The organism is Pseudomonas sp. H2_D02 (assembly GCF_054677635.1).
This window is the reverse complement of the sequence record NZ_CP162816.1, coordinates 1,958,911-2,014,896: the sequence shown is the minus strand read 5'-3', so window position 1 is coordinate 2,014,896 and position 55,986 is coordinate 1,958,911. Positions and strand designations below refer to the sequence as shown.

Genomic DNA, 55,986 nt, shown 5'->3' with positions numbered 1-55,986 from the left:
CCGCACGCTGCATGGCGAGCATGGTGGCGTGCAGGATATTGAGCTCATCGATTTCTTCGACTTCGGCCCGGGCGATGCACCAGCTCAGGGCCTTTTCGCAGATTTCGTCGTAGAGCTTCTCGCGACGGGCCTCGGTGAGCTTCTTGGAATCATCCAGACCCAGGATCGGCCGGTTCGGATCAAGGATCACCGCCGCCGTCACCACCGCACCGCACAAAGGCCCACGCCCGACTTCATCGACACCGGCAACGAGTTCTTCGACTTCAGCGACCAGGTTGAAGTCCAGGCCCATCTGTAGCTTTACGTTGCTCATGGTTTTGCGCCAATCAGGGTCAGTACCGCGTCAGCCGCCTGGTTGGAGGCATCGCGACGCAGGGTACGGTGAATTTCGTCAAAACCCCGGGTCTGTTCCTCGCCGCCGTCGATCAAGGGCGACAGCGTGGTGGCCAGCGCCTCGGCGGTCGCGTCGTCTTGCAGCAGCTCAGGGACCAGCAAGCGCTGGGCCAGGAGATTGGGCAAGGAAACGTAAGGGCTCTTGACCATGCGCTTGAGAATCCAGAACGTCAGCGGCGCCAGGCGATAGGCGACTACCATTGGGCGTTTGTACAACAACGCTTCAAGGGTAGCAGTGCCTGACGCAATCAACACCGCATCACAAGCGGCCAGTGCTTGATGGGATTGGCCGTCGAGCAAGGTAACCGGCAAATCGCGCCCGGCCAGCAACGCTTCGAGCTGGACTCGCCGCTGCGGACTGGCACACGGCAGAACAAAACGTACACCGGGCCGCATCGCCCGCAGGCGTTCAGCGGCGTCGAAGAACAAGCCGCCCAGGCGACTGACCTCGCCACCGCGACTGCCGGGCATCAATGCCACCAGCGGCCCTGCAGGCAGGTTCAACGCCTGGCGCGCCGCCGCGCGGTCCGCCTCCAGGGGAATGGTATCGGCCAGGGTGTGTCCGACAAACCGCACCGGCACGCCTTTTTCTTCGTAGAAACGGGCTTCGAACGGCAGCAGCGTCAGCATCAGGTCGCAACCTTCGCGGATCTTCAACACGCGTTTCTGCCGCCAGGCCCAGACCGACGGGCTGACGTAATGCACGGTCTTGATACCCGCCTGGCGCAATTTGAGTTCGATATTGAGGGTGAAATCCGGCGCATCGATACCGATGAAGACGTCCGGTTTTTCTTCGATCAGCGTCTGGATCAGCTTCTTGCGCCGGGCCAGCAGCTCCCGCAAGCGACCGAGCACTTCCACCAGGCCCATGACTGACAGGCGCTCCATGGGGAAGTAGGACTCCAGCCCTTCGGCCTGCATCAATGGCCCACCAACCCCGATGAATTCGACTGCGGGATGCTGCGCCTTGAGCGCACGCATCAGACCGGCACCCAGAATGTCACCGGAAGCCTCTCCCGCCACCAGCGCGATACGCAGACTAGCCATGGTCAGCGCGTGATGCCGCGAGTCGACGACTGGATGGAATCACGGAATATCGCGACTTCCGGGAACTGCGTCGAGGCTTCGGCCAGCTCGGCCAGCGCCTGCTCGACCGTCAGGCCCTGGCGATAGACAACCTTGTAGGCGCGGCGCAGCGCCGTAATCGCCTCTTCGCTGAAACCACGACGACGCATGCCCTCGAAGTTCATGCTGCGGGCTTCGGCCGGGTTACCGAACACGGTGACGTATGCGGGAACGTCCTTGCCGATGGCCGTGCCCATGCCGGAGAAGCTATGGGCACCGATATGGCAATACTGGTGGACCAGGGTGAAGCCGGACAGGATCGCCCAGTCATCCACGTGCACATGGCCGGCCAACGCAGTGTTGTTGACCAAGATGCAATGGTTGCCGATGACGCTGTCGTGGCCGATGTGGGCATAGGCCATGATCAGGTTATGGTCGCCCAGTGTCGTTTCGGAACGGTCCTGGACGGTGCCACGGTGAATCGTCACGCCTTCGCGGATCACGTTGTGATCGCCGATGACCAGGCGGGTTTCTTCACCTTTGTATTTCAGATCGGGCGTGTCCTCGCCTACCGATGAAAACTGGTAGATGCGATTGTGCCGGCCGATTCGGGTCGGCCCCTTGAGAATTACGTGGGGGCCGATCACCGTGCCCTCGCCGATTTCCACACCTGCGCCGATGATCGACCAAGGGCCAACCTCGACATCGGCGGCCAGCACGGCCGACGGATCGATGATTGCGCGAGGGTCAATCAAACTCATAGTTTGCGTTCCGCGCAGATGATTTCAGCGGAGCAGACCGGCTTGCCATCGACCGAGGCCTGGCATTCGAACTTCCAGATCTGGCGCTTGCAACTGATGAACTTGGCCTCGAGGATCAATTGATCGCCCGGGGTCACTGGCTGGCGAAAGCGCAGCTTGTCGGAGCCGACGAAGTAGTAGAGCGTGCCATCGGCAGGCTTCACGTCGAGCATTTTGAAACCAAGGATCCCGGCAGCCTGAGCCATCGCTTCGATGATCAACACGCCCGGCATGATTGGATGCGCGGGGAAGTGGCCATTGAAGAACGGTTCGTTGATGCTGACATTCTTGTAGGCGCGAATGCGCTTGCCTTCAACATCCAGGTCCACGACCCGATCCACCAGCAGGAACGGGTAACGGTGAGGCAGGTATTCGCGAATCTCGTTGATGTCCATCATTTCGGGGGGAAGCCTATGTAAAGATTGGGAGCGCACGAGTGACGCGCACTCCGCTAGCAAATCAAGATGCCCTAACGGCTGTGCACACTTGATATGGAAATGGTATCAGCCATCTGATGAAGCATTACCGCCAGGGGTCACGTCCCCTACACGCTTTTCCACCTGCTTGAGGCGCCGCGCGATGTCGTCGAGCTGGCGGATACGCGCCGCGCTCTTGCGCCATTCGGCTGCCGGCTGCATGGCCGTACCGGATGAATAGGCGCCCGGCTCGGTAATCGAGTGGGTGACCATGGTCATGCCGGTCAGGAAAACGTTGTCACAGATTTCGATGTGACCTACCAGCCCTACGCCACCGGCCAGCATGCAATGCCTGCCGATCTTGGTACTGCCGGAAATGCCCACGCAAGCGGCCATGGCGGTATGGTCACCGACCTGGACGTTGTGGGCGATCTGGATCTGGTTGTCGAGCTTGACGCCGTTACCGATGACGGTGTCGGCCAGCGCACCACGGTCGATCGCGGTATTGACGCCAATCTCCACATCATCGCCAACGGTCACGCCACCGATCTGGGCGATCTTCTGCCAGACGCCTTTCTCGTTGGCAAAACCAAATCCTTCACCACCGAGCACCGCGCCAGACTGAATCACCACACGCTTGCCGATGCGCACGTCGTGATACAGGGTGACACGCGGAGCCAGCCAGCCGCCCTCGCCGATCTCGCTGCGCGCGCCGACAAAGCAGTGGGCGCCCAGCGTCACGCCAGCGCCAATCCGGGCCGCGCTTTCGATGACGACAAAAGGCCCTACGCTGGCCGTGGGGTCAACGATCGCATCCGCCGCGATTACCGCACTGGGATGAATGCCCGCAGGCGATTTGGGCTTGGGGTCGAAAAGATGGGAAATCCGCGCATACGCCAGGTAAGGATCGGCCACGATCAGCGCATCGCCAGCAAACCCTTCGGCATCACCGGCCTTCAGCAACAGCGCTGCGGCCCGGCTGTCTGCCAGGTATTTGCGGTATTGGGGATTTGCCAGAAAGCTCAACTGAGCTGGGCCAGCCTCTTGCAAAGTGGCTAGCCCAGTAATTGCCCTCTCCGGGTCGCCACGCAGGGTGGCGCCGAGGAACTCAGCCAGTTGGCCGAGCTTGATAGTCGCTGTCATGGATTACTTCAGCTGGTTCATGCGCTCGATGACCTGGCGCGTGATGTCGTATTGAGGTTTGACATCGATCACTGCGCCGCGCTCGAACACCAGGTCGAAACCACCTTTCTTGATGACTTCTTCAACGGCGCTGTCGAGTTTCGGCTTGAGCTGCTTGAGCATTTCACGGTCAGCCACGGCTTTCGCTTCGTTCAGTTCCTTGGATTGGAACTGGAAGTCGCGGGCCTTCTGCTTGAATTCCAGCTCAAGACGCTCGCGCTCGCCCTGGGCCATCTTGTCGCCACCGGCGACTAGACGGTCCTGGATACCCTTGGCGCTGCTTTCCAGGCCCTTGAGCTTGGTCAGTTGCGGGCCGAATTTCTTCTCCGCGTCCACGGCATATTTCTTCGCCGCATCGGATTCCAGCAGGGCCATCTGATAATTCAGCACGGCGATCTTCATGTCGGCAAAAGCCGGACCTGCGACCAGTACGGTCGCCAGGAGAACCAATTGAGTCAACTTACGCACGATGTACTCCTACAAAATCCATTGTCGTTATCTTGGGCCGGACACTTAGAACGTCTGGCCGAGGGAAAATTGGAACACTTGGGTTTCAGCGTCATCCGGTTTCTTGATCGGCATCGCCAGCGCGAAACTCAACGGGCCCAGCGCGGTGACCCAGGTCACGCCCACGCCGACGGAACTGGCAAGGTTGCTGAGGCTGATGTCGTTGCATTCTGCATTGGATGACGTGCCATTGTTGTTGGTGGCGTTATCGCAACTGGAGTCGAATACGTTACCCACGTCCCAGAATACAGAGGTACGCAGGGAGCGCTGGTCCTTGACGAACGGCATCGGGAACAGCACTTCAACCCCGCCCTGAATCAGGACGTTACCACCGAATGGAAGCGGATCCTGGTCCGGATCCCGGATGGTCCCTTGGTTGCCAGTGACGGCTGCGCCACGGCTCGGCGTACTGCGAGGCCCCAGGGTGCTGTCCTTGAAGCCGCGTACCGAGTTGAAACCACCCGCGTAGTAGTTCTCGTAGAACGGCAGGCCGTCAGTCGAACCGTAGCCATCGCCATAACCCAGCTCGGTGTGCAGGCGCATGGTGTAGTTATCGGTCAGCGGCTGGAACAGTTGGCCGCGATAATCGAGCTTGAAGAACGACAGGTCGCTGCCCGGTACGGTCGATTCAAGCACCAGGCTCTGGGAGTGACCACGTGTCGCCAATACGCCCTTGTTCAGGGTCGACTCGGACCAACCAACAGACGCCTTGAAGTTCAGGTACTTGTCGCCTTCCTTCTCGACGAAATCGAAGATCTCGTCAACGGTATAGCGGCCGGTGCTGATCTCGTCCTGCTGGGCGGTGAGCCCGAACGTAAGACGCGAAGTCTCGCTGATTGGATAACCTACGTTGACGCCGGCACCCAGGCTGTCAACTGCATAGCTGGAGACATCGGAATCGAGTTCGTCGTAGTCAGTGGTGCGATAGAAGGCGTTGTAGCCCAGGCTCACGCCGTCGGCGGTCCAGTAGGGGTCCACGTAGCCGAAGTTGTAGCGGGTCTGGTATTCGCTACGGGTCAGGCCGACGCTGACCTTGTTACCGGTACCGAGGAAGTTGTTCTGGGTGATCGAACCGCCCAGGATCAAGCCTGCGCTCTGGGCGAAACCGACGCTCGCGGTGATCGAACCGGAAGCCTGTTCCTCGACACTGTAGTTCACGTCAACCTGGTCATCGACGCCCGGTACGGCCGGGGTCTCGACGTTGACTTCCTTGAAGAAGCCGAGGCGCTCCAGGCGGGTCTTGGATTGGTCGATCAGGTAGGTCGAAGCCCAGCCACCTTCCATCTGGCGCATTTCACGGCGCAGCACTTCGTCCTCGGACTTGGTGTTGCCACGGAAGTTGATGCGATTGACGTAGGCGCGCTTGCCCGGGTCCACGGCAAAGGTGATGTCGACGGTATGGTCTTCATCGTGTGGCTGTGGCACGCCGTTGACGTTGGCGAAGGTGTAGCCCTCGTTACCGAGGCGACGGGTGATCAGCTCGGACGTGGTGGTCATCAGCTTGCGCGAGAATACCTGGCCCTTCTGCACCAGCAAAAGCGACTTGACCTGGTCTTCAGGGACCTTCAGGTCGCCGCTGAGCTTGACGTCACGAACGGTGTATTTCTCGCCTTCGTTGACGTTGACGGTGATGTAGACGTGCTTCTTGTCCGGGGTAATGGACACCTGGGTCGAAGCAATGTCCATGTTGATGTAGCCACGGTCCAGGTAGTAGGAACGCAGGCGCTCCAGGTCACCGGAGAGTTTTTCACGGGCGTACTTGTCGTCGTTCTTGAAGAACGACAACCAGTTGGTGGTCTTGAGTTCGAACAGGTCGATCAGGTCTTCGTCTGGGAAAACCGTATTGCCTACCACGTTGATGTGCTGGATGGCGGCGACGGTGCCTTCGTTGATGTTCACCTTCAGGCCAACGCGGTTGCGCGGTTGCGGGACGACTTCGGTATCAACGGTGGCCGAGTAGCGGCCCTGGGCAACGTACTGGCGTTGCAACTCGTTACGAACGCCTTCGAGTGTCGCGCGCTGGAAGATCTCGCCTTCCGCCAGGCCCGATTGCTTCAGGCCTTTCATCAGGTCTTCGGTGGAGATCGCCTTGTTGCCCTCGATCTCGATACTGGCGACCGATGGGCGCTCGACTACCGTGATGACCAGGACATTGCCGTCGCGGCCCAGCTGGATATCTTGAAAGAACCCGGTCTTGAACAACGCACGAGTGGATTCCACCAGGCGCCGATCATCCGCCTGCTCGCCGACGTTCAGCGGCAAGGCACCAAAGACGCTACCCGCGGAAACCCGCTGGAGGCCGTTGACGCGAATATCAGAGATAGTGAAGGACTCGGCGTGAACTTCGGCGATCATCAATACGGTGAGAACCGCAGTTAGCAGCAGACGTTTCATGAAGTCCTTTCTTATTCCAACTGGCAATAAACAAACTGCCGCAAAATGCGGCAGATTCGCAATTCAGCGAAGCGTTACAGACGACCCAGATCGTTGACCAAGGCAAGCAACATCACCCCGACCACCAAGCTGATACCGATCTGTATCCCCCAACCTTGCACCCGATCCGACAAGGGACGACCACGCGCCCACTCGATCAGATAAAACAGCAGATGCCCCCCATCCAGTACCGGGATGGGCAGCAAATTCAGAACCCCCAGGCTAATGCTCAGATAAGCAAGGAAATTCAGGAAATCAGCAACGCCCGACTGGGCAGAAGCGCCCGCCACTTTAGCAATGGTTATCGGTCCACTCAAGTTTTTTACCGAGAGCTCGCCGAACAACATTTTCTTCAGCGAGTCGAGGGTCAGGACACTCATGGTCCAAGTACGCCGCACACCCTCACCGATTGCCGCGACAGGACCGAAGCTGACCTCCCGGATCATTTCCGGTGGCCAGTCGACCGCCTTGACGCCAGCCCCCAGGTAACCGGTCGGCGCTTTGCTCTCACCGCGGGCAGCCAAGGCGACAGGGACGTCGATTGAAGCACCATCGCGCTCGACACGCAGCATGATTTTGGTATCAGGGCGAACACGAACCGAGTCGACGACCTGTTGCCAGTCACTGACAGGCTGGCCGTCGAATGCCAGCAAACGGTCACCGGTTTTCAGGCCAGCAGCGCTAGCCGGGCCTTTCGGATCGAGCTCGGCAAGCACGGGCGGCAACGCCGGACGCCATGGGCGAATCCCCAGGGAACGGATCGGGTCGGGCTCATCGGCGCCCTTGAGCCAGTTGTCGAGGACCAGCTCCCGAGGCGAGTCCGCCGTCGAGCCTTGTTCGCGCACCATCAATTGCAGCGAACCGCTTTCACCCAGGCGACGCACCAACTGCAAGTTGACCGCAGCCCAACCCGATGTCGGCTCGCCGTCGATGGCAACGATTTCCTGGCCCGCGCCCAACCCGGCCCGCGCCGCAACGCTACCCGCCTCGACCGCGCCGATGACAGGCCGTACCTGCTCACTGCCCAGCATGGCCAGCGCCCAGAAAAACACCATGGCCAGCAGGAAGTTGGCAATCGGGCCCGCCGCGACGATAGCGATGCGCTGACGGACGGTCTTTCGATTGAAAGACTGATCAAGCTGATCGGCCGGGACTTCGCCTTCGCGCTCATCGAGCATCTTGACGTAGCCGCCCAATGGGATGGCTGCCACGACGAACTCGGTGCCTTTCTTGTCATGCCAGCGCAACAACGGCATGCCGAAACCGACGGAAAAGCGCAGAACCTTGACGCCACAGCGACGCGCGACCCAGAAATGGCCGAATTCGTGAAAAGTGACCAGCACCCCCAGTGCAACCAGGGTGCCGACAATCATATAGAGCGCGCTCATCTGTTTTCTCCACAATCCTGCCTGGGACAACCCTGGCTAACGTACCGCAGCCTTAGCGCCCGTGGCGCTGCAACCATCGGCCCGCCAGCTCGCGAGCCCTGGCATCCGCCGTGAATACCGCATCGAGGTCATCGAGCGAAACCACAGCTTCGAGATTCAAGACCTCCTCGATGATACTCGCGATCTCGAGGTAGCGGACACGCCCATCGAGAAACGCTGCAACTGCCACCTCGTTGGCGGCGTTAAGCATGGCCGGCGCGCTGTTGCCCGCCTCGGCCGCCTGTCGCGCCAGGCGCAGGCAGGGAAAACGTTGCTCATCGGGCGCCTGGAAGTCCAGCCGAGCAATGGCAAACAGGTCCAAGGGTGCGACACCTGAATCAATCCGCTCCGGCCAGGCCAAAGCATTGGCAATAGGTGTGCGCATGTCCGGATTACCCAACTGGGCCAGCACCGAGCCATCTACATAGTCCACAAGGGAGTGGATAACGCTTTGTGGATGGATGACCACCTCGACCTGGGCCGGCTTTGCATCGAACAGCCAGCAGGCCTCGATGAGTTCCAGCCCCTTGTTCATCATGCTGGCCGAATCCACGGAGATCTTGCGCCCCATGGACCAGTTCGGATGAGCGCAAGCCTGGTCGGGTGAAACATGCACCAATTCTTCCAGCGGTGTCTGCCGGAAGGGACCACCAGAGGCTGTCAGAAGAATCCTCCTGACACCGACCGCACCCAGGCCACGGGAAAAATCCCGGGGCATGCATTGAAAAATCGCGTTGTGTTCGCTGTCGATAGGCAGCAGCACCGAGCCACTCTTGCGCACCGCCTGCATGAACAGCGCACCCGACATCACCAGCGCTTCCTTGTTGGCCAGCAGGATTTTCTTGCCAGCCTCAACCGCCGCCAGCGTTGGACGCAAGCCCGCCGCGCCGACAATCGCTGCCATCACGGCATCGACTTCAGGATCGGAGGCCACCTGACACAAGCCCTCCTCCCCCACCAGCACGCGCGTCTGCAAGCCGGCCGCATTCAGGTCATCCTGCAATGCCCGAGCCACGCCGGCTTCGGGCACCACGGCAAACCGCGGCGCATGGCGAATGCACAGCGCCAGCAGCTCGTTGAGGCGAGTAAAGCCGCTGAGGGCAAATACCTGATAGCGCTCCGGGTGCCGGCCAATCACATCCAGCGTACTGAGGCCTATCGAACCGGTGGCCCCCAGGACGGTAATCTGCTGGGGACGACTCACGATGCCGCCATCCACAACAGCACGGCGAAGATCGGGATCGCGGCGGTCAGGCTGTCGATGCGATCCAGCACGCCACCATGGCCAGGCAGCAGGTTACTGCTGTCCTTGATTCCGGATTGGCGCTTGAACATGCTTTCGGTCAGGTCACCGACCACGGACACGAACACGATCAGGGCGGCGCCAAACAGCCCCATCAGCAATTGCGCGACAGTCCAGTCCCGCACGAAGCCGACCACGGTGGTGATCACCAGGCTCAAGGCCAGGCCGCCATAGACGCCTTCCCAGCTTTTGCCGGGACTGACCTTTGGCGCGAGCTTTCGCTTGCCAAACGCCCGACCGGAGAAGTAAGCCCCGACATCGGCGCCCCAGACCAACACCATCACCGCCATGATCTGCCAGTTGCCCAGCGCCCCCTGCTTGATCCAGATCAGCCCTTGCCAGGCCGGCAGCAGGATCAACAGGCCGATCACCAGCTTGGTCGCCGCATTGGCCCAATGGTGCGTCGTCCGCGGGTAGGTCAGGACCAGGAAAGTCGCCATCGCCCACCACAGCACCGCAGCGCCCAGCACCCAAGGCGCAAGGCCAGGCACCACGTACATGATGAACAACATGGCCGCCACGGCCGCCGCGTAGGCCACGCGCGCCGACTGCGCAGGGAAACCCGCCAGCCGAGCCCATTCCCACGCCCCCAAGGTCACGACAAGGCCGATGAACAGCGCAAAACTGCCACCCTCGAGCAGGAAAAAACCGCCCAAGGCGATGGGCAGCAGGATCAGGGCAGTGATGATTCGTTGTTTGAGCATTAAACCCGGGCTCCAGCTTCGATCTGCTCGCTCGTTTTACCGAAACGACGCTGACGGGAAGCGAAATCGGCCAGCGCGGTGCGCATGGCTTCGTGTTTGAAGTCCGGCCAGAACAGGTCGGAGAAATACAGCTCGGCGTAAGCCAGCTGCCAAAGCAGGAAATTACTGATGCGGTGTTCGCCACCGGTGCGGATGCACAAGTCGGGCAGCGGCAAGTCGCCGGTCGCCAGACAGGTTTGCAAGAGGTCGGGCGTAATGTCCTCGGGACGCAGATGACCGGCCTGGACTTCCCGCGCCAGTCGCTGGGCCGCCTGGGCGATGTCCCACTGCCCGCCATAGTTGGCGGCAATTTGCAGGACAAACCGATCAGCGCCCGCCGTGGCGGACTCGGCTTCACGCATGGCAGCTTGCAGCTCCGGATGAAAACGCGAACGATCACCAATGATCCGCAGGCTGATCTTGTTCTCATCCAGACGCTTGGCCTCACGCCGCAACGCCTTGAGGAACAGATCCATCAAGGCGCTGACCTCATCGGCCGGACGTTGCCAATTTTCACTGGAAAAGGCGAACAGGGTGAGCACCTCGACCCCTGCCTCCGCGCACACCTCGATGACAGCACGAACCGCATCAACCCCAGCCTTGTGCCCGGCGACACCGGGCATGAAGCGTTTCTTGGCCCAGCGGTTATTGCCGTCCATGATGATCGCCACGTGGCGCGGCACCGCGAACGGCACGGCCTGCTTGGTCTTATCCATTAAAGCGAGACCCTTATACGGCCATCAGGTCTTTTTCTTTCTCGTCCGTGGCCTTGGTGATCTGGGCCTCGGATTCCTTGGTCAACTTATCGATATCAGCGATGGCACGACGCTCTTCGTCTTCACTGATTGCCTTGTCCTTGATCAGCTTCTTCAGCTCACCCAACGCGTCACGACGGATATTGCGCACGGCAACACGCGCGTCTTCCGCCGCGCTACGGGCCTGCTTGGTGAAGCCTTTGCGCGTTTCCTCGGTGAGGGCCGGCATCGGGATCAGCAGCAACTCACCCAGGTTGGTTGGGTTGAGGTTCAGACCGGCGCTCTGGATGGCCTTGTCTACAGCAGCGAGCATGTTGCGCTCGAAAGCCACGACCTGCAGGGTGCGCGAATCTTTCACGGTGACGTTGGCGACGCTGCTCAGCGGTGTGTCAGCGCCGTAGTAAGGCACCATGACGCTGCCGAGGATGCTCGGGTGAGCCTTGCCGGTACGAATCTGGCCGAATGCGTGGGCCAGAGACTCCAAGGACTTCTGCATGCGCTCTTGAGCGTCTTTCTTGATTTCGTTGATCATTGTTGAACTTCCTCGATCAGTGTTCCTTCGGCGCCGCCATGGACGATGTTCAGCAGGGCGCCAGGCTTGTTCATATTGAAAACGCGCAACGGCATCTTATGGTCGCGGCACAGGCAGATAGCCGTCAGGTCCATGACACCCAGCTTGCGATCCAGCACTTCATCGTAGGTCAGATGATCGAACTTCTCGGCATGCGGGTCTTTGAACGGGTCGGCGGTATACACACCATCCACCTTGGTTGCCTTGAGCACGACATCGGCATCGATCTCGATCGCTCGCAGGCAGGCTGCGGAATCCGTGGTGAAGAACGGATTACCGGTACCGGCGGCAAAAATCACCACTTCCTTGGAGTTGAGGTGGCGCATGGCTTTGCGGCGATCGTAGTGATCGGTCACGCCAACCATGGAAATGGCCGACATCACGATGGCCGAAATATTGGCACGCTCCAGTGCGTCGCGCATAGCCAGGGCGTTCATCACAGTGGCCAGCATGCCCATGTGGTCGCCCGTGACCCGATCCATGCCGGCCGCGCTCAGCGCTGCGCCACGGAACAGGTTGCCGCCGCCGATGACCAGCCCGACCTGAACGCCGATCCCGACCAACTGGCCCACTTCCAGGGCCATGCGATCCAGCACTTTCGGGTCGATCCCGAACTCCTCCGAGCCCATCAGGGCCTCGCCGCTAAGCTTGAGTAGAATGCGTTTATAGCGAGCCTGATAACCACTGCCCTGCTGAGCCATTGCGAATCTCTCCTGCGGCGTATTTTTTCAAAAAATTCTTAACGGACTGTTTGCAGCCTCGTTCACTCTAGCTTGACGCTGACACAGCGCCATCGGAACACGGCTTTGTAAGCCAGTTCCGACAGGAAACCAATAAAAATCGGCATCCCCATCCGAAAAGAGGCTGCGCGCGTTAAGCGGGCAGCCTCTTCTGGGCGACGTTATGGAAACCGTCTTATTGCTTGCTGGCAGCAGCTACCTGGGCAGCAACTTCTTCAGCGAAGTTGTCGACCGGCTTCTCGATGCCTTCGCCCACTTTGAAGTAGGTGAAGGAAACGATTTCAGCACCGGCTTTCTTCGCCAGGTCGCCGACCTTGATTTCCGGGTTCTTGACGAAAGCCTGCTCAACCAGGCTGGCTTCGGCCAGGAACTTGGAGATACGGCCGCTGACCATTTTCTCGGCGATTTCGGCAGGCTTGCCTTTCAGCTTCTCTTCGTTCAGCTGCAGGAAAACGCCCTTCTCGCGCTCGATCGCTTCAGCCGAAACGTCGGACGGCAGCAGGAACTCAGGGTTGGTTGCAGCTACGTGCATGGCGATGTCTTTCGCCAGTTCGGTATCGCCGCCCTTCAGGACAACTGCAACACCGATCTTGTTGCCGTGCAGGTAGGTACCGACCACGTCACCTTCAACGCGAACCAGGCGACGGATGTTGACGTTCTCGCCGGTCTTGCCAACCAGGACCAGGCGCGCTTCTTCCTGAGCTTCGATCAGCGGAGCTGCGTCGGTCAGTTTGTCAGCGAAGGCTTTGTCGACGCTGGCAGCGACGAATGCCTTGAAGTCGTCCTGCAGAGCCAGGAAGTCGGTCTGGGAGTTGACTTCCAGCAGAACGGCGGCTTTACCGTCGTCCTTGATGGCGATGGCGCCTTCAGCGGCAACGTTGCCAGCTTTCTTGGCAGCCTTGATGGCGCCCGAAGCACGCATGTCATCAATGGCTTTCTCGATGTCGCCGCCAGCCTTGGTCAAGGCTTTCTTGCAGTCCATCATGCCTTCGCCGGTACGCTCGCGCAGTTCTTTGACCAACGCTGCAGTAATCTCTGCCATTTCAAAATCCTCTTGGATAGGTTTTCAACCATTCCACCCGACCGAACGGGCGATCAATTCTTCCTGGAAAACCACTGCTTATAGACCGCGACAAGTTACAAACAGGTAGCTACGCTGGCGACAAGTGGTTTTCGAGGTGGCAAAAAGGGGGCCAAGCCCCCTTTTTGCTTACTGAGTCAACGCCAGGGGCGTCGATTACTCAGCGGCTGCTGCCGGAGCTTCTTCAGCGAAGACTTCGGTGCCGCCATTAACATTGTTGCGACCACGGATCACAGCGTCAGCCATCGAACCCATGTACAGCTGGATGGCGCGAATGGCGTCATCGTTGCCTGGGATGATGTAGTCAACGCCTTCCGGGCTGCTGTTGGTATCGACAACGCCGATGACCGGGATACCCAGCTTGTTGGCTTCGGTGATCGCGATGCGCTCGTGGTCAACGTCGATCACGAACAGTGCGTCAGGCAGACCGCCCATGTCCTTGATACCGCCCAGGGAGCGGTCCAGCTTCTCAAGATCGCGAGTGCGCATCAGCGCTTCTTTCTTGGTCAGCTTGGCGAAAGTACCGTCTTCGGACTGGACTTCAAGATCACGCAGACGCTTGATGGAAGCGCGGATGGTCTTGAAGTTGGTCAGCATGCCGCCCAACCAGCGGTGATCGACGTACGGCGAACCGCAACGTGCTGCTTCTTCAGCAACGATCTTGCCAGCGGAACGCTTGGTGCCGACGAACAGAATCTTGTTTTTGCCCTGGGCCAGGCGCTCTACGAAGGTCAGTGCTTCGTTGAACATCGGCAGGGTTTTTTCAAGGTTGATGATGTGGATCTTGTTACGCGCGCCGAAAATGTACTTGCCCATTTTCGGGTTCCAGTAACGGGTCTGGTGACCGAAGTGCACACCGGCCTTCAGCATATCGCGCATGTTGACTTGGGACATGATAGTTCCTTGATAAGTCGGGTTTGGCCTCCACGTATCCCAATGACCAACCAGCGGCGGTATAAGCCGAAGGCACCCAGGTCATCGTGTCGACACGTGTGTGGATTTAAGCTTACGGGGTCATCCCCGGAAAGCGGCGCATTTTATACCACAGCAAGGGCGAAAACGGAACACGGATTCTGAAATCCCGGCAAAGCCCCCTTCCCACAGCCCTTTCATGGTTCATGGATGTACACCCATATAGAGAGAAGCGATGCATGTGGACGCGGATTTGCGCTGATCGTCTGTTAGAATCGCCTCTTTCAGGGCCACGCGAGTCATCATCCGCCGCCCATTTCGTTTTGAACAGCGCCGTCGGGCGCAGAGAGAGCCTGTATGACCGTCACCCTCAAGACTCCCGAAGACATCGCCAAAATGCGCGTCGCCGGCAAACTCGCCGCCGAAGTGCTGGAAATGATCGCCGACTACGTCAAGCCGGGCGTGACCACCGAAGAGCTGGACCGCATCTGCCACGACTACATCGTCAACGAGCAGAAGGCCATCCCCGCCCCGCTCAACTATAAAGGCTTCCCGAAGTCGATCTGCACCTCGATCAACCATGTGGTCTGCCACGGCATCCCCAACGAAAAACCGTTGAAGGACGGCGACACCTTGAACATCGACGTCACCGTCATCAAGGACGGCTACCACGGCGATACCAGCCGCATGTTTCACGTCGGCAATGTCCCGGAGTGGGCCGAGCGCCTGTCCAAGGTCACCCAGGAATGCATGTACATGGCCATCGAACTGGTGAAGCCGGGCTGCCGCCTGGGTGACATCGGCGAAGTGATCCAGAAGCACGCGCAGAAGAACGGCTTCTCGGTGGTGCGTGAATTCTGTGGCCACGGCATCGGCAAGGTGTTCCACGAAGAACCGCAGATCCTGCACTATGGCCGCGCCGGCACTGGCATGGAGCTGCAGGCGGGCATGACCTTCACCATCGAGCCGATGATCAACCAGGGCCGCGCCGACACCAAGGTGCTGGGTGACGGCTGGACCGCCATCACCAAGGATCGCAAGCTGTCGGCCCAATGGGAACACACCCTGCTGGTGACCGAGACGGGCTACGAGATCTTTACCCTGCGCAGCGATGACACCATCCCACGCGTTTCCGCCTGACCCGTAACCAGCCTATAGATATAGATAGAAAGGAAAGCCATTCGATGCCGCAGGTGGATCCCGAACTCTTCGACCGCGGCCAGTTCCAGGCTGAACTGGCCCTGAAGGAAAGCCCCATCTCGGCGTTCAAAAAAGCGATCCGCCAGGCCCACGAAGTGCTCGACCAGCGCTTTCGCAGCGGCCGCGATATCCGCCGGCTGATCGAGGACCGCGCCTGGTTCGTCGACAACATCCTGCAAAAGGCCTGGGAGCAGTTCAACTGGAGCGAGGACGCCGACATCGCCCTGGTGGCGGTGGGCGGCTACGGGCGCGGCGAACTGCACCCTTATTCCGACATCGACCTGCTGATCCTGCTGGACAGCGCCGATCATGAGATTTTCCGCGACTCCATCGAGCGCTTCCTGACGCTGTTGTGGGATATCGGCCTGGAAGTCGGCCAGAGCGTACGTTCGGTGCAGGAATGCGCCGACGAAGCCCGCGCCGACCTGACAGTGATCACCAACCTGATGGAAAGCCGCACCGTTGCCGGCCCCGAGCGACTGCGCCAGCGCATGCTCGACGTCACCAGCACGGCGCACATGTGGCCGAGCAAGGATTTTTTCCTGGCCAAGCGCGCCGAACAGAAGGCTCGCCACCACAAGTACAACGACACCGAGTACAACCTGGAACCCAACGTCAAGGGCTCGCCCGGCGGGCTGCGGGATATCCAGACGATCCTGTGGGTTGCCCGTCGGCAGTACGGCACGCTCAACCTGCGGGCCCTGGCCGGAGAAGGTTTCCTGGTGGAAAGCGAGAATGCCCTTCTCGCCTCGTCCCAGGAATTCCTGTGGAAGGTCCGCTACGCCCTGCACATGCTCGCCGGGCGCGCCGAGGATCGACTGCTGTTCGACCACCAGCGCTCCATCGCCGGCCTGCTGGGTTTCGAAGGCCAGGACGCCAAGCAGTCCATTGAAAACTTCATGCAGCAGTATTACCGCGTGGTGATGAGCATTGCCCAGCTCAGCGAGCTGATCATCCAGCACTTCGAAGAGGTCATTCTCGCCTCCGAGGATGAGGCGCCGCCGCAGCCGATCAATTCACGATTCCAGCTGCACGACGGCTACATCGAGGCGCGCAACGCCAACGTGTTCCGCCGCACGCCGTTCGCCATGCTCGAGATTTTCGTGCTCATGGCCCAACAGCCGGAAATCAAGGGCGTGCGCGCCGACACCATTCGCCTGTTGCGGGAAAACCGGCACCTGATCGACGACGACTTCCGCAACGACATTCGCAACACCAGCCTGTTCATCGAGCTGTTCAAGTGCAAGATCGGTGTGCACCGCAACCTGCGTCGGATGAACCGCTACGGGATCCTCGGGCGCTACCTGCCGGAGTTCGGCCATATCGTCGGGCAGATGCAGCACGACCTGTTCCACATCTATACGGTCGACGCCCACACGCTGAACCTGATCAAGCACCTGCGCAAGCTGCAATACACCCAGGTTTCGGAGAAATTTCCGTTGGCCAGCAAACTCATGGCCAAGCTGCCCAAGCCCGAGCTGATCTACATGGCGGGGCTCTATCACGACATCGGTAAGGGTCGCCAGGGCGACCATTCCGAGATCGGCGCGGTCGATGCCGAGGCGTTCTGCCAGCGGCACCAACTGCCGGTATGGGACAGCCGGCTGATCGTCTGGCTGGTGCAAAACCACTTGATGATGTCGACCACCGCCCAGCGCAAGGACTTGTCTGATCCGCAGGTGATCCACGATTTCGCCCAGACCGTCGGCGATGAGACGCGCCTGGATTACCTCTACGTGCTGACCGTGGCCGACATCAACGCCACCAACCCGACCCTGTGGAACTCCTGGCGGGCGAGCCTGCTGCGCCAGCTGTACACCGAGACCAAGCGGGCCTTGCGCCGCGGCCTGGAAAACCCGGTGGACCGCGAAGAACAGATCCGCCGCACCCAGAGCGCGGCCCTGGATATCCTGGTACGCGGCGGCACCGATCCAGACGATGTCGAGCAGCTCTGGTCGCAACTGGGCGATGACTATTTCCTGCGCCACACCGCTGGCGACGTGGCCTGGCACAGCGACGCGATCCTGCAGCAGCCGGCCGACGGCGGACCGCTGGTGTTGATCAAGGAAACCACCCAGCGCGAGTTCGAGGGCGGCACGCAGATATTCATCTACGCCCCGGACCAGCACGATTTCTTCGCCGTGACCGTGGCGGCGATGGACCAGCTCAACCTCAACATCCATGACGCCCGGGTCATTACGTCTACCAGCCAGTTCACCCTCGACACCTACATCGTGCTCGACACCGACGGCGATTCGATCGGTGACAACCCGGCGCGAATCAAGCAGATTCGCGATGGCCTCACCGAGGCCCTGCGCAACCCGGCGGACTACCCGACCATCATCCAGCGTCGGGTGCCGCGCCAGCTCAAGCATTTCGCCTTTGCGCCACAGGTGACGATCCACAACGACGCCCATCGCCAGGTCACCGTGCTGGAACTCAGCGCGCCGGACCGCCCGGGCCTGCTGGCGCGCGTCGGCCATATCTTCCTGGAATTCGACCTGTCGCTGCAGAACGCCAAGATCGCCACGCTCGGCGAACGGGTGGAAGACGTGTTCTTCATTACCGACGCCCATAATCATCCGCTTTCTGATCCGCAACTGTGCAGCCGCTTGCAGGAAGCGATCGTCCAGCATTTGAGCGTCAACCAGGAACCCGATGCTCATCTGACACGCATCAGCATCTGAACGAACAAATTCCCCCTGTGGGAGCGAGCCTGCTCGCGAAAGCGACGGGTCAGTCAATGGTTTTGTCGACTGACACACCGTATTCGCGAGCAGGCTCGCTCCCACAGGGGCAGTACCCACATTGAACGAGGCCCCCGATGAACAACGCTCTGAACCAGCTCCAACCCTACCCGTTCGAAAAACTCCGCGCCCTGCTCGGCAGCGTCACGCCGAACCCGGCCAAGCGCCCGATCGCGCTGTCCATCGGCGAGCCCAAGCACCGTTCGCCGAGCTTCGTGGCTGAGGCCCTGGCCAGCAATCTGGAAAAAATGGCGGTGTACCCGACCACCCTCGGTATTCCGGAACTGCGTGAAGCCATCACTGGCTGGTGCGAGCGTCGCTTCAATGTGCCAAGCGGCTGGCTCGACCCGGCGCGCCATGTGCTGCCGGTCAACGGCACCCGCGAAGCGCTGTTCGCCTTCACCCAGACCGTGGTCAACCGGGGCGACGACGCCTTGGTGGTGAGCCCGAACCCGTTCTACCAGATCTACGAAGGCGCGGCGTTCCTGGCCGGGGCCAAGCCGCACTACCTGCCTTGCCTCGATGCCAACGGCTTCAATCCGGATTTCGATGCCGTCTCGCCGGACATCTGGAAACGCTGCCAGATCCTGTTCCTGTGCTCCCCCGGCAACCCGACCGGCGCGCTGATTCCGGTGGACGTGCTGAAGAAACTCATCGCCCTGGCTGACGAATATGACTTCGTGATCGCCTCGGACGAATGCTACAGCGAACTCTACTTCGACGAACAAACCCCGCCTCCGGGCCTGCTCACCGCTTGCGTCGAACTGGGCCGCAAGGACTTCAAGCGCTGCGTGGTGTTCCACAGCCTCTCCAAGCGCTCCAACCTGCCGGGCCTGCGCTCCGGTTTCGTGGCCGGCGACGCCGACATCCTCAAGGGCTTCCTGCTGTACCGCACCTACCATGGCTGCGCGATGCCGGTTCAGACCCAACTGGCAAGCATCGCCGCGTGGAACGACGAAGTGCACGTGCGGGCCAACCGCGCGCTGTACCGGGAGAAGTTCGACGCAGTGCTGGAAATCCTCAGCCCGGTGCTGGACGTGCAACGCCCTGATGGCAGTTTCTACCTGTGGCCGAACGTAGCGGGCGATGACGCGGCGTTCTGCCGTGACCTGTTCGAACAGGAACACGTGACCGTCGTACCGGGCTCGTACCTGTCCCGCGACGTGGACGGCGTCAACCCAGGCGCCGGCCGCGTGCGCATGGCCCTGGTTGCGCCATTGGCGGAGTGCGTGGAAGCGGCGGAGCGGATTCGCGCGTTTATCCAACGTCGGGGTTGATGGCTCTACCGGGGCTGTTGTGGCGAGGGAGCTTGCTCCCGCTGGGCTGCGCAGCAGCCCCAACAGCAGCATCCGCATCAACCCCACCCTGTACAAATCCTCAGTAATACCTGGGTTGCGCAATGCACCTATTTCGGTACACTTCGTTCATGGTTGATATTGCCCCCATACTGAACATACGTTTCTTCCGCACCGACGCCGGGAATGAGCCCGTTCGCGAATGGCTGACTGACCTGCCTCGCGAGCATAGACGGATGATCGGGACTGACATCAAGACCGTTCAGATTGGTTGGCCTATAGGTATGCCGGTGGTTCGCAAGCTGGACACTGGGCTTTGGGAGGTCAGGATTGACCTTGGAGAAACCATCGCCCGCGTTCTCTTCACTGTGGTGGGCTCTGACATGGTTCTACTCCACGCTTTCATAAAGAAAAGTCAAAAAACACCAGCCACCGACATGGCAACCGCCAAGCAGCGCAAAGCAAGACTATGAGGCACCGCAAATGAACAAGCATATTGGATCTGATTTTGACGACTTCCTCGCCGAGCAAGGTATCGCCGAAGAAGTTTCCGCAGCTGCGCTCAAGCGCGTTATTGCCTGGCAGATTGCCGAAGCAATGAAGCTTCAGAAAGTGACCAAAAAGGCCTTGGCACAGCGGATGCACACCAGTCGCACTGCTGTTGATCGTGCGCTGGATCAGAACGATGCGGGAATGACACTGGCAACACTTGCCAGCGCAGCGCGTGCGTTGGGTCAGAGGGTGGAAGTACGGTTGGTGCCTGAGCAGGAAGAAGCTCACGCCTAAGCGCTGTCGTGGCGAGGGTGCTTGCTCCTCGCCACAGAGCTCAGTGCCGCAGGTATTATTGCGTCATCCAATCGATTTATCGCGAGCAAGCTCGCTCCCACAGTGGATGGGTGTTGATCACAGAACGCGTGATCGACACCAACCTCCTGTGGGAGCGAGCTTGCTCGCGAAGAGGCCGGCACTTATTACATCAAGTCCCAAGCTCTACCCGATCCAGGCACTTGTTCGCCAACAACATCCCCAACTCAATCATCTGGGCCACTCCCAATGCTACATGCCGTCGCGAGCCGTCCTGATCGAAGGCAAGGTCATTGAGCATTGCATTGGCCGAAGCCAGGGTTTCGCTGAGGTTGGCCAGCAACACTTCGGTGTCGATACCGTCAGCCACAGTGAATAGCTGTACCGAGGGTTTGGGTTCTGATCTGCTGTCGTCAGGTTTGAGGTAATGATCCAGCGCACGATCAGCGGCTTCTTGCAGCTTTTCGGGGGCGTAGTCGCCGTAAGGGAAAGTGGAGGCCGGCTTTGGAGGATTGGGAGTTTCTTTGATCATTTGATGCTCCTTGGGTGTTGGAGCTGCCACAAAGTCTTCTCACGGACTTAGAGAGAGTGGCAGCCGTACGCGGGGTGAGAATCCGGGTTAACACCCACCAAAAACCCGGCCATGTCGAAACATGCCCGCGCACAGCCGCCATAACACGATGTATGGACGAAACGCGCCTGCACTTTATATGGCCGGCGCCTATGCGCATAGTGGGTGTTCGGATTCTCACGTCCGGTCGCTGAATTGGCAGCGACACCCAGAGGCTAGAGCCCCCGCTTCCGACGGACAACCTTAAAAACTTGTCGGAAATTTCGGCGCGTCTGACAGACCACGATCGCTTGCTCAGACAAGAAAAGAAATAAAACGGGCCTCCATAGAACAACCCATTGATTCTATTGGTTTAGAAGTTCAACAGATCTCATGCAGCCTTGTTTCAAGAATCAAGCTGGCTTGAATTCGTTATTACCGACAGCCATGATCGCCCCGTCACCAGCGAACGCTGGCAGGAGTCTGGGTCCCTCTCCGGGTTGACCCAGCCACGCAGACGGGGCAAAGCAACCTCAGATGCGTGTCGATTGAAGCCGCCTTCGGGCGGCTTTGCTTTTTATGAGGTTAAGGATGTGTAGCGGTCTAATGAAACCGCAAACTCCATCCCCCTAGACTTAGCATTGGAGATGAATCGTTCGAATCCGAGGATCTGCACGCAAAGCGCCTTGACCACTTCGCCAGCAAAGCAATAGCTACCGCGCCTACGAACAATCTCATAGGGTCACCCCTGTGGCAGATGAGCCAAGATATCGGAAACAGAGTGCCCGACAGGACTGCAAGCTGCTGCTTGTGAGCGCTTGCAAAAGTCCCACCATGGGACTACATTCTCAACCATGAGAATTATCGCCATCAGTCATCTGAAAGCCTTCTGGGAGAAATACCCAGATTCCGAACAGCAGCTTAAGGCGTGGCTTGACGATGCCAAAAAAGCCACTTGGACCAACCCAAACGACATCAAGGCGCAATACGGTAACGCAAGCATTCTCAAGAGTCGCCGCGTGGTGTTCAACATCAAGGGTAACGACTACCGCCTGGTGGTCGCCATTGCCTACCGCTTCGGCGCTGTGTACATCAAGTTTGTCGGCACTCATCGTCGGTACGATGAGATCGACGCAAACACCGTGGAAATGGAGTAATCATCATGAACATTCGCCCAATCCGCACCGATGAAGAATACCGGGTAGCTCTCAAAGAGATATCTCCGCTGTTTGAGCATGAGCCTGAACCTGGCACCCCGGAAGGCGATGCTTTCGAAGTCATGGTCACTCTGATCGAGGCATACGAAACCAAGAACTTCCCGGTTGATCTGCCTGACCCAATTGAAGCCATCAAGTTTCGCATGGAGCAATCCGGACTCACTGCAGCCGATCTTGCTCCGGCTATCGGAAAAACGAACCGCGTATACGAGGTGCTCAACCGTAAACGCTCGTTAACTCTGCCCATGATCTGGAAGCTTCACGATATGTTCGGCATCCCTGCAGAAAGCCTGATAAAGCCAGTAAAAGCTGCCTGATACTAGCCCGGCCCGCCGGGCTTTTTCAGCATGTGCGCGAGCAGGGTTGCTGCATTGAATTCGCTTTCTTATCGCAGCTCTTGGCTAACGCGAAGTCAGCACAGGATCGCCCACCATTCGTATTTGACTTCACCCATCGCGAGCAAGGTATGTTCATAGAGCTTGTGATCGATCCCAGACTCTTCGGACGATGAGGCCGATATTTATTTCCCCAACCCCAAATTCGCCTCCGCCAAATCCAACTCCCCCAGCACCTCCCGCAACACATCGTCGCCAATCTGGTGATGCCGGCTAAGCCGATACAGCTCCAGTCGCTGCGCCCGATAGGCCTTCAACCGCAGCCGACGCTCCAGCAAATCCATCTCGAACGCCAGCGCCTGGGCTTCGGCTGAGTCGTTGAACACCTCGAGCTGATGGCGATACTCGGACATCAACCGCGCCTTGACCTCCGTCGCCAGCGCAGCCTGGGCCGCGTCCGGTACAACGCTTGGTTCTTCGACTTCCAGCGCATGAATCGCCGCCTCAGCGGTTTTACGCCACGCCTCGCGGACTTCGTTTCGGCGCTTGTCGTCGGGACTTTTCTCGATGCCACGCAGCAGCATCGGCAGGGCGATGCAGGCCGCGATCAGCGACAACAGGATCACCCCAGCGGCAATGAAGATCAGCAAGTCGCGCTCCGGGAATTCAACACCGGCGCTCAACAACAACGGCACCGACAGCACGCCCGCCAGCGTCACCGCCCCGCGTACACCGCCAAACGTCAACAACCAGCAGGAACGCGCGGTCGGCACCAGGGTCAGCTCGCCCTTGCCGCGCCAGCGGCGCACCAGCCCGGATACGCGCCAGATGCTTTGCACCCAGACAAACCGCAGCACCAGCAACACCAGGAAAATCGCCACCACGTCCAGGCAGCGATAAAACAGTGTTGGCCACAACGTCGTCTCGTGGCTGGTCACCGCCTTGATAATGTCCGGCAATTGCAAGCCCAGCAGCAGAAAGATCAGGCCGTTGAAAGCGAATTCCAGCAACGCCCAGACGCTGCGATTGAGCAGCCGCGTGCCCGTCTGGCGCGGCAGCAGGTCGAGCCAACTCTGCATCATCCCCGCCGCCACCGCCGAGAGAATCCCCGAGGCACCCAAGCGTTCAGCCAGCACATAGGCGGCAAACGGCAGTAACAACATGAACACCACGTGGGTCGCCGGATCGTCCCAGCCACGGGCAATCATCCAGGCCCGCAAGCGGCCCATCAGCCAACTCAGCGCCACGCCCACCAACAGGCCGCCGACCGCCACCAGGACGAAGGCCAGGCTCGCCCCCGCCAGGGAAAACACGCCGGTGATTGCCGCTGCCAGGGCGAACTTGAAGGTCACCAGGCCCGACGCATCGTTCATCAACGCTTCGCCCTGGAGCATGTGCATCAACGGTGCGGGCAAGCGATCCCGGGCAATTGCCGAGACCGCCACGGCGTCGGTCGGCGACAGGACAGCCGCCAAGGCGAAGGCCACCGGCAACGGGATATCGGGCAGCAACCAATGAATGAAATAACCCGCCAACACCACCGTGAACAGAACCAGCCCCACCGCCAGCGTCAGGACCGGCCCACGCAGGCGCCAGAGCTCGCGCTTGGGCATTCGCCAACCGTCGGAGAACAGCAGCGGCGGCAAGAACAAAAACAGGAACAACTCGGGATCAAGCGCCACATGCAGTCCCAGCGAGGGCCAGGCCAGCACGGCACCGGCAGCGATCTGCACCAGGGGCAACGGCAGCGGGATCAACCGTCCGATCAGGCGCGACACGCCGACCAGCATCAACAGGATCAGGACGGTATAGGCGCTTTGCATAACGGACTTCCAATGACAGCCATACACATCTCCGGCAACAGCTGGCCGGTGAAGTGCCATATTAACTGCCGAGGCGGACCGCTGCCGTTGCACATTGGTCGCACCTCAGCGGCAACAATGCGCCATCATCCGTCGGCCACCCCTAACCTCCACGCGGCAGGGGCGACCGGCAATCAACCAATGCTAAACCGCTCGCTCGGCGGCACTGAGGGTCGAGCGGGCCGAGACAAAATCGACGCTGTCACCCTCATTGTCGCTCTCTTCCTCAACATGTTCGGCCACCGGCGTTTCAACCAAAGGCAACATTCCCTGCAGCTCATCCGGATGAGCGGGACCGGCGGATAGCCTGTCCAACGCAGCGGAAGCCTTGTCCGCCAACGGCTGCGTCATCACGGCCGTGGTCACCCAGGCGGCGAGCACCGGGGCCATGGTGGCGGTGACGGTCGCCTTGCCAGCTGCCGCAACACCCGCAGGCGAAATCCCGGCGTTCCTGGCTGCATTGACAGCGGCGGTCTGGGCCATGCCGATCGCGGTAATACCGCCGGCCAACGCGCCGAGACCACTGACCAAGCCCGTCGGCGTCACCAAGGCTTGCAGCGATTTGCTGCCATCGCGCATCGCGTCCAGCGGCAGGCTGCCGACTCGCTTGGCAATACCCATCGCCGCATTTCCTACGCCATAATTCTTGAGATCCTTGTAGCGCTGATGCCAGTCCTGGCGCCCCAACAGGTATTCCGGGCCAATCCGGTGTTTCGATTTATCGATGGAATGTTGCAGATCATAGGCCGCCATGCCGGAAAGCGGAGAACCGACAGCCGCCATCACCGAGTCCACCTTGCTGCCCGTCTGCGCATCGACCGTTTTTGTCACCACGGGTTGGACCACTGTGCGCAAGACGTTTCGCGCGGTGAAGGTCTGGAAGGTCAGGCTGCCTTCGACAGCCTGGGTCGTCAGGCTCGGCTTCACCGCCTGGGCGGCTTCCTGCATGACCGGCTCCAGCTCGGCATTGTCGGCCACCAGCCATTGGGTATCGCTGGTGGCTCGCTTCATCAGGCCATTGCCGACCGTGTCGGCGGCGCTGCTGACCAGGCCGGCAATGGCCGACAGCGCCAATGGCGCGGTAATCGAGCCATTGCCGGTCACCGCCGGGGCGAAGTCCAGCGCGATGGACGCCGCGCCAAAGGGAACCGAACGGAGGAATCCGACGGTGTCATGGGCCGCGCGATCCAGGCGCGAGCCCTTGGTGAGCACGGCGTCGACGCTTTCCGCGGTTTCCCCGTCATTGGCCAAGGTCCGTGAACGATCGTCGATCAGTGCTTCGAAGGCCTCGCGATTGGCACCGTTCATATGGGGCTCGAATACCCGGGTGAGCTGGGCCTTGATGGCGCCCGTCCGATTGGCCAGGTCCTGTTCAGCGGTGACAGGGCCGATCGGGACGGCTGCAGTGGTCCCGGTGGTCGAGGTCGTTGAAGGGGGCGGGAGTGTTTCTTCAGTTTGATCCGTCAGTGGATGGAACGGGGTCAGGGAGATGGAATCCATGGGCGGGGTCTCTTGTGTGGAAAAGTGCTGGGTCTACCTGTGCTGTGTGGCCACCTCTTTCCGATCGGTTCCGCCTCGTCCGATCCGTCGCGACAGTCAAGGCACTGAAAGGAACGACGTGGCATAATCGTCGGCTGATTTTCAGGACGATACCGGGAACGTTTTGGGGGAGCACTCATGCCCAATGAAAACAAGCACTTACAGCTTTTCGGCATCAAAGCCTGCGATACGATGAAAAAAGCCCGTACCTGGCTCGATGAGCACGCGGTGCGCTATGACTTTCACGATTACAAAACTGCCGGCATCGACCGTGAGCACCTGACCCAGTGGTGCAACGAGCATGGCTGGCAAGTGGTGTTGAACCGTGCCGGTACGACCTTTCGCAAACTCGACGACGAACGCAAAGCCGATCTCGACCAGACGAAAGCCATCGAACTGATGCTCGCCCAACCCTCGATGATCAAGCGACCGGTGCTCGATCTCGGTGACCGAACCCTGATTGGCTTCAAGCCAGATATTTATGCGGCAGAAATCAAGTAAGCCTGCCCAGTCCATTTTGTAGAGGTAATTTCATGTCCACTACCCTGTTCAGCCTGGCCTTCGGCGTTGGCACCCAAAACCGTGAAGGCGCCTGGCTGGAAGTCTTCTACGCACAGCCACTGCTCAAGCCGTCGGCAGAGATCGTCGCGGCCATCGCGCCGATCCTGGGCTACAGCGAAGGCAACCAGGCCATCACCTTCACCACCGCCCAGGCGTCCCAACTGGCTGAAGCACTGCGCAACGTCGACGCCGCCCAAGCCGCGCTGCTGACCCGCCTGGCCGAAAGCCACAAGCCACTGGTCGCCACCCTGCTGGCCGAAGATGCCCAACTGTCTTCCACGCCTGAGGCTTACCTCAAGCTGCACCTGCTGTCCCATCGCCTGGTCAAGCCCCATGGCCTGAACCTGGCCGGCATCTTCCCTCTGCTGCCGAACGTGGCCTGGACCAGCCAAGGCGCGATCGACCTGGCCGAACTGGCCGAGCACCAGCTCGAAGCCCGCCTGCGTGGCGAGTTGCTGGAAGTATTCTCGGTGGACAAGTTCCCGAAAATGACCGACTACGTGGTCCCGGCCGGCGTGCGTATCGCTGATGCCGCGCGTCTGCGCCTGGGCGCCTATGTGGGCGAAGGCACCACGGTCATGCACGAAGGTTTCGTCAACTTCAACGCTGGCACCGAAGGCCCGGGCATGATCGAAGGCCGTGTCTCGGCGGGCGTGTTCGTCGGCAAGGGCTCGGACCTGGGCGGCGGCTGCTCGACCATGGGCACCCTGTCGGGCGGTGGCAACATCGTGATCAAGGTCGGCGAAGGCTGCCTGATCGGCGCGAACGCCGGCATCGGTATCCCGCTGGGCGACCGCAACACCGTGGAGTCGGGCCTGTACGTGACCGCTGGCACCAAAGTGAAGCTGCTGGACGAAAACAACCAACTGGTCAAAGTGGTCAAGGCCCGCGACCTGGCCGGCCAACCTGACCTGTTGTTCCGCCGCAATTCCGAAACCGGCGCGGTGGAATGCAAGACCCACAAGTCGGCCATCGAGCTGAACGAAGCACTGCACGCGCATAACTAAGCTGCTTCACACACTCACCTGTGGGAGCGAGCCTCTGTGGGAGCCGAGCTTGCTCGCGATGAACGATGACGCGGTCTTGCAGTAAAACCGTGTCGCTGCCATCGCGAGCAAGCTCGGCTCCCACAAAAGCCCGCTCCCACAGGGTCCGGCGTAACTCCAGCAGGGCCCGAAAGCATGTTGATTCAATCCCCCTGGCGCGCCGATTTCCCGGCCATCGCCGCCCTGCAACGGCAAGGCCAGACCTACCTGGACAGCGCCGCCACCACGCAAAAACCCCAAGCTTTGCTCGACGCGCTGGCGCATTACTACGCCAACGGTGCGGCCAACGTACACCGGGCGCAACATTTGCCCGGGGCGCTGGCTACCCAGGCATTCGAAGACAGTCGCCTCAAGGTCTCACAATGGCTCAATGCCGGAAACTGCGGGCAAGTGGTCTTCACCCATGGCGCCACGTCGGCGCTGAACCTGCTGGCCTATGGGCTGGAACATCTGTTCAACCCGGGCGATGAAATTGTCGTCAGCGCCTTGGAACACCACGCCAACCTGTTGCCCTGGCAGCAACTGGCGGAGCGTCGCGCGTTGACCCTGGTGGTGCTGCCGCTGGATGCCGATGGGGTGATCGATACGAGTGCCGCCGCCGAGCTGATCGGACCGCGCACGCGCCTGTTGGCGGTGAGCCAGTTGTCCAACGTCCTCGGCACCTGGCAGCCGTTGCTCGGCGCTGTTGGCGATGGCCAAGGCGCAGGGCGCGCTGACGGTCATCGATGGCGCCCAGGGCGTGGTCCACGGCCGCCATGATGTGGAGGCACTGGGCTGCGATTTCTACGTGTTTTCCAGCCACAAGCTCTACGGCCCCGAAGGCCTGGGGGCGCTGTTCGGTCGCAGCGAAGCGCTTGGTCTACTGCGTCATTGGCAGTTTGGCGGTGAAATGGTCCAGCAGGCCGATTACCACAGCGCCACCTTCCGCCCGGCGCCACTGGGTTTCGAGGCTGGCACACCGCCTATCGCCAGCGTGATCGGCCTGGGGGCGACGCTGGATTACCTGTCCGGGCTCGACGGGCAGGCGGTCATCGATCATGAAACCGCCCTGCATGACTATTTGCTCCACGGTCTGCAGGCGCGCAACGGCGTGCGCCTGATGGGAAGTCCCCAACTCGCACTGTCCAGCTTCGTGGTCGATGGCATCCACAACGCCGACCTTGCGCACCTGCTGACCGAGCAAGGCATCGCCGTGCGTGCCGGGCATCATTGCGCGATGCCGTTGTTCAAGCATCTGAAGCTGTCCGGGGCAATCCGGGTGTCGCTGGCGCTGTACAACGATTCCGCCGACATCGAGCGTTTCTTCGAGGCGCTGGACCAGGCCCTGGAGATGCTGCGATGAATCTGCCTGCCGACGCCATCGCCGCGCTACAGATTTTCCAGGACGCCTCCGGGTGGGAACAACGCGCCCGGCTGTTGATGCAATGGGGCGAGCGCCTGGCGCCATTGAGCGATGCAGACAAGTGCGACGCCAACCTTGTCGGCGGCTGTGAAAGCCAAGTCTGGCTGGTGGGTCAGTTGCGAGACGGCCACTGGCAGTTTTCAGCCAGCAGCGATGCGCGGTTGATCCGTGGTCTGGTGGCGTTGTTGCTGGCGCGGGTCAATGGTTTGTCCGCTGAAGAATTGCAGCAGGTGGATTTGCCGAGTTGGTTCAATCAGTTGGGATTGTCGCGGCAGTTGTCGCCGTCGCGTAGCAATGGCTTGAACGCAGTGCTACAGCGGATGCGCGAGTTGGCGCAATAATTGTGGCGAGGGGATTTATCCCCGCTGGGCTGCGAAGCGGCCCCAAACCAGGCAACTCGGTGTGCCGAGAGGATTGAGTTCACAGTTTTAGGGGGCTGCTTCGCAGCCCAACGGGGATAAATCCCCTCGCCACAATTACTGTCCGGGCTTGGTCCTGTCCGCCGGCCGCCGCATGCCCGCGACGATCTTATCCACAGCCTTGGTCGCCGCGACCATGCCGAACGTCGCCGTGACCATCATCACCGCGCCAAACCCTCCGGCGCAGTCGAGCTTGACGCCGTCGCCGACAAAACTCTTTTGCAGGCATATGCTGCCGTCCGGTTTCGGGTAGCGCAATTGTTCGGTGGAGAACACGCAAGGCACGCTGTAGTGGCGGGTCACGGTGCGGGAGAAGCCGTAGTCGCGGCGCAAGGTCGAGCGCACCTTGGAGGCCAGCGGATCGTTGAACGTACGGTTCAAATCGCAGACCTGGATCAGCGTCGGGTCGATCTGCCCGCCCGCGCCGCCGGTGGTGATGATCTGGATCTTGCGGCGCTTGCACCAGGCGATCAGCGCGGCCTTGGCGTTGACGCTGTCGATGCAGTCGATCACGCAATCGATGTTCGGCGTGATGTACTCGGCCATGGTGTCGCGGGTCACGAAGTCCGCCACCGCGTGCACGGTGCAGTCGGGGTTGATGCCCCGCAGCCGCTCGGCCATCACCTCGACCTTGGGCTTGCCGACTGTACTGTCCAGGGCGTGCAATTGACGGTTGGCGTTACTGACGCAGACATCGTCCAGGTCGAACAGCGAAATCTCGCCCACGCCGCAACGGGCGATGGCCTCCGCCGCCCAGGAGCCGACACCGCCAACGCCGACAATCGCCACATGGGCCGCCCGCAGGCGCTCCAGGCCTTCGATGCCATACAAACGGGCGATACCGGCAAACCGTGGATCTTCTGTACTCATGACCATTACCCCAAAAACCGGCGCGCATTATAGGGCTTTGCCACGGCAATTCGAGCTGTTCGCGAATTGAACCCCTCCAATTTTCCCTTGTGGGAGCGAGCTTGCTCGCGATGGCGTCAGTCCAGTCAATAGAGTATCGACTGATCCACCGCCATCGCGAGCAAGCTCGCTCCCACAGGTTTTGTGTTCCACCTGTCCCGCACCAGGGGGCCATGGTGGTCGTTTTGCTATAAGATAACCGCCATTTTGCGCGAGCCAGCCCGCGCCTGCACAAGCCTTGCGTTCACACTATATTCCCGGAGTTTTCCATGACGGCCCACGCCGACCTCTCGCCGACCCTGCAACTCGCCTGCGACCTGATCCGCCGCCCGTCCGTGACGCCGGCCGACGCCGATTGCCAGAAACTGATGATGCAGCGCCTGGGCGACGCCGGTTTCAAACTGGAGCCGATGCGCATCGAGGATGTGGATAACTTCTGGGCCAGCCATGGCAAGCAGGACGGCCCGGTGTTGTGCTTCGCCGGTCACACCGATGTGGTGCCGACCGGCCCGGTGCAGGCTTGGCAACTCGACCCGTTCGATGCGGTCATCGACGAACAGGGCATGCTCTGCGGCCGTGGCGCGGCGGACATGAAAGGCAGCCTGGCGGCGATGGTGGTGGCGGCCGAACGGTTCGTCGCCGACTACCCGGACCACAAGGGCTCGCTGACCTTCCTGATCACCAGCGATGAAGAAGGCCCGGCCCACCACGGCACCAAAGCCGTGGTCGAACGCCTCAAGGCCCGCCAGGAGCGACTGGACTGGTGCATCGTCGGCGAGCCGTCGAGCACCACGCTGGTGGGCGATGTGGTCAAGAATGGCCGGCGCGGTTCCCTCGGCGCGAAGTTGACCGTGCGCGGCAAGCAAGGCCACGTGGCTTATCCACACCTGGCGAAGAACCCGATCCACCTGGCCGCGCCAGCCCTGGCAGAACTGGCCGCCGAGCATTGGGACCATGGCAACGACTTCTTCCCGCCGACCAGTTTCCAGATCTCCAACCTCAATTCCGGCACCGGCGCGACCAACGTGATCCCCGGTGACCTGGTGGCGGTGTTCAACTTCCGCTTCTCCACCGAATCCACCGTCGAAGGCCTGCAACAGCGCGTCGCCGCCATCCTCGACAAGCATCAACTGGACTGGCACATCGACTGGGCCTTGTCCGGCCTGCCGTTCCTCACTGAGCCGGGTGCCTTGCTGGACGCCGTGTCATCGAGCATCAAGGACGTGACGGGCCGCGAGACCAAAGCCTCCACCAGCGGCGGCACTTCAGATGGTCGTTTCATCGCCACCATGGGCACGCAGGTCGTGGAGCTGGGGCCGGTCAACGCGACCATCCACCAGGTCAACGAACGCGTGCTGGCGGCCGATCTCGAAGTGCTGACCGAGATCTACTACAAGACGCTGATCAAGTTGCTCGCCTGATGCTCGCTTGCCCGATCTGCAGTGAGCCGCTGAACGCGGTGGACAACGGCGTGGTGTGCCCCGCCGGACATCGCTTCGACCGTGCGCGGCAGGGTTACCTGAACCTGCTGCCGGTGCAGCACAAGAACAGCCGCGACCCCGGCGACAACCAGGCAATGGTCGAAGCTCGCCGCGACTTTCTCAATGCCGGCCACTACGCCCCGGTCGCCCGGCGCCTGGCCGAACTGGCCGCCGAACGCGCGCCTGGGCGCTGGCTGGACATCGGTTGTGGCGAGGGTTATTACACCGCGCAAATCGCCGAAGCGTTGCCCAATGCCGATGGCTACGCCCTCGACATTTCCCGTGAAGCTATCAAACGGGCCTGCAAGCGCAACCCGCAGCTGACCTGGTTGATCGCCAGCATGGCCCGGGTGCCGTTGGCGGACGGCTGCTGCCAGTTCCTCGCCAGCGTGTTCAGCCCATTGGATTGGCAGGAGGCCAAGCGCCTGCTCAGCCCCGGCGGCGGCCTGATGAAAGTCGGCCCTACCGCCGGCCACCTGATGGAGTTGCGCGAGCGCCTGTACGACGAAGTCCGCGAATACACCGACGACAAGCACCTGGCTCTGGTACCGCCGGGCATGGTGCTGGATCACAGCGAAACCCTCGAATTCAGACTGACGCTCGATAACGGGCAGGACCGCGCCAACCTGCTGGCGATGACGCCGCACGGCTGGCGAGCCAGTGCCGAACGCCGCGCCGGCGTGATCGAGCAGGCCGAGCCGTTCGAAGTCACGGTGTCGATGCGCTACGATTATTTCATTCTTCAATAATTACCTTGGGCCCCGGGCAACTGTCTGGGGCCAGTTAAATCCGCGAATGGATTTTTCAAGACCGCAGCGAGGACATCCATGCGCCAACCCGATATCGAGATTTACCTGAAGGACGCCGACGTCGACCACAAAGCCATCGCCCACTGGCTCGGCGAAGCCCTGGGGCCGTGCAGCGACTGGGTGCAGAAAGGCCAGACTTACAAGTGCAAGGCTGGCGACATCCCAGTGACCTGGTTGCCCAAGGCCGTAGGCAAATGGAACAGCCTGTATCTGGAAAGTGATCAGACGCCGTGGGAAGACGACATCGCCTGCGCCCGCGCCGCTTTCGCCGCACTGAACGTCGAAGTGCGCTGCGCACCCGGCTCGTGGGTGGAGGAAGAAGGTGAAGAGTCGGCGGATCGCTGGATTCGCATCAGCGCCGATGGGGAAGAAGAGATTACCTGGAAGACGGCGTGACGCTGACCTCCAGTCCACCGAAGAGCCAATGTGGGAGCGAGCTTGCTCGCGATAGCGGTCTGCCTGAGACGGTGATGTTGAATGTAACGCCGTCTTCGCGAGCAAGCTCGCTCCCACAGGGGATATGGGGTGGGCACGAACCAGGTGGCACCCCATCCAAAACTGTGGGAGCAGGCTCTCCCACACTGGTTTTTTGTGTTGCCAGTGAATGCGGGTTACAACCCCACCACATCCTCAGCCTGCAAGCCCTTCTGCCCTTCCACGACCGCGTACTCGACCTGCTGGCCTTCGGTCAGTGAACGGTGGCCTTCGCCACGGATCGCGCGGTAATGCACGAACACATCCGCGCCGCCTTCACGCTGGATGAAGCCGTAGCCCTTGGCGTCGTTGAACCACTTCACATTGCCGGTTTCGCGTGCTGCCATGATGCTCACTCCCATTTTTATTTTGAGTCGGCTTTTCGCAGGAAAGCCGTACGAACTTAGCCACCGTCCGGTCGTCGATGTGGAAGGCCGGGGCAGTAACTGGCCGAGTATATGACACCCGAGAAAACTCTCAACTGACTTTACTTCGGCGCTTTTTTGCCGATTTTCGACGAATCCGGCACACTGACGGCCGCTCCATCCCATTCACTCATGCAGAAGCCGTATGACCCGCTCCCCGTTCCGCCGTCTTGTGTTTGGCACCTTGCGCCGACTGTTGTATCTCTGGGTTCGCTCCGAGACGATCAACCAGTCGTCCTTTACCCTCAACCTCGACCGCAGTCGTCCCGTGTTCTACGTCCTGCAAGATCCTTCGCTCACCGACCTCGCGGTGCTCGACACCGAGTGCACCAAGGCCGGCCTGCCGCGCCCGGTGCTGCCGGTCTCGGTGGGCAACCTGCTGGAGCCGGCGGCATTCTTCTACCTGACGCCGGCACCGGACTGGCTCGGGCGCCAGGACAAGCGAGGAGCGCCGCCCACCCTGACGCGGCTGGTCGACGTGCTGACCCACAATGTCGCCGAAGATGCGCAGATCATTCCGGTCAGTGTGTTCTGGGGCCAGTCGCCCGACAGCGAATCCAGCCCCTGGAAGCTGTTGTTCGCCGACAGTTGGGCGGTCACCGGGCGCTTGCGTCGATTGCTGAGCATCATGATTCTCGGGCGCAAGACCCGCGTGCAGTTTTCCGCGCCGATCCACCTGCGCGAGCTGATCGAGCACGACAAGGGCCACGAACGCACCGTGCGCATGGCCCAGCGGATCCTGCGGGTGCACTTCCGCAACCTTAAAGCGGCGGTCATCGGCCCTGACATTTCCCACCGACGCAACCTGGTCAAGGGGCTGTTGAACCAGCCGCTGGTCAAGCAGGCCATTGCCGAAGAAGCCGAGCGGGAGAAAATTTCCCCGGAAAAAGCCAAGGCCCAGGCCCTGCGCTACGGCAACGAGATCGCCTCGGACTACACCTACACGGCCATCCGCTTCCTGGAAGTGGTGCTGAGCTGGTTCTGGAACAAGATCTACGACGGCATCAAGGTCAACCACATCGAAGGCGTGCAGAACGTCGCCCAGGGCCACGAAGTCATCTACGTGCCGTGCCACCGCAGTCACATCGACTACTTGCTGTTGTCGTACCTGCTGTTTCGCAACGGCCTGACGCCACCGCACATCGCCGCGGGCATCAACCTGAACATGCCGGTGATCGGCAGCCTGCTGCGCCGTGGCGGGGCGTTCTTCATGCGCCGTACGTTCAAGGGCAACCCGCTCTACACCGCCGTGTTCAACGAATACCTGCACACGCTGTTCACCAAGGGCTTCCCGGTGGAGTATTTCGTCGAAGGCGGCCGTTCGCGCACCGGGCGCATGCTGCAACCCAAGACTGGCATGCTCGCCATTACCCTGCGCAGCTTCCTGCGCTCGTCGCGCATGCCCATCGTGTTCGTGCCGGTGTACATCGGTTATGAGCGCGTGCTGGAAGGCCGCACCTACCTGGGCGAACTGCGCGGCGCGAGCAAGAAGAAAGAGTCGATCTTCGATATCTTCAAGGTCATCGGCGCCCTCAAGCAGCGCTTCGGCCAAGTGGCGGTGAACTTCGGCGAGCCGATCAAGCTGGCGGAATTCCTCGACGGCGAACAGCCCGATTGGCGCCAACAGGAACTGGGTCCGCAATTCAAACCAGCCTGGCTCAACGCAACCACCAACCGCCTCGGCGAACGCGTGGCGCGGCACCTGAACGAAGCCGCGGCCATCAACCCGGTCAACCTTGTCGCCCTGGCATTGCTGTCCACCAGCCGCCTGGCCCTGGACGACCAGGCCATGGCCCGAGTGCTGGACTTGTACCTCGCGTTGCTGCGCAAAGTGCCGTATTCACCGCATACCACGCTGCCTGAGGGCGACGGCCAGGCGTTGATCGAGCATGTCAAAGGCATGGACCTGCTGTCGGAACAGAGCGATGCCTTGGGCAAGATCCTGTACCTGGACGAGCAGAATGCGGTGCTGATGACCTACTACCGCAACAACGTGCTGCACATCTTCGCCCTGCCGGCGCTGCTGGCGAGCTTCTTCCAGAGCAGCTCGCGCATGAGCCGCGAGCAGATCCTGCGCTATACCCGCGCGTTGTACCCGTACCTGCAATCGGAGCTGTTCATTCGCTGGTCGCTGGAGGAACTGGACGCCGTGGTCGACCAATGGCTCGAAGCGTTCGTCGAGCAGGGCCTGCTGCGTTTCGAGAAAGACCTGTACCTGCGTCCTGCGCCCAGTTCAAGGCATTTCGTGCTGCTGACGCTGCTATCGAAGAGCATCGCCCAGACCCTGCAACGCTTCTACATGACCGTTTCGCTGCTGCTCAACAGCGGCCAGAACAGCATCAGCGCCGAAGAGCTGGAAGACCTCTGCACCGTCATGGCCCAGCGCCTGTCGATCCTGCACGGACTGAACGCGCCGGAGTTCTTCGACAAGAGCCTGTTCCGCCACTTCATCCAGACGATGCTCGACCTCGACGTACTGCGCCGCGATGAAGCGGGCAAGCTAAGCTATCACGAGCTGCTCGGTGAACTGGCCGAAGGTGCGGCCAAGCGCGTGCTGCCGACGGAGATTCGTTTGTCGATCCGCCAGGTGGCGTTGCATCGCGACGAAGAGGTGACTGAGACTCGCAACCAGCCCTGAAACTTGATCTGGGGCAGCGTGGGGTTGCCCCGATCAGCCAGTCGATATATGCGATCCCACATCTTCAAGCGGCACAGGCGACGTCAAACGAAGAAAAGCCCTACAGATATCGTTAGACCAAGACTCTAGGATGGGCTCACGTCAATATCGACGGATTGAAAAGGAATTCAACATGAGCCTGCATACCATCCAAGCGTCCATTCATTTGCCTGAAGATGTTCAACTCCCTGAAAGCGGAGGCACTCACATCACTTTCGCAACGCCGCATACCTCCAGCGGCCATGGCGGCAACCAGATACCCAAAATGCCATGGATCGTCAGCTTCACCATCAACAGCGACGTCGCGACCGAAGGCGAAGAGTTTTCGGTGACCGCGCAAATCAACGCCCCTCGTCCTCTTTTCCTGAACACCCCGCATACGTTCATCTGGAACGGCGGTGATCAGAACGTTGATATCAACCTGACCCTCGCGCCACCGGAAACCGAAGAGACTCTGCCATTCACGTTCGGCTCCTGAGTCGCAACGTTCAGGTGGATTTATAAACCAGAATCCTCCAGATTCTCTTTGACGCTGGCGTGTTGTTGGCGTCAAAGGGAAAGGTAATGACCCATGAAAAGATTTGCTCTGCTTGCCTCCATGGCCGTACTGGCCGCTTGCCAATCGGCAACGCCACCCTCCGCAACCGTCCAAACCCTTGACGGTGAAGTATTCTATTTGCAGCGCATCGCCTTGCCGCCCACTGCAACCTTGACCGTAAGCCTGCAAGACGTTTCCCTGGCCGACGCTGCGGCGGTAGTGATCGACGAGCAACGTGGCCCGGTCGAAGGGCAGGTCCCATTACCGTTCAAGCTCAGTTATGATCCGGCACAGGTCAAGCCCGGTCATCGTTATGCCGTGAGCGCCCGCATCGAAGTCGACGGCCAGTTGATGTTCATCACCACTGAACAACACACCGTGCAGCTCGATGGCAAAGATCCGCAGCCGTTGAAGATTCGCGTCAACGCCGCACGCTGATTCCTGTTCCACTCTTCAAGGAAGCTGCCATGCTCCGCTCTACCCTTCGCTTCACCGGCCTGTGTGCCGGCCTGTTGATCTGCGCCAACGCCATGGCCTTGTCCCTGGGCGATCTGTCCCAGAAAGACGCCACGGGTGGCCTCAAGGATGCACTGACCCAAGGCGCCCAGATTGCCGTCAAGCAACTGGGCAAGCCGGGCGGTTTCAGCAACAACCCGGACGTGAAGATCGAGTTGCCAGGCAAGCTCGGCAAAGTCGCCGGCAAGATGAAAGCCTTCGGCATGGGTGACCAGGTGGATCAATTGGAAACCAGCATGAACCAGGCGGCCGAAGCCGCCGTAGTGCAGGCCCAGCCGATCCTGGTCGATGCCGTGAAGAACATGAGCGTGAGCGATGCCAAGGGCATCTTGAGCGGTGGCAACGATTCGGCCACGCAATACCTGAACAAGAGCAGCCGCGAACAGATTCGCGCCAAGTTCCTGCCTATCGTCAAGCAAGCCACCGACAAGGTCGGCCTGGCCCAGAAGTACAACGCCTTTGCCGGCCAGGCTGCGACGCTGGGTGTAGTGGACGCCAAGAGCGCCAACGTCGAGAACTACGTGACCGAGCAGGCCCTGGACGGCTTGTTCAAGATGATCGGCGAGCAGGAAGCCACCATTCGCAAGAACCCCGCGGCTGCGGCGACCAGTTTGGCGAAGAAAGTGTTCGGTACGCTCTAAACCCCAACCCAAAACAACTGTGGGAGCGAGCTTGCTCGCGATAGCGGTGTAACAGCCAACGAAGATGTTGAGGCTGATATTGCTATCGCGAGCAAGCTCGCTCCCACATTGGGTTCATGGAGGCCACAGGCCGAGGTCAGGTCTTCTTGACCCTGAACCACGCCGCATACAGCGCCGGCAGGAACAGCAGCGTCAACGCTGTCGCCACAATCAGCCCCCCCATGATCGCCACCGCCATCGGGCCGAAGAACAGGCTGCGCGACAGCGGAATCATCGCCAGCACCGCCGCCAGCGCGGTGAGCACGATCGGGCGGAATCGTCGCACCGTCGCTTCGATGATCGCCTGCCATGGCGCAAGCCCGGCCTTGATGTCCTGTTCGATCTGGTCCACCAGGATCACCGAGTTGCGCATGATCATGCCAGACAGCGCGATGGTGCCGAGCATGGCGACGAAACCGAACGGCTGGCGGAACACCAACAGAAACAGCGTGACACCAATCAACCCCAGCGGCGCGGTGAGGAACACCATCGCCGTGCGGGAGAAGCTGCGCAATTGCAGCATCAACAACGTCAGCACCACCACGATGAACAGCGGCACACCGGCGTTCACTGATTTCTGGCCACGGGCCGAGTCCTCCACGGTGCCACCCACTTCCAGCAAATAGCCGTCCGGCAGTTCCGCTTGAATCGCGTCCAGGGTCGGGAAGATCTGCTGGACCAGGGTCGCCGGCTGTTCCTTGCCGTAGATATCGGCCCGAACGGTCACGCTCGGCAGACGGTTGCGATGCCAGATCACGCCCTCTTCGAAGCCATACTCCAGTGTCGCGATCTGCGACAGCGCAACGCTCGCACCGTTGTCGGTGGGCACCGCCAGGCTTGGCAGCCGCGAAAGCTCGGTGCGCTCATGCACGGTGCCGCGCAGCAGGATCTCGATCAGCTCGTTGTCTTCCCGGTATTGGCTGACACTGGATCCGGTCAGAGAACTTTGCAGGAAGCTGGACAGATTGGCGGTGGTCACCCCCAAGGCCCGGGCGCGGTCCTGGTCGATATTCAGATACACCACCTTGCTCGGCTCTTCCCAGTCCAGATGTACATTGGCAACGTAGGGATTTTCCCGGACCTTCGTCGCCACTTTCCGCGCCAGGGCCCGGACTACCTCGATGTGCTCGCCCGTCACGCGGAACTGCACCGGGTAGCCCACCGGCGGACCGTTCTCCAGGCGTGTCACCCGCGAGCGCAACGTCGGGAACTGCTCGTTCAGGGTGCTGATCAGCCAACTGCGCAACGGCTCGCGGTCTTCGATCGTCTTGGCCAGCACCACGAATTGGGCGAAGCTTGGCGCCGGCAGTTGCTGGTCCAGCGGCAGATAGAAACGCGGTGATCCGGTGCCGACGTAGGCAACATAATTGTCGATGCCGGCGTGATCCTTGAGCAGCGCTTCCAGGCGCTTGACCTGCTCGGCGGTGTTGCTCAGGGAGGCTCCTTCCTGCAGTTTCAAGTCGACCATCAGTTCCAGCCGCCCCGATGCCGGAAAGAACTGCTGCGGCACGAAACGGAACAACGCCACCGAGCCGACAAACAACAGCACGGTCAGCAGGATGACGGTTTTGCGCCGACGCACACACCACTCCACCATCCGCCGGACACGCTGATAGAACGGCGTGCCGTAAGGGTCGGTCTGGCCGTCAGTCGTGCCATGTTTGGCCGCGTGAATTTTCGCCAGGTCCGGCAGGAGCTTTTCCCCCAGGTACGGCACGAACACCACCGCGGCGACCCAGGAGGCCAGCAATGCCAAAGTCACCACTTGGAAAATCGAACGGGTGTATTCGCCGGTGCCCGATTGCGCGGTGGCGATCGGCAGGAAGCCCGCCGCCGTGATCAAGGTACCGGTGAGCATCGGGAATGCGGTGCTGGTCCAGGCGAAGCTGGCCGCCTTGATCCGGTCGAAGCCCTGCTCCATCTTGATCGCCATCATCTCCACCGCAATGATCGCGTCGTCCACCAGCAGCCCCAGGGCCAATACCAGCGCACCGAGGGAAATCTTGTGCAGGCCGATCCCCAGGTAATACATGGCGGCGAAGGTCATCGCCAACACCAGAGGAATCGCCAGGGCCACCACCATCCCGGTGCGCAGCCCGAGGGAGAAGAAGCTCACCAGCAACACGATGGTCAGTGCTTCCACCAGCACCTGGACGAACTCACCGACGCCGGTTTTCACCGCCGCCGGCTGGTCCGACACCTTGTGCAATTGCATGCCGGCCGGCAGTGAGTTCTGGAGGCGAGCAAAGTCGACCTCAAGGGCCTTGCCCAGAATCAGGATATCCCCGCCTTGCTTCATCGCCACGGCCAGGCCGATGGCGTCCTCGCCCATGAAGCGTATGCGGGGCGCCGAGCGGGTCGTTGAAACCGCGGCGCACGTCCGCCAGGTCGCTGATACGGAACGTACGATCGCCGACCCGGATCGGGAAGTTGCGGATCTCTTCCACGGTCTGGAAATTCCCCGAGACCCGTAGCTGCAAACGCTCGCTGCCGGTTTCGAAGAAGCCGGCGGTGGAAACCGTGTTCTGCTCTTCAAGGGCCTGCTGGACCGCCGCCAAGGGCAGGCCGAGGGTCGCCAGCTTAACGTTCGACAACTCGATCCAGATCTTCTCGTCCTGCAAACCGATCAGTTCGACCTTGCCCACATCCTTGACCCGCTGCAGCTGGAGCTGGATGCGATCGGCGTAATCCTTGAGCACGGCATAGTCGAAACCTTCGCCGGTCAGCGCGTAGATATTGCCGAAGGTGGTGCCGAATTCATCGTTGAAGAACGGCCCCTGGACATCCGGCGGCAAGGTGTGGCGAATGTCGCCGATCTTCTTGCGCAACTGATACCACAGCTCGGGAATCTGCGCCGAATGCATGGAATCACGCGCCGCGAAAGTCACCTGGGATTCCCCCGGGCGGGAGAACGAGACGATCTTTTCGTAATCGCCGGTCTCCATCAGCTTCTTTTCGATACGCTCGGTGACCTGGCGCGACACTTCCTCAGCCGTGGCGCCGGGCCAGATCGTGCGGATGACCATGGCCTTGAAGGTGAACGGCGGGTCTTCGCTCTGGCCGAGCTTGGTGTAGGAAAGTGCTCCGACGATTGCCAGCAACAGCATCAGGAACAGTACGATCTGGCGGTTGCGCAACGCCCATTCGGAAAGATTGAAACCCATCGGGGATTACTCCTTGGCCGCCAGGTTGACCACGCGGTTGGAGCGATCCACCGGCCGCACCTGCTGGCCATCGAGGAGCACATGCACGCCTGCGGCCACCACCCAGTCATTCGCACCCAGGCCTTCAAGTACCGGCACGGTTTTTTCGCCAAAGGCACCGACACGGACCGGGACTTTCTTGAGGGTGTTGTTGGCGTTGACCACCCAGACGTAGGTCGCACCGTTTTCGGCGGTGAGGGCCGACAGCGGCACTGACAGCGGGACCTTTTCGGCATTCTGGATAAACACCCGGGCGCTCTGGCCCAGTTCCGCCGGGACGCTGCCGGCGGTGAACGCGACGCGAGCGGCGAAGGTGCGGGATTTCGGGTCGGCGGCGGGCGAGAGTTCGCGGATGTGTCCACTGAAGCGCTGGTCGGGTTGGCTCCACAGCTCCACCGAAACCGGCTGGCCGATCTTGAAGCGGCCGAAGCTCTGCTCAGGCAAGCTGATCAGCACCTCACGCTCACCGTCGGTGGCCAGCGTGAAGACCGTCTGCCCGGCCGACACCACCTGACCGACCTCCACCGAACGCCGGGCCACGACGCCATCCTGGGGCGCGCGCAATACGGAATAGCTCGCCTGGTTGCTGGCGACATCGAACTCAGCCTTGATCTGCTTGAGCCGCGCGGCCCCGGAACGATAGAGATTCTCGGCGTTGTCGTATTGGGAGCGGCTGACCATCTGCCGTTCCATCAAGGTCTTGTAGCGGTCGCGCTCGGCGCGCACCAGGCTCAAGTTGGCCTCGGCGGCGGCGACCTGGGCCCGGCTCGCTTCCAGTTGCAGGCGTACATCTTCAGGATCGAGTTCAGCCAAGGGTTGATTGGCCTTGACCCGCTGCCCCTCTTCGACCAACCGTCGGCTCACTTTGCCGCCAATGCGAAACGCCAGGTCCGGTTCGAACCGCGCCCGCACTTCGCCAGGATAACTGTCCATCGCCAAGGCCGAAGGCTCTGGCTTGACCACCATGGCGGGGCGGACGACAGCGGCGACCGGCTCATCGTGGCCACACGCAGACAATAAAAAAGCCAGGCTGACTGGCAGGGCGAGGGGCAGGACATAGCGGAACATGGTGGATGACCTTTCGCTAATGGTGCTTGGAATAATTATACTGGCGAGTATGTTATTAATAGCAAACTCACCAGTCCAGTATTAAAAGCGAATAATGTCGAACAATCCTCTCCCTCCCAGCGGCCCCGGTCGCCCAAAGGATCTGGCCAAGCGCCAAGCCATTCTCGACGCCGCGAAACGTCTGTTCCTGAGCCTGGGTTACGCCAGTACCAGCATGGATGCCGTGGCGACCGAGGCCGGCGTGTCGAAGCTGACGGTCTACAGTCACTTCAACGACAAGGAAACCCTGTTTGCCGCCGCGGTGATTGCCAAATGCGAGGAGCAAGTTCCGACGCTTTTTTTCGAATGGCCTGATGGCGTTCCCATTGAGCACGTGTTGCTGAACATCGCCCGTGGTTTCAATCAACTGATCAACAGCGACGAATCGGTCAACCTGCATCGGTTGATGATTGCCTTGGGCAGCCAGGATCCGAAACTTTCGACGATTTTCTACGAGGCCGGCCCGCAACGCATGCTTTCAGGCATGGAGCGGTTACTGAGCAAGGTCAACCAGAGCGGCGCCTTGAGCATCGACAAACCGAGAAATGCCGCCGAACATTTCTTCTGCCTGATCAAGGGCGCGGCGAATTTCCGGTTGCTGTACGGCTGCGATGGGCCGCAGGACGCCGAGGCGGCCGAGGCTCATGTGCAGGAAGTGGTGGGGTTGTTTGTGCGGGCTTATCGGGCTTAGTTTTCCAGCGCCATCATTTCAGCATAGGAAGCCCCTTCGCGAGCAGGCTCGCGAACGAAGGCACCGCGATCTCAAGCCTTGAGCGCTTTCTTGGGATAGATATCGTACCGACTGGACTTGCCCTCAAGCCCATGACTCGGCTTCGGCCCTTCGATGCAAGGCGCCTTGCGCGGGCGCTTCACCACCACCCGGTGGGTCGCCAGCGCCAGTGCCGCGGCCAACAGCGCCGGGGCGTCATTGTCATCACCCACCAATGGCCGGAACAGGCGCATCTCTTTCTTCACCAGGGCGGTTTTCTCCCGATGAGGGAACATCGGGTCCAGGTAGATTACCTGGGGCGGCTCGCCTTCCCAGGTGCGCATCACCTCGATGGAATTGCCCTTGAGCAAACGCATGCGCGCCACGATCGGCGCCACGTCGAAATCCTCCGCGCCACGGGCCAGGCCATCTTCCAGCAAGGCGCCGATCAGCGGCTGGCGCTCGATCAGGCTCATTTCGCAGCCCAGGCTCGCCAGCACGAACGCGTCCTTGCCCAGCCCAGCCGTGGCGTCGAGTACCCGAGGACGCACACCTTGGGCGACACCGACGGCCTTGGCGATCATCTGGCCGCTGCCGCCGCCGTACAACCGACGATGGGCCGCGCCACCCTCGACGAAGTCCACCCGCACCGGTCCCGGCGCGTCCGGCCCCAGTTGCTGCAATTGCAAACCCTGCTCGCCAACCTGCAAGGCAAACTCGCCATCGTCTACTTGCAACGGCAGGCCAAGCCGCTCGGCCCATTGCTCGGCTTGCGCCTGGAAGGCCGGGGCCAGGGCCTCGACGTGGATGCGGCAGGCCGCGGGTTGCTCAATCATGAAAACACGCTCAAAAAATTAAGGATCGGCAAAAACGGCCGATAACAACGGTGAACGGCATTTTGCCAGAGCTGAGCGTCGACCGAGAAAAATGTCAGACATTCAATCCACATCGATAGGCGTTATCTCCCCTTACGGCGATTACAGCCTGCGTAACACCCAAGCGCTGAGCGGCGTCAGTCACCTGTGGCAGGATTTTTTCGCCCGGGCCCTGGCCGATCAGTTGGGTGAAAACGCACCGGCGCCAGGCAGCTACCAGCCCGTCGCCCTCGATGAAGCGGTTGAACCGACCCTCGGCGCCGAACTGCTGGAACACATCGTCAGCCAACGCACCTGCGACGTGACTGAGACCCAGGTCAAGCCACCCGAGCCGTTGTTCCTGCCGATCGCCGAGTTCGAACTTGACTTGCTGGACAAGCCGTTCCCACCCTTCCCGCCGGAAGAAATCGTCGCCCAGCAAAAGCAGCAGACCTTCGAGAGCAATTGGGTCCGCCCGATCGTTCTCACCGCCGGCCAACCCCTGCCAGAACCGGGCCCGGCACCACAACCGCGTCCGTTGCACCTGCCGATTGCCGAGTTCGAACTCGAGCTGTTGGACAAACCCTTCCCGCCGTTCCCGGAAGAGGAATTGGTGGCGCAGCAGAAACAACTCGATTTCGATACCCGTTGGGCACGGCCGATCGTGCTGCAGAACCTGCGCATCGCCGCCTGATTCTTACCGACAGATCCACCACGGCCCGACATCCAGATGAAAATGGTTGCGGTGCGCCGCGTTGTAGTCCGGACTCAACACCACACTGAACATGTCGCACGCGCCGTCGCGCACCTGCCGCAGGAACTGCGCATCGGTGTTGTCCTTCGGCCAATCCTTGAGCACGCTGACCGCGCGCCCATCGGCCAGGCGAAACCCGGCGATGTCGAGCGCGCTGGCGGTGGCATGCTGGCTGCGCGCGCCGCTTTCACGACCGTACATATTGCGACAGGCAAAGCTGCCCAAGTGATCGACCCGCGTGACCTTCTGCCCATAGACCGCCGTTGCCGCCGGCTGCAGCGCATGGCGCTCGAACAACGCGAAGGCCACGGCCAGCGGGCAACTGGCCAGGAAACTGCTGCTCAGCGCCACCTCGCCGCCCTGCACCCGCAACACATTGGTCAACGGACACGTCGTGTTGGCGCCGCTGTCCGCCTGGCGAGCGGTGCGAAGCCCTGACGTCGCAAGCGCCTGGTCGCACAGTTGCGGGTCGTTGCGCAGGGCCATCAGCTTGTAGCGGGTCAGCAGGTTCGGCGGGACGTTGACGTCCAACGGCGCCCAGGGATTCCATTGCGGCGGCACCGACAGCCAGCCGCGCCAAACCCCAAATACCGCAGCGCCAGCAACCAGCGCCAATACCATCAACACTTTGAAAAACCGCACGACAACGCCTCGGGCATCAACCCTTGAATAATTGATTGGCCTGACTGTACGGCATCGAGCGACGGGTGAAGGTGAACGTGCCCTGCTGCTGGATCTCCTCGGCAGCGCGGAAGAACTCGCCGTAGGCCGCCAGTGCCAGGGCCGATCCGACGCTGATGCGCTTGACGCCCAGTTCGCTCAACTGTGCCACGGTGAGGTCCAGCGCGCCGGACATCAGCACATTCACTGGCTTGGGCACCACGGCCCGGACCACCGCGAGGACTTGTTCGGCGCTGCTCAACCCCGGCGCGTAGAGCACGTCGGCACCTGCGTCGGCGAACGCCTTCAAGCGTCGAATGGTGTCGTCCAGGTCGGGTTTGCCGTGCAGGAAATTCTCCGCCCGGGCGGTCAGCAGGAACGGGAACGGCAGGCTGCGTACCGCGTCGGCCGCGGCCTTGACGCGCGCCACTGCGTGGTCGAAGCAATAGATCGGACTGTCCGGACGCCCGGTGGCGTCTTCGATCGAGCCCCCCACTGCCCCGGCTTCTGCCGCACGCAAGAGGCTGCGGGCACATTCTTCGGGCGCATCGGCAAAGCCATTTTCCAGATCGACCGCCACTGGCAGATCCGTGGCCGCCACGATTGCTCGCACGTTGGCCAGTGTGTCATCCAGGGCCAGCCCACCATCGGGTCTCGCCAGGGAAAAAGCGTAGCCGGCACTGGTGGTGGCCAAGGCTTCGAAGCCAAGGGTGGCGAGCATCTTGGCCGAACCGGCATCCCACGGATTGGGAATGACAAACGCCCCTTCACGCTCGTGCAAGGCCTTGAACACCTGGGCTCGCCGGGTTTGTGCATCCATGAAAGTCGCTCCTGAACTAAGGAAGAGATCGCCTCAGAGCAAACCCAGTTGCTCGGCGGCGGGTTCTCTATATAGCTCAGGCAGGGCCGGCAAGCCAGGCAAACGGCTCATCAAGCGGCTGTGAAAATGCATCGCGAGTCTTGCCGCCAGGAGGTTGTCGGCGGTGTGCAGGAACATGTACGGCGTGCGCCCTTCTTCGATCCACTCGGCGATTTTCTCCACCCAAGGCGTCAGGAACGGCTCGTTGGCCTCCACCACGGGATGGCCGACGAAGCGCACCTGTGGGCATTGGGTGAACGCTGCTGGCCGCGTAGGCACCCGTGGCTTTTTATATTGGGCATGGATCACTGAGGGATCGGTCGAGGCACAGCTGAACAAACCCCGTGGATCGAGGCAGATACGTTCCACGCCGCGATCGAGCAACAGGCGATTGAGCTGGCGCTCGGCATCGCCCTTGGCGAAGAACTCATCGTGACGGACCTCGACGGCCAACGGTCGCGGGAAAGCGTCGATGAAAGCTACCAGCTCTGATAGCCGATTGGGCGTGAACGCCTTGGACAGTTGCAGCCAGAACGGCGAAACCCGCTCGCCCAGCGGGCTGAGCAATTGAACGAAGGTTTCGGTGGCTGTCAGATGTTCGCGCAAGTCACCGCCGTGACTGATGTCGCCCGGAATCTTGGCCGTGAAACGAAAATGTTCGGGCATGATTTCCGCCCAGCGCTGGACGGTGGCCGCAGACGGGCTCGCATAGAAGGTCGTGTTGCCTTCCACGGCGTTGAAAACCTGGCTATAGAGATTCAGGAACTCGGAGCTCTTGGCGTCCTGGGGATAAAGATAATCGCGCCAGGCGTTTTCACTCCAGGACGGGCAGCCGAGGTAATAAGGCAACCGCATCAGATGTAGAGGTCGAGCCCCAGCACTTCCATATCCCAGTCGACAAAACCGGCAGTGCTCAAATAACTGGCAAGGGCCGTGGCGACACTGCGGCTCATGGCGCGGTGGTACAGCATGTCTTGCTGGCGGGCGGGGAGATTGCTCAGGCGTTGCGCGGAGGCTTTGGCGGCACGGGCGGCCAGTTGCTCTTCGGACGGAAGTTCCAGGTCGCCATCGATGTCATCGAAGGTTTCGGGCTCAGCGGTTTTACCCGCACGAGGCCGACGCTTGATGGGATAGGACTGTGATGAAACGCCGTCTATACGCATGACAAAATGCTCGGTATCAATGATGGCAATTTAGCGGCACATTCGCAGCCGCGCAAATGCGCAAGTGATAACTAGAACACATAAAGTCAAAAAGGTTTAAAAACGGGGTGAAAAAGTGACGACTGGCAAGGTTGGGTGTGACTTTTGGATCGGGCAATGACTTTTTGGCTGGAAGTCCAGGGGCTGAAGAATGCCTCGTGGCGAGGGGATTTATCCCCGCTGGGCGCGCAGCGCCCCCGACATTGTTTTGTCAGCCACACACTTGACGAGTGCTGCGCACTCGGGCGGGGATAAATCCCCTCGCCACAACTGCGCTCGCCTTTGGATGGGGTAATGCTTGTTTAGCGCTCGGACTTGGGCGTGGCGACCCTGTCCCGCAGGTAAACCGGCTGCGCCTCATCGGCCGCAATGGCCTCGCCGCGCTCCCAAGCGAAGCGTGCCAGCGCCAGCAGGTCTTCGGCATGGGGCAGCATCGACGCGTCCTGGCCGCCAACGCTGGCGCCGATCCGCTCGCCATAGCCCCACCCGGTACCGGCGCCGAACCAATCGCCACTCGCCTCTTCCGGCAATGCCGCCGACTCGGGTGGCAATACTGCTTCACGGCCCACCAGGCGCATCTCGCCATCGGTTTCGCGATAACAGCCCCAGTACACCTCGTCCATGCGTGCATCAATGGCAGCCGCCACCTGGCGCGCGCCGTGTTCGCGCAAGGCACGCTGGGCCAGCACCGCCAGGTTCGACACCGGCAATACCGGACGTTCCAGGGCAAAGGCCAGGCCCTGCACGACGCCAATGGCGATCCGCACGCCGGTGAACGCCCCGGGCCCACGGCCAAAGGCAATTGCGTCAACCGCTTGCAAGGTCGTCCCGGCGTCGCTCAACAACTGCTGGATCATTGGCAACAACTTCTGCGCGTGCAGGCGCGGGATCACCTCGTAATGGCTCGTAACCTTGCCGTCGTGCAGCAAGGCAACGGAGCAAGCTTCGGTCGCGGTGTCCAGGGCCAGCAAGGTGCTCATCGATGTGTCCGTAAATCAGGTGGGGAAAAAGTGCGCCAGTATAAACAACTACGGCCCGCAAGCGGGCCGTCGTCGATGCAACTGATCAGACTTTTCAGCTCAGCGCTTCAAGCACCTTGCCGGTGATCGCATCGACCGAGCCAACGCCCGGGATGTGGCTGTACTTCGGCTTGCCCTGGGCAGCGGACAGCTTCTGGTAGAAGTCCACCAGCGGCTTGGTCTGGGAATGGTAGACCGACAGGCGATGACGCACGGTTTCTTCAGTGTCGTCCTTGCGTTGCACCAGCTCGTCGCCAGTCACGTCGTCCTTGCCGGCGACCTTTGGCGGGTTGTAGACGGTGTGATAGACACGACCGGACGCTTCGTGAACGCGACGGCCGGCAATGCGCTGGACGATTTCTTCGTCATCTACCGCGATTTCGACCACGTGATCGAGCTCCACTCCGGCAGTCACCAGGGCTTCAGCCTGGGGAATGGTGCGCGGGAAACCGTCGAACAGGAAGCCATTGGCGCAGTCCGGTTGAGCGATGCGATCCTTGACCAGGGCGATGATCAGGTCATCCGACACCAGGCCGCCGGCATCCATGATGCTCTTGGCTTGAACACCCAATGGGGTGCCAGCCTTGACCGCGGCACGCAGCATGTCGCCGGTGGAGATTTGCGGGATACCGAATTTCTCGGTGATGAACTTTGCCTGAGTACCTTTACCGGCCCCGGGAGCTCCCAGCAGAATGACGCGCATCGATGTGCTCCTCAATTTTTTTATGTAAAACGCTCGGATTCGCCTCGTGGGGCCAATCTTCGAAAAACAGGATCGTGACCGCCCAAACGGTCAAAGGCTGCTCAAGATACACAGCAGGCCCGAGCCACACAAGCCGCCGAAAGTCGGAGGAACCCGCGCCCGACGCGACCTTTGTATGAGGTGGCGAGAGTCGCAACCGGGCAACAAACTGTCGCCTGGTCGACCTGCCCTTCCCCGCAAACGGCTACGCCCGGACGAACCGGGCGAGCTGTTTCACGCAACGCCCCGACGTCAACCGGTGTTGCGCAAACCGGCGGCGATCCCTGCCACAGACACCAGCAACGCCTGTTCCACGGGGCTGCCCTGGGCAACGTCCTGCTGCCGCGAACGCGCCAACAGTTCGGCCTGCAAGAGGTGCAGCGGGTCGAGGTAAGTGTTGCGCAAGCGAATGAATTCCAGCGTGTCTGGGCTATGTGCCAGTAGCTGCGACTGGCCGGTCAACCCCAGGACCACCGCGCACGCCTGCGACAATAGGTCGCGTAAATGCACGCCCAACGGCAGCAGTGCCGGCTCCACCAGACGCTCATCGTAGGACTGGGCAATGTCGGCGTCGGCCTTGGCCAGCACCATCTCCAGCATGTCGATGCGGGTACGGAAGAACGGCCACTGCTCGCGCATCTGCCCGAGCAACTCACCCTCACCCCGCTCCAACGCCTTGCCCAGGGCGGTTTCCCAACCGAGCCAGGCGGGCAGCATCAGGCGCGTCTGGGTCCAGCCGAAGATCCACGGAATCGCCCGTAGGCTTTCGATACCTCCGGCGCGGCGCTTGGCCGGGCGACTGCCCAGGGGCAGCCGGCCCAATTCCTGCTCCGGCGTGGACTGGCGGAAATACTCGACGAATTGCGGATTTTCCCGCACCACGGCGCGATAGGCTCGGACGCCGTCGGCGGCCAGCTCGTCCATCAAATGACGCCATTCTGGCGTGGGCGGCGGCGGTGGCAGCAGGGTCGCCTCCAGCACCGCAGCGAGATAAAGGTTGAGGTTCTGTTCGGCGATGTCTGGCAGGCCAAATTTGAAACGAATCATTTCGCCCTGTTCGGTGGTGCGGAACCGACCGGCCACCGAACCCGGCGGCTGGGACAGGATCGCCGCGTGCGCCGGGCCACCGCCACGGCCCACCGTGCCCCCGCGACCATGGAACAGCAGCAGTTCGACTTGCTGCTCGCGACAGATATCCACCAAGCGCTCCTGCGCCCGATATTGCGCCCAGGCCGCCGCCGTGGTGCCGGCGTCCTTGGCCGAATCGGAATAGCCGATCATCACTTCCTGAGGCCCTTGCAGGCGTGCACGGTAGCCGGGCAGCGACAAAAGACGCTCCATCACCGGACCGGCGTTATCCAGGTCGGCAAGGGTTTCAAACAGCGGCACCACCCGCATCGGCCGCAGCACGCCGGCTTCCTTGAGCAACAGCTGCACCGCCAGCACATCGGAAGCCGCGCCGGCCATGGAAATCACGTAGGAGCCCAAGGACGCCGCTGGCGCCGCCGCGACTTCCCGGCAGGTCGCCAGGACTTCGGCGGTATCGGCCGACGGCTTGAAATGCGGCGGCAACAACGGGCGACGGTTATTCAGCTCGTCCAGTAAGAAACCGATGCGCTGCTCTTCGTTCCATTCTTCATAGCGCCCAAGCCCGAGGTAATCGGTGATCTCGGTCATGGCCGTCGTATGGCGAGTCGAATCCTGGCGCACATCGAGGCGCACCAGGAACAGCCCGAACGTCACTGCACGGCGCAGGCAATCAAGCAGCGGCCCATCGGCAATCACGCCCATGCCGCATTCGTGCAGGGACTGGTAGCACAGCTCCAACGGATCGAGCAGCTCGCGGTTGTTCTGCAACACCTCGGCGCTGGCGGGCGTCGAGGCCTTCAACGAGGCCTGGGCCCAGTTGCGCGTGGCCCGCAGGCGCTCACGCAATTGCTTGAGCACCGCACGATAGGGTTCGGCGCTGTCGCCGGCCTGGGCGCGCAAAGCCGCGCTGGCGTTCTGCATGGACAGGTCGGCCGCCAGGTGATCGACATCGCGCAGATAAAGGTCCGCCGCCATCCAACGCGCCAGCAACAGCACTTCACGGGTGACCGCGGCGGTGACGTTCGGGTTGCCGTCGCGGTCGCCGCCCATCCACGAGGCAAAGCGGATCGGCGCGGCTTCCAGGGGCAAGCGCAGCCCGGTGGCGGCGTGAAGGGCCTGGTCGGCCTTGCGCAGGTAATTGGGGATGGCGTGCCACAGCGAATGCTCGATCACCGCGAAACCCCACTTGGCCTCGTCCACGGGCGTGGGCCGGGTCCGGCGAATTTCTTCGGTGTGCCAGGCTTCGGCGATCAACCGTTGCAAGCGCTGGTGGATTTGCGCGCGCTCGGCGCTGGTGAGGTCGCGGTGATCCTGGGCGGCCAATTGCGCAGCAATGGCGTCGTATTTCTGGATCAGCGTACGCCGGGCGACTTCGGTGGGGTGGGCGGTGAGAACCAGTTCGATGTCCAGCCGGCCCAATTGCCTGGCCAGCGATTCAGCGCTGTGGCCTTCGGCACGCAGGCGCGCCAGCAGTTCGGGCAGCACTCGCGCTTCGAACGGTGCAGGCTTGGATTCTTCGCGCCGATGAATCAATTGGTATTGCTCGGCGATGTTGGCCAAGTTGAGGAACTGGTTGAACGCCCGCGCCACCGGCAGCAGTTCATCCTCGCTCAACTGGTTGAGGCTGGCGCTCAACTCGGCGTCCATGGAACCACGGCGATCAGCCTTGGCGCCCTTGCGGATCTGCTCGATCTTGTCGAGAAAGGTGTCCCCGTACTGGTCGCGAATGGTGTTGCCCAGCAGCTCGCCGAGCAGGTGGACGTCCTCGCGCAAGCGGGCATCGATATCGGTCATCAGCAGTTCTCCAGCAAAAAGGTCCGGACAGCTTTGTAGGAGAGAGTGCCGATGCCAGTCGTTAATGACAAGCGACGAAGGGACTTTAAACCTTGTCAGGCAAAGCTAGTCTCATGGATAAGCCACACGACGGCTTGTCACTATCGCGCCCGCCAAAAGCAGGGCTATTGAGGTCATCATGAAAATCCGTGAGCTTGCCCAGCATTGGGAAGAAAACGCCAAGGGTCGCCTGACCCAGACCGGCTACACGATTCATCTCGACGTCGAGGCCGCGGCACGCCTGGCGGCCATCTGCGACATGTACCCCAAGCGCCACCCTGAAGAATTGCTCGGCGAGCTCATCGGCGCGGCACTGGAAGAGCTGGAAGCCAGCTTTCCCTACGTCAGGGGATCGCAGGTAGTGGCCACCGATGAAGAAGGCGATCCGCTGTACGAAGACGTCGGGCCGACCCCGCGGTTCCTCGCATTGTCCCGCCGCCATCTGCATGAACTTTCCTCGCAGAACGACAAATCCAAACACTGACTCCTGCCCCCTGTGGAGCTGCCGAGCGAAGCGAGGCTGCGATCGTTCTTCTGATACTCGAGTTCCGAGTGAAAGATCAAAAGATCGCAGCCCCGCTTCGCTCGGCAGTTCCTACACGCGCCTCGCCCAAAAAAATGCACGCCTCACGGCGCCCGTAATACCGCTGCACGCCTTGAAAGTTCAGCTTTTTTGCCCCTGACCGATCAGTCAGCAATTCTTTTGGCGAATGGCCATCCTTGCCTGAACTTTTGAAAAACGCCTCGGGTCACACCGAGTAACCATACTGGAACGGCCGTTTAAATAAACGCGCCCTGGCGCCCGCGCCAAAACAGACGTCACGGCTTCGGTCCCAGCATGGATTCGTGTTTTTTCAGGAGTTTTCCAATGGAGTTGAAGCCTATGAATACCTGCACTGCCAAACCCTCATCCACTGGCCTGCGCGGCCTGAAGTTGGCTGCCCTGGCTATCGGTAGCAGCTTCATCCTGGCCGGTTGTGCCGGCAATCCACCGTCGGAGCAATATGCGGTCACGCAATCGGCGGTCAACAGCGCCGTCAGCGCCGGTGGCACCGAGTTCGCCGCGGTGGAAATGAAATCGGCCCAGGACAAACTCAAGCAAGCCGAAATCGCCATGCACGACGAGAACTACGAAGAGGCCAAGCGTCTGGCCGAACAGGCCGAATGGGATGCCCGCGTCGCTGAGCGCAAGGCCCAGGCCGCCAAGGCCGAACAGGCTCTCAAGGACTCTCAGAAAGGGGTTCAGGAACTGCGTCAGGAAGGCATGAACAAGGTTCAGTAAACCGCTCACGCCACGACGTATTTCTCATCGATAAAAGGACGACAGACTATGACGCACAAACATTTCATGATGCCCGCCCTGCTTGCCGCCTGCGTAGCCCTGGCCGCTTGCTCCCACGATCCGAACGCGAACCTGGAACAGGCCCGCACCAACTACAACGGGCTGCAGGCCGATCCGGCGGCGACCAAAGTGGCTGCGCTCGAAACCAAGGACGCCGCCGATTTCCTGGCCAAGGCCGACAAGGCCTACCTGGATAACGAAGACGAAGCCAAGGTCGACCAGTTGGCCTACCTGACCAACCAGCGTGTCGAAGTGGCCAAGCAGACCATCGCCCTGCGCAACGCCGAAGCCGAACTGAAAAACGCCGGTGACGAACGCGCCCGTGCATTGCTGGAAGCCCGTAACGCGCAGATCAAGCAGTTGCAGGACAGCCTCAACGCCAAGCAGACCGAGCGCGGTACCCTGGTGACCTTCGGCGACGTGCTGTTTGCCACCAACAAATCCGACCTGCGCACCAGCGGCATGACCAACGTGAGCAAGCTTGCGCAATTCCTCCAGGAAAATCCGGATCGCAAGGTGATCATCGAAGGCTACACCGACAGCACCGGCTCGGACTCCTACAACCAGTCGCTGTCCGAGCGCCGTGCCAGCTCAGTGCGCACGGCCCTGGTGAAAATGGGTGTCGATCCAGCCCGCATCGTGACCCAGGGTTACGGCAAGGAATTTCCGGTCGCCGACAACACCAGCGTCTCGGGCCGCGCCATGAACCGTCGCGTGGAAGTGACCATCTCCAACGACAACCAGCCCGTAGCCCCGCGTTCGACCATGAGCGCCAACTGATCGGGTGAATGAAACGAAAAGCCCCGCCTGGTTTCGTCAGGCGGGGCTTTTTCATGGCCGCATATATTTGGCTGTACCCCTTCCCTGTGGGAGCGAGCTTGCTCGCGATGGCGGTGGGACAGGCACCATCTCTGTTGACTGTAATGCCGCTATCGCGAGCAAGCTCGCTCCCACAAGGGATAGCGGTGTCCTTGAGATTGGATTACGGCTGCAGTTTTTGCGGGGTTTCCTGCCCCATGCACCGCACTGCACGCTTCTTCTCGTTGATCAGCACGCCGGTCAGGCCTTTCTGCTCGGTGTCGAACAACACCAGCACGCCATCGATGCACTGGGCGACCTGCGGCGCCGGCTCCAGGGAGACCTTGTAGTCCTCGCCCGGCACGGTCTTGAGCATGGTGAACTGGTTGAGCAGCAACGCATCCTCGGGCTTGGCGAAATGCAGGTAGCCGTAGTACCACAGCACCGCGACAGTGCCGAGGATGCTGCAGATACCGGTGATGATCAGGGGGATGGCGTTACGTTCTTCGCTCATTGCGGGTTCTCGGATGGTTCAACAGGGGATTTCGGGTAGTTCGGAATTTCACCCAGGCGGCGCAGGCCATCGAAATGCCGGGGGTCGTCGAGGTAGCGCAGCATCACGGTTCGCCAGGTCGGATCGGCGAAGGTCTGCACATGCCCGCCACGGGTCAGTTGCAACACCCGGGGCGGCGGCGCAGCTTGATACAAGCGGATGCCGTTGGAAAGAGGCACGATCGGGTCATCGAGGCTGTGGTAGATCAGTTTTGGCACGCCGTTCAATTGCGCGATCGAGCCGATGGCGCTGTCACCGTCCGGCACCAGCCACGACAGCGGCACTTGGAACGCCCAGGTCAGCCACGACGTGCCGAGGGCGAAACGCCCGACATCGCGGTAGCTGGCGGGCACCCCGTCCAGTACCAAAGCCTTGAGCTGCTGCTGGCGCTGGGGATGCTCGACCAGGTAATGCACCGCCAATGCGCCACCCAGGCTCTGGCCGAGCAGCACCAACGGCTTGCCCCTGACCTCGGGCGCATCGTCGAGCCATTTGAATGCCGCATCGATGTCCTGGTAAATCGCCGGCAGGCTCGGCTCGCCTTCGGAAACGCCATAGCCACGGTAATCGACCATCAACACCTGATAACCCTGCTCCGGCAACCACCAGCTCCCACCGAGGTGCCAGGCCAGGTTGCCGCCATTGCCGTGCAGGTGCAGCACCGTGCCCTTGACCTCGACACCCGGCTTCACCGGCAGCCACCAGCCACGCAGCTTCAGCCCATCAGCAGTGGTCAGGGTGACGTCGCGGTATTCGAGCTTGGCCCGCTCCGGCGTGAACGGCAGGCCGCGTTCCGGGTAGAACAGCAAGGAGCTGCAACCGCCCAGGGCCAGCAGCAGGCAAATGATGCCGAGGTTTCGCATCCGGTGAAGCCTCGCAAGTTAGGACTAAACGCCGTCTTGTGGGAGCGAGCAGGCTCGCTCCCACAAGGAATGAGGTGTGGTTAAAGGATGTTCGAATAATCCGCTTCGATCCGATCCAGGCTCAGGTGGTTCAAGAAGTTGGAGAAGCACATCCAGGCCGACAGCGCATTCATGTCACGGAACTGCTCGGGCAGGTATTTCGGCGGTACGACCAGGCCTTCATCCACCAACTGGCGCAACGTACGCATGTCCTCCAGGGTGGTCTTGCCGCAGAACAGCAGCGGCACCTGCTCCAGCTTGCCTTTGCGCACGGCGAGCTGAATGTAGTTGTAAACCATGATGAAGCCCTTGAGGTAGGACAAGTCTTTGGTGAATGGCAGACCGGTCGGCACCGAGCCACGGAACACCCGGCTGGCGTTGCCGTAGCTTTCGGCCATTTCAAAACCCTGTTCGCGGAAGAACTCGAACACCTGCAGGAAATCGGCCCCCTCCTCCACCATATGAATGGCCCGGGTGCGGTTGGTGAGCTTGCGCAGGCGACTCGGGTAGGAGGCGAAGGTGATGATTTCCATGAGGATCGCCAGG

At 61.1% G+C, this 55,986-nt stretch carries 54 protein-coding genes and 3 pseudogenes (2 of these 57 cut by a window edge); 23 read left to right on the top strand and 34 right to left on the bottom strand.

All coding sequences use genetic code 11. The features are described 5' to 3' along the window. The 15 genes from rnhB to rpsB form a co-directional block, all read right to left on the bottom strand. Positions 1-313, bottom strand: the beginning of a protein-coding gene (rnhB, locus tag AB4N42_RS09300; protein ID WP_217860234.1) for a ribonuclease HII. 341 nt of this gene lie to the left of the window's left edge; only the first 313 of its 654 coding nucleotides appear in the window; its start codon is at positions 311-313; the stop codon falls past the left edge of the window. After that, positions 310-1,440, bottom strand: a complete 1,131-nt coding sequence (gene lpxB, locus AB4N42_RS09295) for a lipid-A-disaccharide synthase (protein WP_334598247.1) — start codon at positions 1,438-1,440, stop codon at positions 310-312. The genes rnhB and lpxB overlap by 4 nt, the downstream gene beginning before the upstream one ends. 2 nt (positions 1,441-1,442) lie before the next feature. Further along, complete coding sequence (gene lpxA, locus AB4N42_RS09290; RefSeq protein WP_030139482.1) at positions 1,443-2,219, bottom strand: acyl-ACP--UDP-N-acetylglucosamine O-acyltransferase; 777 nt, start codon at positions 2,217-2,219, stop codon at positions 1,443-1,445. Continuing rightward, positions 2,216-2,656, bottom strand: coding sequence for a 3-hydroxyacyl-ACP dehydratase FabZ (gene fabZ, locus AB4N42_RS09285; protein WP_003184897.1), 441 nt, complete (start codon positions 2,654-2,656; stop codon positions 2,216-2,218). Before fabZ ends, lpxA begins: the two co-directional genes overlap by 4 nt. 105 nt (positions 2,657-2,761) lie before the next feature. Beyond that, the gene (gene lpxD / locus AB4N42_RS09280; RefSeq protein WP_217860235.1) at positions 2,762-3,817 is read right to left on the bottom strand and encodes a UDP-3-O-(3-hydroxymyristoyl)glucosamine N-acyltransferase; all 1,056 of its coding nucleotides are present in this window, start codon (positions 3,815-3,817) and stop codon (positions 2,762-2,764) included. Positions 3,818-3,820: 3 nt separating this feature from the next. Further along, positions 3,821-4,324: an OmpH/Skp family outer membrane protein gene (locus AB4N42_RS09275; RefSeq protein ID WP_003184901.1), complete on the bottom strand. Its 504-nt coding sequence runs from the start codon at positions 4,322-4,324 to the stop codon at positions 3,821-3,823. 45 nt (positions 4,325-4,369) lie between these two features. Next, positions 4,370-6,757 carry an outer membrane protein assembly factor BamA gene (gene bamA / locus AB4N42_RS09270; RefSeq protein WP_407683771.1) on the bottom strand — a complete coding sequence of 796 codons (2,388 nt, stop codon included), beginning with the start codon at positions 6,755-6,757 and terminating at the stop codon, positions 4,370-4,372. A gap of 74 nt (positions 6,758-6,831) precedes the next feature. Beyond that, positions 6,832-8,184 carry an RIP metalloprotease RseP gene (gene rseP / locus AB4N42_RS09265; protein WP_198796346.1) on the bottom strand — a complete coding sequence of 451 codons (1,353 nt, stop codon included), beginning with the start codon at positions 8,182-8,184 and terminating at the stop codon, positions 6,832-6,834. 52 nt (positions 8,185-8,236) lie between these two features. Next, positions 8,237-9,427, bottom strand: a complete 1,191-nt coding sequence (ispC, locus tag AB4N42_RS09260; protein ID WP_198796345.1) for a 1-deoxy-D-xylulose-5-phosphate reductoisomerase — start codon at positions 9,425-9,427, stop codon at positions 8,237-8,239. After that, entirely contained in the window at positions 9,424-10,230 is an 807-nt protein-coding gene (locus tag AB4N42_RS09255; RefSeq protein WP_030139487.1) for a phosphatidate cytidylyltransferase, read from the bottom strand. The genes ispC and AB4N42_RS09255 overlap by 4 nt, the downstream gene beginning before the upstream one ends. Beyond that, positions 10,230-10,985 carry a polyprenyl diphosphate synthase gene (uppS, locus tag AB4N42_RS09250; protein WP_030139488.1) on the bottom strand — a complete coding sequence of 252 codons (756 nt, stop codon included), beginning with the start codon at positions 10,983-10,985 and terminating at the stop codon, positions 10,230-10,232. Before uppS ends, AB4N42_RS09255 begins: the two co-directional genes overlap by 1 nt. Before the next feature lie 13 nt (positions 10,986-10,998). Beyond that, entirely contained in the window at positions 10,999-11,556 is a 558-nt protein-coding gene (frr, locus tag AB4N42_RS09245; protein WP_030139489.1) for a ribosome recycling factor, read from the bottom strand. Further along, positions 11,553-12,296 carry a UMP kinase gene (gene pyrH / locus AB4N42_RS09240; RefSeq protein ID WP_003198235.1) on the bottom strand — a complete coding sequence of 248 codons (744 nt, stop codon included), beginning with the start codon at positions 12,294-12,296 and terminating at the stop codon, positions 11,553-11,555. Before pyrH ends, frr begins: the two co-directional genes overlap by 4 nt. A 214-nt stretch (positions 12,297-12,510) precedes the next feature. After that, positions 12,511-13,377 carry a translation elongation factor Ts gene (gene tsf / locus AB4N42_RS09235; RefSeq protein ID WP_030139490.1) on the bottom strand — a complete coding sequence of 289 codons (867 nt, stop codon included), beginning with the start codon at positions 13,375-13,377 and terminating at the stop codon, positions 12,511-12,513. A 195-nt stretch (positions 13,378-13,572) separates the two neighbouring features. Then, complete coding sequence (rpsB, locus tag AB4N42_RS09230; RefSeq protein ID WP_003198231.1) at positions 13,573-14,310, bottom strand: 30S ribosomal protein S2; 738 nt, start codon at positions 14,308-14,310, stop codon at positions 13,573-13,575. Between the two features lie 375 nt (positions 14,311-14,685). Between rpsB and map the strand changes: the two genes are divergently transcribed. From map to AB4N42_RS09205, 5 genes are all read left to right on the top strand, one after another. Then, positions 14,686-15,468 (top strand): type I methionyl aminopeptidase, encoded by a 783-nt coding sequence (gene map, locus AB4N42_RS09225; RefSeq protein WP_030139491.1) that lies wholly within the window; start codon positions 14,686-14,688, stop codon positions 15,466-15,468. A gap of 44 nt (positions 15,469-15,512) precedes the next feature. Further along, positions 15,513-18,215 carry a [protein-PII] uridylyltransferase gene (locus AB4N42_RS09220; protein ID WP_460116124.1) on the top strand — a complete coding sequence of 901 codons (2,703 nt, stop codon included), beginning with the start codon at positions 15,513-15,515 and terminating at the stop codon, positions 18,213-18,215. A 137-nt stretch (positions 18,216-18,352) separates the two neighbouring features. Beyond that, positions 18,353-19,552, top strand: coding sequence for a succinyldiaminopimelate transaminase (gene dapC, locus AB4N42_RS09215; protein ID WP_460116123.1), 1,200 nt, complete (start codon positions 18,353-18,355; stop codon positions 19,550-19,552). Between the two features lie 149 nt (positions 19,553-19,701). Continuing rightward, positions 19,702-20,043 carry a type II toxin-antitoxin system RelE/ParE family toxin gene (locus AB4N42_RS09210; protein ID WP_334598250.1) on the top strand — a complete coding sequence of 114 codons (342 nt, stop codon included), beginning with the start codon at positions 19,702-19,704 and terminating at the stop codon, positions 20,041-20,043. 10 nt (positions 20,044-20,053) lie between these two features. Next, positions 20,054-20,356 (top strand): XRE family transcriptional regulator, encoded by a 303-nt coding sequence (locus AB4N42_RS09205; protein WP_057448352.1) that lies wholly within the window; start codon positions 20,054-20,056, stop codon positions 20,354-20,356. A 190-nt stretch (positions 20,357-20,546) separates the two neighbouring features. Here the strand turns inward: AB4N42_RS09205 and AB4N42_RS09200 are convergent, their stop codons facing one another. Next, positions 20,547-20,906: a DUF6124 family protein gene (locus AB4N42_RS09200; RefSeq protein WP_217860240.1), complete on the bottom strand. Its 360-nt coding sequence runs from the start codon at positions 20,904-20,906 to the stop codon at positions 20,547-20,549. A 628-nt stretch (positions 20,907-21,534) separates the two neighbouring features. After that, positions 21,535-21,621, bottom strand: a pseudogene (locus AB4N42_RS09195) (tail assembly protein); the annotation flags it as partial. 157 nt (positions 21,622-21,778) lie between these two features. Here AB4N42_RS09195 and AB4N42_RS09190 point away from each other — a divergent pair. Both AB4N42_RS09190 and AB4N42_RS09185 read left to right on the top strand, forming a co-directional pair. Continuing rightward, entirely contained in the window at positions 21,779-22,081 is a 303-nt protein-coding gene (locus AB4N42_RS09190) for a type II toxin-antitoxin system HigB family toxin (protein ID WP_053118835.1), read from the top strand. A 5-nt stretch (positions 22,082-22,086) separates the two neighbouring features. Further along, the gene (locus AB4N42_RS09185; protein WP_053118833.1) at positions 22,087-22,458 is read left to right on the top strand and encodes a helix-turn-helix domain-containing protein; all 372 of its coding nucleotides are present in this window, start codon (positions 22,087-22,089) and stop codon (positions 22,456-22,458) included. Between the two features lie 203 nt (positions 22,459-22,661). Here the strand turns inward: AB4N42_RS09185 and AB4N42_RS09180 are convergent, their stop codons facing one another. Together AB4N42_RS09180 and AB4N42_RS09175 are read right to left on the bottom strand one after the other, a co-directional pair. Further along, complete coding sequence (locus tag AB4N42_RS09180; protein ID WP_030139496.1) at positions 22,662-24,299, bottom strand: Na+/H+ antiporter; 1,638 nt, start codon at positions 24,297-24,299, stop codon at positions 22,662-22,664. A 183-nt stretch (positions 24,300-24,482) separates the two neighbouring features. Beyond that, positions 24,483-25,838 carry a type III effector protein RopAA gene (locus tag AB4N42_RS09175; RefSeq protein WP_460116122.1) on the bottom strand — a complete coding sequence of 452 codons (1,356 nt, stop codon included), beginning with the start codon at positions 25,836-25,838 and terminating at the stop codon, positions 24,483-24,485. Positions 25,839-26,015: 177 nt separating this feature from the next. Here AB4N42_RS09175 and AB4N42_RS09170 point away from each other — a divergent pair, with 177 nt between their 5' ends. The 4 genes and pseudogenes from AB4N42_RS09170 (at position 26,016) to AB4N42_RS09155 (ending at position 29,227) form a co-directional block, all read left to right on the top strand. Further along, positions 26,016-26,378, top strand: a complete 363-nt coding sequence (locus AB4N42_RS09170; protein ID WP_217860243.1) for an ArsC family reductase — start codon at positions 26,016-26,018, stop codon at positions 26,376-26,378. A 32-nt stretch (positions 26,379-26,410) separates the two neighbouring features. Further along, positions 26,411-27,445 (top strand): 2,3,4,5-tetrahydropyridine-2,6-dicarboxylate N-succinyltransferase, encoded by a 1,035-nt coding sequence (dapD, locus tag AB4N42_RS09165; RefSeq protein WP_030139499.1) that lies wholly within the window; start codon positions 26,411-26,413, stop codon positions 27,443-27,445. A gap of 174 nt (positions 27,446-27,619) precedes the next feature. After that, positions 27,620-28,826 (top strand): annotated as a pseudogene (locus AB4N42_RS09160) (aminotransferase class V-fold PLP-dependent enzyme). Then, positions 28,823-29,227 carry a SufE family protein gene (locus tag AB4N42_RS09155; RefSeq protein WP_460116121.1) on the top strand — a complete coding sequence of 135 codons (405 nt, stop codon included), beginning with the start codon at positions 28,823-28,825 and terminating at the stop codon, positions 29,225-29,227. Before AB4N42_RS09160 ends, AB4N42_RS09155 begins: the two are co-directional and overlap by 4 nt. Positions 29,228-29,362: 135 nt before the next feature. On the opposite strand, the gene tcdA is transcribed toward AB4N42_RS09155, so the two are convergent. After that, entirely contained in the window at positions 29,363-30,181 is an 819-nt protein-coding gene (gene tcdA / locus AB4N42_RS09150; RefSeq protein ID WP_217860246.1) for a tRNA cyclic N6-threonylcarbamoyladenosine(37) synthase TcdA, read from the bottom strand. 302 nt (positions 30,182-30,483) lie between these two features. On the opposite strand from tcdA, the gene dapE reads away from it, so the two are divergent. The 3 genes from dapE (at position 30,484) to AB4N42_RS09135 (ending at position 32,900) form a co-directional block, all read left to right on the top strand. After that, positions 30,484-31,635, top strand: a complete 1,152-nt coding sequence (gene dapE / locus AB4N42_RS09145) for a succinyl-diaminopimelate desuccinylase (RefSeq protein WP_258648208.1) — start codon at positions 30,484-30,486, stop codon at positions 31,633-31,635. Next, a complete protein-coding gene (locus tag AB4N42_RS09140) occupies positions 31,635-32,444 on the top strand; it encodes a putative RNA methyltransferase (protein WP_407683780.1) in 810 nt (269 codons plus the stop codon). The genes dapE and AB4N42_RS09140 overlap by 1 nt, the downstream gene beginning before the upstream one ends. A gap of 78 nt (positions 32,445-32,522) precedes the next feature. Then, entirely contained in the window at positions 32,523-32,900 is a 378-nt protein-coding gene (locus AB4N42_RS09135; RefSeq protein WP_030139505.1) for a hypothetical protein, read from the top strand. A 215-nt stretch (positions 32,901-33,115) separates the two neighbouring features. On the opposite strand, the gene AB4N42_RS09130 is transcribed toward AB4N42_RS09135, so the two are convergent. Continuing rightward, positions 33,116-33,325, bottom strand: coding sequence for a cold-shock protein (locus AB4N42_RS09130; protein ID WP_003184959.1), 210 nt, complete (start codon positions 33,323-33,325; stop codon positions 33,116-33,118). A 223-nt stretch (positions 33,326-33,548) separates the two neighbouring features. Here AB4N42_RS09130 and plsB point away from each other — a divergent pair, with 223 nt between their 5' ends. The 4 genes from plsB (at position 33,549) to AB4N42_RS09110 (ending at position 37,775) form a co-directional block, all read left to right on the top strand. After that, on the top strand, positions 33,549-36,041 hold the full coding sequence (gene plsB / locus AB4N42_RS09125; protein ID WP_460116120.1) for a glycerol-3-phosphate 1-O-acyltransferase PlsB: 2,493 nt from the start codon (positions 33,549-33,551) through the stop codon (positions 36,039-36,041). Positions 36,042-36,213: 172 nt separating this feature from the next. Next, positions 36,214-36,558 carry a hypothetical protein gene (locus AB4N42_RS09120; RefSeq protein WP_460116119.1) on the top strand — a complete coding sequence of 115 codons (345 nt, stop codon included), beginning with the start codon at positions 36,214-36,216 and terminating at the stop codon, positions 36,556-36,558. A 93-nt stretch (positions 36,559-36,651) separates the two neighbouring features. Next, positions 36,652-37,056: a YbaY family lipoprotein gene (locus AB4N42_RS09115; RefSeq protein WP_460116118.1), complete on the top strand. Its 405-nt coding sequence runs from the start codon at positions 36,652-36,654 to the stop codon at positions 37,054-37,056. Positions 37,057-37,085: 29 nt separating this feature from the next. After that, positions 37,086-37,775, top strand: coding sequence for a DUF4197 domain-containing protein (locus tag AB4N42_RS09110; RefSeq protein ID WP_030139509.1), 690 nt, complete (start codon positions 37,086-37,088; stop codon positions 37,773-37,775). 136 nt (positions 37,776-37,911) lie between these two features. Here the strand turns inward: AB4N42_RS09110 and AB4N42_RS09105 are convergent. Together AB4N42_RS09105 and AB4N42_RS09100 are read right to left on the bottom strand one after the other, a co-directional pair. After that, positions 37,912-40,978 (bottom strand): annotated as a pseudogene (locus tag AB4N42_RS09105) (efflux RND transporter permease subunit). A gap of 6 nt (positions 40,979-40,984) precedes the next feature. Beyond that, positions 40,985-42,085, bottom strand: a complete 1,101-nt coding sequence (locus tag AB4N42_RS09100; protein WP_407683783.1) for an efflux RND transporter periplasmic adaptor subunit — start codon at positions 42,083-42,085, stop codon at positions 40,985-40,987. Between the two features lie 94 nt (positions 42,086-42,179). On the opposite strand from AB4N42_RS09100, the gene AB4N42_RS09095 reads away from it, so the two are divergent. Next, positions 42,180-42,815 carry a TetR/AcrR family transcriptional regulator gene (locus AB4N42_RS09095; protein ID WP_460116117.1) on the top strand — a complete coding sequence of 212 codons (636 nt, stop codon included), beginning with the start codon at positions 42,180-42,182 and terminating at the stop codon, positions 42,813-42,815. A 71-nt stretch (positions 42,816-42,886) separates the two neighbouring features. On the opposite strand, the gene AB4N42_RS09090 is transcribed toward AB4N42_RS09095, so the two are convergent. Continuing rightward, positions 42,887-43,669, bottom strand: a complete 783-nt coding sequence (locus AB4N42_RS09090; RefSeq protein ID WP_460116116.1) for a class I SAM-dependent methyltransferase — start codon at positions 43,667-43,669, stop codon at positions 42,887-42,889. Between the two features lie 91 nt (positions 43,670-43,760). On the opposite strand from AB4N42_RS09090, the gene AB4N42_RS09085 reads away from it, so the two are divergent. Next, positions 43,761-44,381: a hypothetical protein gene (locus AB4N42_RS09085; RefSeq protein ID WP_030139514.1), complete on the top strand. Its 621-nt coding sequence runs from the start codon at positions 43,761-43,763 to the stop codon at positions 44,379-44,381. Between the two features lie 3 nt (positions 44,382-44,384). Here the strand turns inward: AB4N42_RS09085 and AB4N42_RS09080 are convergent, their stop codons facing one another. From AB4N42_RS09080 to ppc, 7 genes are all read right to left on the bottom strand, one after another. Then, a complete protein-coding gene (locus tag AB4N42_RS09080; RefSeq protein ID WP_030139515.1) occupies positions 44,385-45,083 on the bottom strand; it encodes an extensin-like domain-containing protein in 699 nt (232 codons plus the stop codon). A 16-nt stretch (positions 45,084-45,099) separates the two neighbouring features. Continuing rightward, the gene (locus tag AB4N42_RS09075; protein ID WP_460116115.1) at positions 45,100-45,921 is read right to left on the bottom strand and encodes an isocitrate lyase/PEP mutase family protein; all 822 of its coding nucleotides are present in this window, start codon (positions 45,919-45,921) and stop codon (positions 45,100-45,102) included. Between the two features lie 33 nt (positions 45,922-45,954). Then, positions 45,955-46,815, bottom strand: coding sequence for a DUF72 domain-containing protein (locus AB4N42_RS09070; protein ID WP_460116114.1), 861 nt, complete (start codon positions 46,813-46,815; stop codon positions 45,955-45,957). Next, the gene (locus AB4N42_RS09065) at positions 46,815-47,123 is read right to left on the bottom strand and encodes a hypothetical protein (protein WP_407683785.1); all 309 of its coding nucleotides are present in this window, start codon (positions 47,121-47,123) and stop codon (positions 46,815-46,817) included. Before AB4N42_RS09065 ends, AB4N42_RS09070 begins: the two co-directional genes overlap by 1 nt. A 341-nt stretch (positions 47,124-47,464) precedes the next feature. Next, positions 47,465-48,142 carry a tRNA (adenosine(37)-N6)-threonylcarbamoyltransferase complex dimerization subunit type 1 TsaB gene (gene tsaB, locus AB4N42_RS09060; protein WP_198796330.1) on the bottom strand — a complete coding sequence of 226 codons (678 nt, stop codon included), beginning with the start codon at positions 48,140-48,142 and terminating at the stop codon, positions 47,465-47,467. 94 nt (positions 48,143-48,236) lie between these two features. Further along, positions 48,237-48,884, bottom strand: a complete 648-nt coding sequence (gene adk, locus AB4N42_RS09055; RefSeq protein ID WP_030139520.1) for an adenylate kinase — start codon at positions 48,882-48,884, stop codon at positions 48,237-48,239. A gap of 291 nt (positions 48,885-49,175) precedes the next feature. Next, the gene (ppc, locus tag AB4N42_RS09050) at positions 49,176-51,806 is read right to left on the bottom strand and encodes a phosphoenolpyruvate carboxylase (protein WP_334598258.1); all 2,631 of its coding nucleotides are present in this window, start codon (positions 51,804-51,806) and stop codon (positions 49,176-49,178) included. Positions 51,807-51,984: 178 nt separating this feature from the next. Between ppc and AB4N42_RS09045 the strand changes: the two genes are divergently transcribed. The 3 genes from AB4N42_RS09045 (at position 51,985) to AB4N42_RS09035 (ending at position 53,967) form a co-directional block, all read left to right on the top strand. Further along, positions 51,985-52,329: a hypothetical protein gene (locus AB4N42_RS09045; RefSeq protein ID WP_030139522.1), complete on the top strand. Its 345-nt coding sequence runs from the start codon at positions 51,985-51,987 to the stop codon at positions 52,327-52,329. A gap of 384 nt (positions 52,330-52,713) precedes the next feature. Continuing rightward, positions 52,714-53,127, top strand: a complete 414-nt coding sequence (locus AB4N42_RS09040) for a DUF4398 domain-containing protein (RefSeq protein ID WP_014336761.1) — start codon at positions 52,714-52,716, stop codon at positions 53,125-53,127. Between the two features lie 48 nt (positions 53,128-53,175). Next, on the top strand, positions 53,176-53,967 hold the full coding sequence (locus AB4N42_RS09035) for an OmpA family protein (protein WP_198796327.1): 792 nt from the start codon (positions 53,176-53,178) through the stop codon (positions 53,965-53,967). 202 nt (positions 53,968-54,169) lie between these two features. On the opposite strand, the gene AB4N42_RS09030 is transcribed toward AB4N42_RS09035, so the two are convergent. The 3 genes from AB4N42_RS09030 to AB4N42_RS09020 form a co-directional block, all read right to left on the bottom strand. Next, positions 54,170-54,499 carry a hypothetical protein gene (locus AB4N42_RS09030; RefSeq protein ID WP_030139524.1) on the bottom strand — a complete coding sequence of 110 codons (330 nt, stop codon included), beginning with the start codon at positions 54,497-54,499 and terminating at the stop codon, positions 54,170-54,172. Further along, positions 54,496-55,401, bottom strand: coding sequence for an alpha/beta hydrolase (locus tag AB4N42_RS09025; RefSeq protein ID WP_460116113.1), 906 nt, complete (start codon positions 55,399-55,401; stop codon positions 54,496-54,498). Before AB4N42_RS09025 ends, AB4N42_RS09030 begins: the two co-directional genes overlap by 4 nt. An 80-nt stretch (positions 55,402-55,481) precedes the next feature. Further along, positions 55,482-55,986: the 3' portion of a flavohemoglobin expression-modulating QEGLA motif protein gene (locus tag AB4N42_RS09020; protein ID WP_198796326.1), read on the bottom strand. Its footprint extends 773 nt past the window's final position; only the last 505 of its 1,278 coding nucleotides appear in the window; its start codon lies off the right edge, out of view — the gene reads right to left on this strand; it ends in the stop codon at positions 55,482-55,484.

What these genes read in the sequence shown, in the direction of transcription:
- bamA (WP_407683771.1), bottom strand. Translation starts at nt 6,757, where the DNA reads ATGAAACGTCTGCTGCTAACTGCGGTTCTCACCGTATTGATGATCGCC.
- rseP (WP_198796346.1), bottom strand. Translation starts at nt 8,184, where the DNA reads ATGAGCGCGCTCTATATGATTGTCGGCACCCTGGTTGCACTGGGGGTG.
- AB4N42_RS09190 (WP_053118835.1), top strand. Translation starts at nt 21,779, where the DNA reads ATGAGAATTATCGCCATCAGTCATCTGAAAGCCTTCTGGGAGAAATAC.
- AB4N42_RS09070 (WP_460116114.1), bottom strand. Translation starts at nt 46,815, where the DNA reads ATGCGGTTGCCTTATTACCTCGGCTGCCCGTCCTGGAGTGAAAACGCC.
- AB4N42_RS09045 (WP_030139522.1), top strand. Translation starts at nt 51,985, where the DNA reads ATGAAAATCCGTGAGCTTGCCCAGCATTGGGAAGAAAACGCCAAGGGT.
- AB4N42_RS09210 (WP_334598250.1), top strand. Translation starts at nt 19,702, where the DNA reads ATGGTTGATATTGCCCCCATACTGAACATACGTTTCTTCCGCACCGAC.
- plsB (WP_460116120.1), top strand. Translation starts at nt 33,549, where the DNA reads ATGACCCGCTCCCCGTTCCGCCGTCTTGTGTTTGGCACCTTGCGCCGA.
- ppc (WP_334598258.1), bottom strand. Translation starts at nt 51,806, where the DNA reads ATGACCGATATCGATGCCCGCTTGCGCGAGGACGTCCACCTGCTCGGC.
- fabZ (WP_003184897.1), bottom strand. Translation starts at nt 2,656, where the DNA reads ATGATGGACATCAACGAGATTCGCGAATACCTGCCTCACCGTTACCCG.
- AB4N42_RS09170 (WP_217860243.1), top strand. Translation starts at nt 26,016, where the DNA reads ATGCCCAATGAAAACAAGCACTTACAGCTTTTCGGCATCAAAGCCTGC.
- adk (WP_030139520.1), bottom strand. Translation starts at nt 48,884, where the DNA reads ATGCGCGTCATTCTGCTGGGAGCTCCCGGGGCCGGTAAAGGTACTCAG.
- AB4N42_RS09030 (WP_030139524.1), bottom strand. Translation starts at nt 54,499, where the DNA reads ATGAGCGAAGAACGTAACGCCATCCCCCTGATCATCACCGGTATCTGC.
- lpxD (WP_217860235.1), bottom strand. Translation starts at nt 3,817, where the DNA reads ATGACAGCGACTATCAAGCTCGGCCAACTGGCTGAGTTCCTCGGCGCC.
- tsaB (WP_198796330.1), bottom strand. Translation starts at nt 48,142, where the DNA reads ATGAGCACCTTGCTGGCCCTGGACACCGCGACCGAAGCTTGCTCCGTT.
- AB4N42_RS09085 (WP_030139514.1), top strand. Translation starts at nt 43,761, where the DNA reads ATGTCAGACATTCAATCCACATCGATAGGCGTTATCTCCCCTTACGGC.
- AB4N42_RS09025 (WP_460116113.1), bottom strand. Translation starts at nt 55,401, where the DNA reads ATGCGAAACCTCGGCATCATTTGCCTGCTGCTGGCCCTGGGCGGTTGC.
- lpxB (WP_334598247.1), bottom strand. Translation starts at nt 1,440, where the DNA reads ATGGCTAGTCTGCGTATCGCGCTGGTGGCGGGAGAGGCTTCCGGTGAC.
- AB4N42_RS09035 (WP_198796327.1), top strand. Translation starts at nt 53,176, where the DNA reads ATGACGCACAAACATTTCATGATGCCCGCCCTGCTTGCCGCCTGCGTA.
- uppS (WP_030139488.1), bottom strand. Translation starts at nt 10,985, where the DNA reads ATGGATAAGACCAAGCAGGCCGTGCCGTTCGCGGTGCCGCGCCACGTG.
- dapC (WP_460116123.1), top strand. Translation starts at nt 18,353, where the DNA reads ATGAACAACGCTCTGAACCAGCTCCAACCCTACCCGTTCGAAAAACTC.
- AB4N42_RS09220 (WP_460116124.1), top strand. Translation starts at nt 15,513, where the DNA reads ATGCCGCAGGTGGATCCCGAACTCTTCGACCGCGGCCAGTTCCAGGCT.
- AB4N42_RS09180 (WP_030139496.1), bottom strand. Translation starts at nt 24,299, where the DNA reads ATGCAAAGCGCCTATACCGTCCTGATCCTGTTGATGCTGGTCGGCGTG.
- frr (WP_030139489.1), bottom strand. Translation starts at nt 11,556, where the DNA reads ATGATCAACGAAATCAAGAAAGACGCTCAAGAGCGCATGCAGAAGTCC.
- AB4N42_RS09255 (WP_030139487.1), bottom strand. Translation starts at nt 10,230, where the DNA reads ATGCTCAAACAACGAATCATCACTGCCCTGATCCTGCTGCCCATCGCC.
- AB4N42_RS09090 (WP_460116116.1), bottom strand. Translation starts at nt 43,669, where the DNA reads ATGATTGAGCAACCCGCGGCCTGCCGCATCCACGTCGAGGCCCTGGCC.
- AB4N42_RS09100 (WP_407683783.1), bottom strand. Translation starts at nt 42,085, where the DNA reads ATGTTCCGCTATGTCCTGCCCCTCGCCCTGCCAGTCAGCCTGGCTTTT.
- AB4N42_RS09175 (WP_460116122.1), bottom strand. Translation starts at nt 25,838, where the DNA reads ATGGATTCCATCTCCCTGACCCCGTTCCATCCACTGACGGATCAAACT.
- AB4N42_RS09075 (WP_460116115.1), bottom strand. Translation starts at nt 45,921, where the DNA reads ATGGATGCACAAACCCGGCGAGCCCAGGTGTTCAAGGCCTTGCACGAG.
- pyrH (WP_003198235.1), bottom strand. Translation starts at nt 12,296, where the DNA reads ATGGCTCAGCAGGGCAGTGGTTATCAGGCTCGCTATAAACGCATTCTA.
- AB4N42_RS09130 (WP_003184959.1), bottom strand. Translation starts at nt 33,325, where the DNA reads ATGGCAGCACGCGAAACCGGCAATGTGAAGTGGTTCAACGACGCCAAG.
- AB4N42_RS09140 (WP_407683780.1), top strand. Translation starts at nt 31,635, where the DNA reads ATGCTCGCTTGCCCGATCTGCAGTGAGCCGCTGAACGCGGTGGACAAC.
- AB4N42_RS09120 (WP_460116119.1), top strand. Translation starts at nt 36,214, where the DNA reads ATGAGCCTGCATACCATCCAAGCGTCCATTCATTTGCCTGAAGATGTT.
- AB4N42_RS09200 (WP_217860240.1), bottom strand. Translation starts at nt 20,906, where the DNA reads ATGATCAAAGAAACTCCCAATCCTCCAAAGCCGGCCTCCACTTTCCCT.
- rpsB (WP_003198231.1), bottom strand. Translation starts at nt 14,310, where the DNA reads ATGTCCCAAGTCAACATGCGCGATATGCTGAAGGCCGGTGTGCACTTC.
- map (WP_030139491.1), top strand. Translation starts at nt 14,686, where the DNA reads ATGACCGTCACCCTCAAGACTCCCGAAGACATCGCCAAAATGCGCGTC.
- AB4N42_RS09065 (WP_407683785.1), bottom strand. Translation starts at nt 47,123, where the DNA reads ATGCGTATAGACGGCGTTTCATCACAGTCCTATCCCATCAAGCGTCGG.
- tsf (WP_030139490.1), bottom strand. Translation starts at nt 13,377, where the DNA reads ATGGCAGAGATTACTGCAGCGTTGGTCAAAGAACTGCGCGAGCGTACC.
- dapE (WP_258648208.1), top strand. Translation starts at nt 30,484, where the DNA reads ATGACGGCCCACGCCGACCTCTCGCCGACCCTGCAACTCGCCTGCGAC.
- tcdA (WP_217860246.1), bottom strand. Translation starts at nt 30,181, where the DNA reads ATGGTCATGAGTACAGAAGATCCACGGTTTGCCGGTATCGCCCGTTTG.
- AB4N42_RS09095 (WP_460116117.1), top strand. Translation starts at nt 42,180, where the DNA reads ATGTCGAACAATCCTCTCCCTCCCAGCGGCCCCGGTCGCCCAAAGGAT.
- AB4N42_RS09040 (WP_014336761.1), top strand. Translation starts at nt 52,714, where the DNA reads ATGGAGTTGAAGCCTATGAATACCTGCACTGCCAAACCCTCATCCACT.
- AB4N42_RS09115 (WP_460116118.1), top strand. Translation starts at nt 36,652, where the DNA reads ATGAAAAGATTTGCTCTGCTTGCCTCCATGGCCGTACTGGCCGCTTGC.
- AB4N42_RS09205 (WP_057448352.1), top strand. Translation starts at nt 20,054, where the DNA reads ATGAACAAGCATATTGGATCTGATTTTGACGACTTCCTCGCCGAGCAA.
- AB4N42_RS09110 (WP_030139509.1), top strand. Translation starts at nt 37,086, where the DNA reads ATGCTCCGCTCTACCCTTCGCTTCACCGGCCTGTGTGCCGGCCTGTTG.
- AB4N42_RS09185 (WP_053118833.1), top strand. Translation starts at nt 22,087, where the DNA reads ATGAACATTCGCCCAATCCGCACCGATGAAGAATACCGGGTAGCTCTC.
- AB4N42_RS09135 (WP_030139505.1), top strand. Translation starts at nt 32,523, where the DNA reads ATGCGCCAACCCGATATCGAGATTTACCTGAAGGACGCCGACGTCGAC.
- lpxA (WP_030139482.1), bottom strand. Translation starts at nt 2,219, where the DNA reads ATGAGTTTGATTGACCCTCGCGCAATCATCGATCCGTCGGCCGTGCTG.
- dapD (WP_030139499.1), top strand. Translation starts at nt 26,411, where the DNA reads ATGTCCACTACCCTGTTCAGCCTGGCCTTCGGCGTTGGCACCCAAAAC.
- AB4N42_RS09155 (WP_460116121.1), top strand. Translation starts at nt 28,823, where the DNA reads ATGAATCTGCCTGCCGACGCCATCGCCGCGCTACAGATTTTCCAGGAC.